The following is a 57,671-nucleotide window of genomic DNA, read 5'->3' as shown; positions in this document are numbered from 1 at the left end:
TTTTGGCACGCTTTGAATCGGTGCGTTTGATTATGAAGCAAGATTATAGCTTATTAGACCGGAAGGTTAGAGCTACAAATGCTGTAAATAAAAAGAAGACAGAGCTAGAGAATATGCGTAAGCAACAAGTCAAATTAATAGAAGACTCTAAAAAAGCTTATGAGAAATTAATAAGTGAACAAAAAGATAAAAAAGAAGAGCTAGCTAAACTACTCAAGCAAGAAGAAAGTTATAATGAAATGGTGATGGAAATTAATAAGGACCTATTGGCTAGTGGACGTTTAAACTTTCCCTTTAAAAGCTTGACACGCAATCCACTGGATGTAATGAGATTAACATCACCACTCAATCTTAATGGTAGACTTGATCCTGTTTTGGGGTATGTCAGACCGCATAAAGGTGCTGACTTAGGGGCACAAGTAGGAACACCCATCTATGCTCCAGGTGATGGTGTTGTGGTTGAGAATCGACCTGCGTCTGGATATGGTTGGATCTTAAGTATCTATCATGGACATAAAGACGGCTTGCCCGTCATTACTCGTTATGGCCACTGCTATGGTCGTGATGTTCAGGTAGAGGTTGGAGAAGAAGTACAAGCTGGTCAAATCATTAGTAAAGTGGGGAATAATGGACAAAGTACAGGACCCCATTTGCACTTTGAATTGCGCCGTGGCTTTGGAAGAGATGCACTTGCTGTTAATCCACTAGATTGGTTGAATTAGATAAAGGGGAGAGTATAGAATAAACGCCCTTTTTAGCCACTAATCTTTGAAACAGTTGTATTTGTATTTGTAGACACATATATTGAATTATGTACAAGACCTTCTACCTTTATTTGCTTTATGGGGTGATGGTCAAAGGGTGGTGTAAACATGACGTTCCGTAAGCGAACAATAGCAGTGATCGTAACCATTACAGTATTGCTTAGCAGTGCGATTACGGCGCTAGTTTTAAAGTTCGATGACTTAGTTTCGGCTATATTGCAACCTGGCTATTCGATTAGTAGTAATAGCAAAGAGATGGAAGAGCAGATTAATAAGTTTAAACAGGCCTATGGATTAATCAAAGGAAATTATATTCGGTCCATTACTGACCAACAGCTCATGGATGGAGCGATTAAAGGGATGGTAGAAGCTTTAGGTGATCCGCATTCTGATTATATGGACCCAAAAGCTGCTAATGATTTTAAAACAGGACTAAGCTCTTCTTTTAGTGGGATTGGAGTACAAATTACTGTTAAGAATGGTCGCTTAACTGTTATCTCCCCCATTAAAGGGTCCCCTGCGGAAAAAGCAGGTTTAAAGCCTGAAGACCAAATCGTAAAAGTAAATGGGCAAAATGTCGAAGGAATGGACTATCAAGAAGCAGTCAACAAAATTCGAGGACCAAAAGGAACGACTGTTCATTTGGATATTGCTCGACCAGGTGTGCAAGATATTGTGAAAATTAGTGTGATCCGTGAAGAGATTAAGCAGACAACCGTAGAATCCACCCTACTTCCAGATAAGATAGGACATCTTACGATCACTCAGTTTTCTGAAGGGACAGCAGATGATTTTGCTAAAGAACTGAGAAACTTAGAAACACAAGGTATGAAAGGCTTAATTATCGATGTACGAAGCAATCCAGGAGGATTATTGCAAGCTGTACTAAAAATGTGTGAACAGTTCATTCCAGAAGGAAAAACATTGATGATTACACAGGATAAAGCAGGTAATAAGCAAATTTATAAATCGAAAGGAAAAGGTAAAAAGCCTTATCCAATCGTGGTTATGATTGATAAAGGAAGCGCAAGTGCTTCAGAGATCATGGCTGGAACTTTAAAAGAAGCAGGCGGATATACATTAATCGGAGAGCAATCCTATGGTAAAGGAACTGTTCAATCCGCTCAATCTTTTGATGATGGAAGTACATTAAAAGTTACAATGGCTAAATGGTTAACACCAAATGGAACCTGGATTGATCAGCATGGGGGTACAAAAGGGATTAAACCAGACATTACAGTGAAATATCCAGCTAATTGGATGGCAATTCCTCCATATAGTAAAACACCATTAAAATATGATATGAACTCCCAGCAAGTCAAAAATATGCAAATCATTTTAAATGCCTTAGGTTATCACTCAGGTCGCATGGATGGTTATTTTGATCGGCAAACAGAAGCTTCAGTTAAAGCATTTCAAACTACCAAAAACCTACCAGCTACGGGACAGTTGGATGAAAAATCAGCAGCAGAATTAAGTCAAGCTTTTTTAGAGCTGAAGAAAAATCCTAAACATGATGTACAGCTGCAAGTAGCCATTCAAAACATCAAGGGGAAAATAAAGGAATAAATATGATTTTGTCGAATTATCCTTCGGGATAATTCTTTTTTTTGGAGGGAATGGAAATTGTTATCCATATTCAATGGATTTTGGGAATTGTGTCTACAATTGTTTATAAACCCATTTTGGATTGTTATATTCCTATTACCAGCATTTCAAATTAGCTTGGAGCGTATCAAAGAAAGACAAATCTTTGGGAAAAGATTGTATGCTCCCACCCCTTTGATCCTACGTACTTGGTATTTAGGAGTTATTACAAGCTTATTTTTATCCTTGATACTCTTGAACTTTAAATTTACAATTCGTGCAGAAGAAGTTTTCTTGGTATGGGCATGTATGCTTTTCTTAGCCATTTGGCGGATTCGTTTTGCTTGCTTCTCTTATGCGGTAGGGATTCTTTCCATTTTAAGCCCTATTGTAAAATTATTAGATCATAGTAAATTCATTTCAGTTTATGGGAATACTTGGTGGGAAGTTATTGCTCAATTTTCCATCAATCAATGGTTATGGCTTGTTTGTCTAACACATCTGATGGAATGTGGATTGATTCGTATGGCTGGTACTGAAGGAAGCTTACCCGTCCAAATCCCACATCGGGTGGGAAGGATCGTAAGTGGATTTCAGATTTGCAAAATTTGGCCTATGCCCATCGTAGTTTTTACGATGTCAGGTTGGTTAGCGATTCCTTTAATGATTGGATTTGAAAGTAAAAGTTGTTTAAAACCCATTTCTCAACAACAAAGATTATCTTCGACCTATGTATTTGTACTATCGATTTGTATCGGGTGTTTATTAGCATTATCCTATGGGTGGAAACCATTGTTATGGATGGCCGTACTTCTGTCATTATGTGGTCATGAAGTATTTTATTGGTGGGGAAAAAGAGTCGAGAGACAAAAAGAACCGCGGTTTGTTTCTGATGAGAAAGGTCTTAGAGTATTGGCTGTTTTACCACAAACACCCGCAGCAGAAATGGGATTAAAATCTGGAGATATTATACATAAACTAAATGGAGTGCGTATTTCAACATTGGAAGAATTAAAACAGGTAGTAGAAGGTACTGCCTTTCTGAAAATAGAGGTTTGTAATGATCAAATGGATAGTCATTTTGTACAAAAGGCCCTTTATGAAGATGATCCGAAAGATTTGGGGATTATTGGTGCAACGCCTGTGTGGGGGACGAATAAAGGAATTCATTGATAGGACAGCCCTAGCAAAGCGGGGGTTCTTTTTTTATACATAACAGGAACCTATGTTCCGGGAATGATTAAATGTGTTATAATAATCTCTATGACAAGATCGAGGTGAAAGAAATGAACAAATACCAATTGGTTTCTTCTTTTGAACCAAAAGGGGATCAACCTCAAGCGATTGAAAGACTTGTTGAAGAATTTCGTTCAGGTAAAAAGCATCAAACATTACTCGGAGCAACTGGAACAGGTAAAACATTTACAATGGCTCATACCATTGCTCGTTTAAATAAACCAACTTTAGTTATAGCACACAATAAGACACTTGCTGCACAGCTTTGTGGTGAGCTTAAAGAGTTCTTTCCCAATAATGCTGTAGAATATTTTGTTAGTTATTATGACTATTATCAACCAGAAGCCTATTTACCACAAACGGATACCTATATTGAAAAAGATGCATCCATTAATGATGAAATTGATAAGCTACGACATTCAGCGACGAGTTCATTGTTTGAACGTGAGGATGTTATTATCGTTGCTAGTGTATCTTGCATTTATGGATTAGGATCACCTTTTGAATATAGGGATTTAGTTCTTTCACTTAGAATAGGGATGGAAAAAGATCGTAATGAAATATTACGTAAATTGGTGGATATTCAATATGAAAGAAATGATATGAACTTCGTTCGTGGAACGTTTCGCGTCCGTGGGGATGTAGTAGAAATATTTCCAGTATCACGTAGTGAACAAGCCGTTCGAATCGAATTTTTTGGAGATGAGATCGAACGAATTCGCGAGATTGATGTGGTAACGGGAGAAATTTTAGGAGAGAGAGAGCATATTGCTATATTCCCGGCATCACACTATGTAACAAGTAGTCAAGTGATGGAACGTGCTTTAAAGAGTATTCAGCAGGAGCTGGACGAACGTTTGGAAGAGCTACGTAGTCAAGGAAAATTACTAGAAGCTCAACGTTTAGAACAACGAACAAGATATGATATGGAGATGATGAGAGAAGTAGGTTTTTGCTCAGGTATTGAAAACTATTCGCGCCATTTAGTAGATAAAAAGCCAGGTGAGACTCCTTATACACTTTTTGATTATTTTCCTAAAGACTTTTTAATTATTGTCGATGAATCCCATGTTACTCTCCCGCAAATTAATGGGATGTTTAATGGAGATCAAGCTAGAAAAAATGTATTAATAGAACATGGATTTCGCTTACCTTCAGCAAGAGATAACCGCCCACTAAAGTTTGCCGAATTTGAAGAGAAGATCCCACAAATTCTCTTTGTATCTGCTACACCTGGTCCATATGAACTAGAAAAAGCACCTGATGTAGTCGAACAAATTATCCGTCCTACTGGATTATTAGATCCAAAGATTCATGTCCAGCCCATTCAAGGACAAATTGATCATTTAATTGGTGAAATTCATAAACGGATTGAACGACAAGAACGGGTACTTGTAACGACCTTAACGAAGAAGATGGCCGAGGATTTAACGGACTATCTCAAAGAGATTGGGATTAAGGTACGCTATTTGCATTCAGATATTAAGACGATTGAACGCATGCAAATTTTACGAGATTTACGTCTTGGAGAGTTTGATGTGTTAGTTGGAATTAACTTGTTAAGAGAAGGGCTTGACTTACCTGAAGTATCCTTAGTAGCCATTCTCGATGCGGATAAAGAAGGATTCTTACGTTCGGAGCGTTCACTTATTCAGACAATTGGACGTGCCGCACGAAATGCAAATGGTGAAGTCATTATGTATGCGGATCGGATCACTGATTCCATGCGAAAAGCGATTGATGAGACAGAACGACGGCGTCAGACCCAGATGGAATATAACCAGAAACATGGAATTATACCGCAAACCATTAAGAAAAAAGTGCATGATGTGATTGAGGCAACAAAAGTAGCAGAAGATAAAGCGACTTATGAAACCGGATTAAAACCACAGAAAATGAGTAAGAAAGAGCGTCAGCAACTGATTGGAAGATTGGAGAAAGAAATGAAGCAAGCAGCCAAAGAACTGAACTTTGAGCGTGCTACTGAACTAAGAGATCTGATTTTCGAACTAAAAGCGGAAGGAGCTTAAAGTTCATGGCAAAGGAGCATATTGTTATTCGAGGTGCACGAGCACACAATTTGAAAGGGATCGATGTAACGATTCCACGTGATCAGTTAGTGGTATTAACTGGCTTAAGTGGCTCAGGTAAATCTTCGCTAGCTTTTGATACGATTTATGCCGAAGGTCAGCGTCGTTACGTAGAATCACTGTCTGCCTACGCTCGGCAATTTCTAGGGCAAATGGATAAACCGGATGTCGATGTGATTGAAGGTTTATCACCAGCTATTTCAATTGATCAAAAAACAACCAGTAGGAATCCGCGTTCTACCGTTGGAACGGTTACGGAAATCTATGACTATTTACGCCTTTTATATGCTCGTGTAGGACATGCATATTGTCCCGAACATGGTATTCGAATTACATCACAAACCATTCAGCAAATGGTAGATCGTGTGATGGAATTACCCGAGCGAACTCGCATTCAGGTATTAGCACCAGTTGTAAAAGGGCGAAAAGGAGAGCATGTCAAGCTTCTCAAAGAAATGGCTCGTCAGGGATATGTACGTGTTCGCATCGATGGAGAACTTCATGAGCTATCGGAAGAGATTCAATTAGAAAAGAATAAGAAGCACTCTATCGAAGTAGTTGTGGATCGCATTATTGTCAAGGAAGGGATAGAGACCCGTTTAACCGACTCCATTGAAACAGCGGTTGGTTTGACTAGTGGGGAAGTGATCATCGATATTATTGATGGTGAGGAGATGTTATTTAGCCAGAATCTAGCTTGTCCAGAATGTGGCTTTAGTATCGACGAACTATCGCCAAGAATGTTTTCATTTAACAGTCCATTTGGTGCTTGCCCTACTTGTGATGGATTGGGTAGTCGGATGGAAATTGATCCTTCATTGGTTATCCCTGATTCGTCTTTATCGATCCGAAAGGGTGCGATTGAACCCTGGGCTTCTTCATCCAGCAACTACTATACGCAATTATTAGAAGCGGTGGGTAAGCATTTTGCAATCGATTTGGATGTGTCTTTTCAGTCTCTACCTAAAGAGAAACAAAAGCTCATCTTATATGGAAGTAAGGAACGTTTTCCTTTTCGATATGTAAGTGATATGGGGCAAGTACGGGAAACCAATGCCTTATTTGAGGGAGTGATCAATAATCTACAACGGCGTTATCATGAAACGACTTCTGAAATGGTTCGTGAGCATTTAGAAACCTATATGAGTACGAAAGCATGTCCAACATGTAAAGGAGCGAGATTAAAAAAGGAAATTTTGCATGTATTAGTCGGTGGCAAAAACATGGATTATGTCACGCGTCTCTCTGTTGCAGAAGCCTTTCAGTTCTTCTCAGAAATAACCTTATCTGAAAAGGAAATGCAAATTGCTCGACAGGTGTTAAAAGAGATCAAAAGCCGATTGGGATTTTTGGTCAATGTCGGCTTAGATTATTTGACACTACATCGTTCTGCAGGTACTCTTTCAGGTGGAGAAGCTCAACGTATTCGACTAGCAACACAAATTGGATCAAGTCTGATGGGAGTATTGTATATCTTAGATGAGCCGAGCATTGGACTACATCAGCGGGATAATACTCGATTGATTCAAACGTTAGAAAAAATGCGTGATCTAGGAAATACCTTGATTGTTGTGGAACATGATGAAGATACGATGCTAGCAGCGGACTATCTGATTGATATTGGTCCAGGAGCAGGTGCACACGGTGGACAGGTTATAGCAGCGGGTACACCACATGAAGTAATGGAAAATGAGAAATCTCTTACAGGCCAATATTTAAGTGGGCGTAAATTTATTCCCCTTCCTGATAAACGTAGAAAGCCGAATGGCAAATGGCTAGAGGTGATTGGAGCCAGTGAACACAACTTAAAAAACCTTCGTGTGAAAGTTCCTGTCGGTCTCTTTACATGTATTACAGGTGTATCTGGTTCTGGAAAAAGCACATTGGTAAATGAAATTATTCATAAAGCGTTAGCAAAAGAATTGAATAGAGCAAAAGTGATTCCAGGAAAATATCGTCAGCTAAACGGGATCGAGCATTTTGATAAAGTAATTGATATTAACCAATCGCCAATTGGTCGAACTCCTCGTAGTAACCCCGCTACTTATACGGGCGTGTTTGATGATATCCGCGAAGTGTTTGCATCCACGCAAGAAGCAAAAGTCCGCGGCTACCAAAAGGGTCGATTTAGCTTTAATGTAAAAGGTGGTCGTTGTGAAGCATGTCGGGGTGATGGGATCATTAAAATTGAGATGCACTTTTTGCCTGATGTTTATGTTCCTTGTGAGGAGTGCAAAGGGAAGCGTTACAACCGCGATACTTTGGAAGTAAAGTATAAAGGCAAAAATATCTCCGATGTCTTGGAAATGACCATAGAAGAAGCACTGCACTTTTTCGAGAATATCCCTCGGATTAAGCGAAAGATCCAAACGTTAAATGATGTCGGCTTGGGATATATGAAACTAGGACAACCTGCGACCACTTTGTCTGGTGGAGAGGCTCAGCGGGTAAAGCTTGCTTCAGAGTTATATCGCAGAAGTAATGGTCGAACCTTATATATTTTGGATGAGCCTACAACTGGACTTCATATCGATGACATTGCTCGTTTACTTCATGTCTTACAGCGTTTGGTTGAAAATGGAGATACAGTACTGGTCATTGAGCATAATCTAGATGTGATTAAGACAGCCGATTATATGATTGATTTAGGACCTGAAGGAGGAAATGGAGGCGGAACAATTATTGCTACAGGTACCCCAGAGGAAGTTGGGGAAGTTTCGAAATCCTATACAGGTCAATATTTAAAGCCAATTCTTGAGCGCGATCGTAAGCGTATGGCCAAAAGAGAAAAAGAGTTCACAGAAGCTATTCCCACTTCATAAGTAGTGGGAATGACTCAATATAAGTAAATGAAATAAGCCAATTTCAAAAAATGCCTGTATCACATAAATAAGTGGTACAGGCTTCTTATATTTCACTCCATCTCGAAAGAATGGATCTAATTATCCGAATAATATGGAATAGTTTAAGTCATTACTTTGTTTTCTTGAAATTATTTCATACTTTGTCAATTGACTTTCAAAAAATAGGTTCGATAAAATGGACAATATAAATAAGAATAAATACGATTTATGAGGTCGTAGTAGGGAAAATGGAGGTTCTTATGCTTCGCTTTATACGAGCTAATTATGTTGAAATTACAGGGATTATGGCTTTTGCCTTCTTTATGTATTTGATTAGCTTTGGTGATCTATTTTTAATTGATATTCCGGAATGGATACGAAATCATTTCTCCTTAACCCATGAGCATCTACAAAATATGTCGAGTATCTTTTTCGGTGTATTTATTGAAGGGATTCCCTTTATTTTAGTTGGGGTTCTTGTCTCCAGTTTGATTCATGTCTTTGTGAAAGAAGAGATGATTTGGCGTTTTATTCCGAACTCCCCTTTATTATCGATTCCGATGGCTGCATGTTTAGGACTGATTTTACCCATTTGTGAATGTGGAATTGTTCCGGTAGCACGACGTTTGATCCAAAAGGGAGTTCCGCATTATGTGGTATTTACTTTTTTACTAGCAGCTCCCATTATCAACCCGATTACAATCACATCCACTTACATCGCATTTGGTGATAGTTGGGAGATGGTCGGGCTCAGATTATTTTTTGCAGGAATCATTGCGATTATGATGGGATCTTGCCTTGGTCTATTTTTCTCAAATCGTTCTATTCTTAAAGAAGAAGATGTGGGTAAAAATCAGCAACATGATTGCTCTTGCGAAAATCATTGTGATCATTCTCACTCTCATCTGAAACAGGGGCGTATTTCTCATGCCTTGTACCATTCAATATTTGAATTTATTGATATGAGTAAGTACTTTATATTAGGGGGGCTGATCGCAGCAGCTTTCCAGACATGGATTGGAATCACTGCGATCAAAGAGATAGCAAGTGATGGATGGATAGGGATTTTACTAATGATGGGGCTAGCTTTTGGTTTGTCGATTTGTTCATCAGCTGATGCGTTTATAGCATCCTCTTTTCGTACAGCATTATCGACAGCTCCTCTCCTCGCTTTTCTTATCTATGGCCCCATGATGGATATAAAAAATGTTCTGATGTTGTCTGGGAGTTTTCGTTGGTCTGTAGTTAGTTTTTTATTTGTAGGAACAACAAGCTTAACATTTATTCTGACTTGGCTATTTCTATAAATCGATTGAGAGGATTCTAAGACAAGGTTGCGTTCTAAATTTGCTCTACATCAAAGTCGATCCTACACAAAAGCAGTTCACGATTTTCGACCAGAAATACTCAAGTTTTTTTGATCTTAATAAGTAACAGGATCTTGAAATGACAAATACTGAGAGGAGAAGTAAGAAATGACGGCTTGGTTACGTATGTTGATTTGTTTTGGGCTAGCCATCTTGTTATGTCATTTACTGATCACTGGAGAGATTACCTTATATATTCATCCGAAATTTCGCTTCCTTATTGCAATGAGCATATTATTCCTTATTTTATTAGGACTGGTACAACTATGGAATTTACAACGAAAGGAAATGCATCGCATTGGTTTTTGGGGGTATTTATTGGTTAGTCTGCCTTTTTTTATGTTTATTCTGATTCCACCTAAAGCATTGGATGCAAGTATTGCTACAAAAAAAGGTGTCTCATATATTGATGCAAATGAAATGAAGAAACAACAAGGAGCTACTAAGAAAAATATAGAGGAATCTAATGATCCTCTGAATAAATTTAAACAGAAAGTAAAGGAATTGAAAAAGAAACCAATCATTGTGATGGATGAAAAAGAATATGGCGATCTGTATACATTGATCTATACTTTTCCTAAAGAGTTAGTAGGAAAAAAAGTAAGAGTTAGAGGTTTTGTATACTATGATCCTAGTCTTACAAAAAACGAGTGGGTTGTTGGACGTTTTACAGTGACTTGTTGTACTGCTGATGCCAGTGTAGTGGGATTTGTCGTAAAGTCTGATAAGCAGTTTAAAGAAAATCAATGGATTGAAACCACAGGTGTTATCCAATTAAAGAAAGAAAATGGAATGGATATACCTGTGCTAAAATTGAACTCATATCAGCTGATTCCTGCTCCTAAAGATCCCTATATTTATTTCTGATGATTTGGGTTATTTCGTTATTCCTCTGCCTCCCCTTCACTGCATATCATAAAATGATCTTGTTGAATTTCGGGATGAATGGTTTTTGTTTTTAAAGTGGCAAGTAAACAGGTGGATCATTTAATGCCGTATATATGATATAACAATTATATGAATAATTGATATATCATAACTGAAATACGAATTATCTATACGAAGAAGGGGTATATTTTTTGGGGAGGTGGAGGGAAATGAATGGGTTGATACGTTTGTTACTCAAGGTGGCGATCATTAGCCTGACTGTATTTCTAGTGGCGGATTGGCTCGATGGCATCCGTATTGGAAATATAGGTGCAGCCATCTTTATGGCGATTCTATTAGGATTGATTAATGCTTGGATTCGTCCTTTGATCATGCCATTTACATTGCCAGTAAATACAGTAAGCCTAGGTGTATATATTCTTATCATTAATGCGATCATGTTTACGCTTTTTGCAATTACCAGTGGCATAGTCGACGATGAATGGTTTCGCGGTATAACCATCGATGGGATGATCCCAGCTCTTACTATCACTTTTTTCGTTAGTTTGGTATCATGGCTTTTAACCCTTCTCTTTGATCGAAAATAGAGCTACTTTCTTATCGAACCAAAAAAAGGTATGATTAGGTTAGGATAGTAAAAGTGATAGAGGGAGGCTTAAAGATGAGCTGGCTTATCAAATCCCTAGTAAAAATCGTCCTAGTAGGCTTAAGCGTATTTCTCGCGGCAAATTATATCAATGGGATCGAGGTCCAAAGTCTTGGCACAGCCATGGTCATGTCATTGGTATTAGCTGTTCTAAACCTCGTGATTCGGCCTATCCTAAAGTTTTTTACCATTCCCATTCGTATTCTCACCTTAGGATTATTTACTCTAGTCATTAATACGTTTCTTTTTTGGCTAGCCGGTACATTGGTCGATGGTATTGAAATTGATGGGTTTATCCCGGCTTTTTTAGGCTCTTTATTGGTAACGATCATTTCATGGCTATTAGAAGTCATCTTGGATAGAAAATAAATAATCCTTTTTAGAAATATGTATACTGCCTAATCAATGAAGAATATAAGCGACCTTTTTTGTTTTAATTGAAGAGGAAAGATATAAAAAAACCGCTGTATTCTAGGAGAGCGGTTTTTTTATGCGTGTTTTTCATCATGTGTTTTGGATTTTGATTAGTTCAGCCCGTAAAATATAACGATCAGGAGCATTTCCAATATAACTAAATGGATAACAAGTCGTGAGTGAAAGTACAGGTCTGGCGATAGGAACGATTACACTCCGATCTTCAGCATGTGTAATCCAAGATTTGCGAATTTGATATGTAAAGAGTTTGTTATGATATTGGATGAAGATTTTATCCCCAATTTGCAGTTTTTTAATATCACGAAATAAAGTATCTCGGTGACCCGAAAGTACAACATGTCCCGTCTCGCCTGGTAATACCGTTCCTCCTCCGACAAATCGACCGATTCCTTTAGATAGAGCATATTCATTAGTGCCTTCTACAATAGGCAATTTTGCATGAAGGCGTGGAACGATTAACTCGCCAATTTTATCCCCCACTTTGGGCTGAGATGGGTAGGAAATCCCTTCTTTTAGGGTAGGTTTTTTGGTGCGATTAGCCCAATCTTCTAAAAAAGCCTGGGCTTTGGAAATGTCTTCATCGACGAGGCTTGCTTCTTTCCACCAATGATAAGCATTGTAAAATAGAAAAATGCTACCTGCGATGATCAAAAGCCAGGCTAGTTTGCGAATCAAAGTTCATCTCTCCTTATATCTAAGCACGTCGAAACTTAATAAATAGAAGTCCAAGGGCTAACAGTAAAACTCCGATGATGACTCCATTGGGATACGAAGTAGCTGTATTAGGTAGTTTTGCTCCATCTCCCGTTTTTGGTGAATCGGTAGTGGTTGTTGTGGTACTACCTGTTATTTGCATGTTTTTTTTGTTCGATAGTTCAATTTGCATACTTTCATCCGTTGTACCTGTTACTTTGGCTTCAATATCATATGTTCCAGAAGCGATCTCATTTTCTGCAAAATCTGCTGTAAATGAATTAGAACCACTACTTACCGCATCAGTCTTAGGCGAAGGTGGCGTGGTTGTATTATTTAATGTGTTATTATTCTGATTGTTGTTATGATCCCCGTTGGTTTCCCCGCTGTTTAAGTTTGTGTTATTATTTGGATCGTTTGTATTATTTGCTGAGGGATTATTTTCAGTTCCAGCTGTATTATCTAATCCTTGGGGATCTGATGATGCTTGATTTGCATTTGTCTCTGTGCCACTCGTTGTATTACCTTGTTGACTAGATGATTTTACGGTTAGTTCCCAATTTCCACTGGTGATTTTAATCGGTTGGAATGTGCCAGTGAAACGGTGCTTTTGGTCTGCTTTTTGATAATCAATATTTAAGGTAGGGATAACGATTTTTTTTGATGGTGCTTCGCCTCCCTCGATCACAGCAGTAAATTCAAGTGAATGTTCACCTGTTCCAGTAAAATCAGTGTTAGTGAATGTTGGAGAAATCTCTGTTGCATCTTTTGAACCATGAATATCCTGTTCATTGGCGCCATCGATTTTTACTTTCCATTTGGATGGCTTTTTGTTGGTTTGACTTTCTAGTTTCGCTTTCACTGAAACTTCTTTTAATTGATCATTCTCATATTTCACCGTAAGACTGGTCACTTGAATCGATTCAGCAGCATTTATGCGCCCGCCTGGTAAAATAAGGAGAAACAAGGTCAAAATAGAAAGTAACGGGATGAAACGCTTCAAACGATTCCCCCTCCTTGGAAGCAGTTGAATTTTTAATGTCAAGCTATTTACTTTCATTATAAAATAGAGTTAGTCTTTTTGATTAAAGGGCTTGGAAAGTTTAATGAACAATCCAAAATAGCGACCAGATCAATCCAGTCGCTACTGGTTAGGAGGTTTTTTATCGTGTTAAGTAGAAGGGTAACTGTAAAAGATATTATCAAACAGTTTCACTTAGAGATCATTTGTAGTAAACATGCGCTCAATCATACTGTAACTGTGACGGACTTGTATCGCCCAGGCTTGGAGCTGGCAGGTTTTTTTAACCACTATCCTGTTGAAAGACTACAGTTGTTAGGACGGACTGAGCTTGCTTTTATGCAAAGTCTGCCTTCAGCTATGAAAGAAGAACGCTTTAAACGAATTTGCCAGCCAGAGCTTCCTTGTATCTGTGTGACAAGAGGATTGCCTGTTCCTGAAGAGTTAATCCAAGCTGCACAAGAAAATAATGTCCCTCTTTTGCGAACATCTATGCCTACTACACGTTTCGCTAGTAAGTTAACCAATTACTTAGAAAAGCGTTTAGCACCAACAACGACCATTCATGGAGTGTTAGTCGATGTACATGGAGTAGGAGTATTGATCTTAGGTGATAGCGGGATTGGTAAAAGTGAGACAGCTCTTGAACTGGTAAAACGAGGGCATCTACTGATCGCAGATGATGCTGTAGAAATTACTCAATTGGAAGAAGATATGTTAGAAGGCTCAGCGCCAGAGCTTATTCGCTATTTGCTGGAAATTCGCGGTTTAGGTATTATAAATATCATGACATTATTTGGTGCGGGAGCTGTACGTGACAAGAAAAAGATTTCATTAGTGATTCGATTAGAAAGTTGGCAAGAAAAAAGACAATATGATCGCCTTGGGCTGGATGAGGAACGGATGAAAATCGTAGACACAGAATTACCTCTTCTAACAGTACCCGTCCGACCTGGGCGAAATCTTGCAGTAATTATTGAAGTTGCTGCGATGAATTATCGTTTAAAGGTCATGGGATATGATGCAGCGAAACAGTTTGTACAAAAACTAAGTGAAACCATTGAAGAAGCGGATGATATAGAATAAAATTTTTTGTTTATTTATCTATCTAAACAAAATGGAATTGACCTATTTCATTATATAAACTTCTCTACCAGCGCGGCTGGTTTTTGGTTTTTTCCAATTTGGAAAATATACATATTGAACTGGATCATAAATCAAACAACCAGGTGTTTTGCAGAATCCATAACATCCCTTTACTAAAACACAATTTTTTTGACCACACTCAATACAATCATAGAGTTCAGTTTCTGAGTGGGATTTAATATTTAGCATAAACACAACCCTCCTATGTGTTTTTTTATTGTATATTAGTTTGATATAACGTGTCCACAATAATGAAAAAATTTCGCTAAATGTTAATAGGATTGGTTGAGAATGTAGATTGACATTGCATTTCTTGAGCTTGGAATGGGGATGGATAGATACATATGGTTTTTATGAAGTACCTTAATTTTTACCGAGACTTTAATAAAAGTAAGTGGATTGGGATTATCATAGTAACGTTTTGTTTATTTTCTTTCAAAAAATTTTTGAGGTACAATGGTAAAGTGATAAAAACGGTATGGAAGTGTAAGAAGGATGATCAGAAAGGAGACATCAGATGGTCGGATTGGCAGTACTTGATCCTGTTGCGTTTTCGCTTGGTCCAATTCAAGTTCATTGGTATGGACTACTAATAGGATCAGGAATTTTACTTGGTTTATGGTTGGCAATGCGCGAGGCTAAACGCCTTGGAATTGATCCGGAAAAAATATTGGATATGATGATTTGGGTGATTCCTTTTGCCATTCTGGGTGCACGTCTTTATTATGTATTGTTTGAATGGGAAAATTATGCGAGTCGTCCTTTGGAAATCTTTGCAGTATGGAAGGGAGGACTAGCAATACACGGTGGGTTAATCGCAGCACTTTTGGCTGGATATTTCTTTGTCAAAAAATATGAACTGCGTTTTTTAGTACTTGCCGATATTGTTGCACCTAGTATTATTTTGGGACAAGCGATTGGGCGCTGGGGAAATTTTATGAACCAAGAGGCGCATGGAGGACCAGTAACCCGTGCTTTTTTGGAGGGGCTCCATTTGCCCAATTGGATAATTGAGCAAATGAATATTCAAGGAATCTATTATCATCCTACTTTTTTATATGAATCCCTATGGAATGTCGTAGGTTTTGGGCTGTTATTATTATTACGATGGGTTAATCCTAAACGTGGTGAAATCTTCTTTAGTTATTTTATTTGGTACTCATTAGGGCGTTTCTTTATTGAAGGTCTACGTACGGATAGTTTGACTTTTACGGGTCCAGATTGGTTAGCCAATCTTCTACAAGTTTTATGGTCACCAATGAATATTCTTTTTGATCCTGGAGCTATGGCCAATGGAAATATTCGTATTGCCCAGCTCATCAGTGTTTGTTCGATTCTTTTGGCTATCGTGATTATTATATGGCGTAGGCAAAAAGGATTAGCTACACAATCTTATAAAGAAGTAGAAAAAGTATCAGCATCTATGCAATAAGAGCATGATAAAAAGAAAAGGGGTTTCTTTGGTATTTAGGAATCCAGAGGTAACATTACAAACCCGGTTTTCCTTTTTTGTTTGAACGACTTTTAGTAGGGATAAGATAGAAAAGGTAAACCAGTACAAGCTAGATTTTCTCTTTTTAGAAGGAACCTCTTTCATTTAGTATAGTTGAAGTAGGAGTGAATCAGATGCATTATCCGGTAATCTTATATGATTTGGATGGAACATTAATTGATACCAACGAATTAATCATAACCTCATTTTTATTTACGCTTGAAAAACATTGTCCCGGTCGGTATACCCGCGAGGATGTTCTCCGTATCATGGGGAAACCACTGCTTGAGCAGATGAAGTATTTTGATGAGGACCAAGCTCAAGAGATGGTAAAGACTTATCATCAACATAATGAATCTGTTCATGATGAGCTAGTTCGAGAGTTTCCGAAAGTCCGCGAAGTACTGGAGAAGCTTTATAAAGCAGGGGCTCAAATGGCGATCGTTTCTAATAAAAGACGCAAAGTAGTTGAAATGGGATTAAAGCGATTTGGCTTAGATCAATTTATGCAAGAAATGGTTTGCGTGGGAGATACCTCCCAAGCCAAACCAGCTCCAGATATGATTCTACTTGCTTTAGAAAAATTAAAAGCTTCTCCTGAACAAGCTTTAATGGTAGGAGATAGCCGTTATGATCTACTTGCAGCTGAACGTGCAGGGGTTGATTCTGTTGCAGTCGGCTGGAGCTTGCATTTTGACGAACTAAAATCTTATCGTCCGACTTATATCATTCAGGATATGCAAGAGCTATTAGATATCGTAGAAATCCCGAAGGTGGTACAAGGGGAATCTGAATGAGAAGGTTAAAGCATTATCCAGTTGAAGGCAGCAATTCACTGTGGCAACTATATCAAACGATTTCTTTTTGGAAGGTATTTAAAAATACAATAATTATATACTTTGCACGTTATATTCCGTTTTTAAGTTGGAAGAATTGGGTATATCGGAAATGTTTAAAAATGGAAATTGGTGAGCATTCCGCCATTGCCTTTATGGCTATGATGGATTTATTGTATCCAGAAAAAATTTTTATCGGGAACAATACCATTATTGGTTATAATACCACCATTTTGACCCATGAGTATTTGATATCTGAATATCGCTTGGGAAAAGTGGAGATTGGTAATCATGTGATGATTGGAGCTAATACAACGATTCTACCTGGAGTGAAAATTGGTGATCATGCAGTGATTGGCGCTGGATCAGTCGTTACTCGGGACATTCCTGCTTATACACTTGCAGCAGGAAATCCAGCTCGTGTGATACGAGAACATAACCCTAAGAAAGCATATGAATCCGAGAAATGTGAAGTTTAATGATATATGAATATCAACTGAATGTTCCCTAGATCGAAGTCCCACACGCTATTTTTCGAGAACATGGTTAAGACTCACAAACTAGCGTAGCCCATTACTGACGCTTCATGGTCTGAGTGTTCAAGGAGGACTTTACCATTAGCCATGGAGATCAAATATATAACAAGTTTATAGAAGAGTATTTCTAATTTAAACCTTCCCTTTCCAAGAAGGTTCGTATAAAATGGTTGGCAATATATTTGATTTCAAGGGGTGGCTTACATGGGGAAAGTTGTATCTGATTTAAGAGCCCGATCTGCATGGTCTATTCTTAACGATGTTGAAGTAGCGGAAGTTTCGCCACCAAGCAAGCCATTAGACGCAGAGCTTGTCGTTCCGGGAAGCAAGAGTATTACAAATCGTGCATTAGTGATGGCGGCAGTTGCGCATGGAGAGTCAGAGTTATCAGGGATTCTAAAAAGTGATGACTCATTTTGGTGTATCGAAACGCTAAAGTCGTTAGGAATAAGAGTGAATGTAAATGGTGATATAGCAAAGATTGCTGGGTGTGGTGGAAGTTGGCCTATAGAGCAAGCAGAGGTTTATATTGGTGCTGCGGGAACCACGGCTCGCTTTTTACCAGGAACATTAGCAGCAGCAAAAAAAGGGAGTTGGATCATCCAAGCGAGTGAACGAATGAAGGAACGCCCTATGCGCCCACTTATTACAGCGCTTCAAGAGTTGGGTGCAAATATCCAATATTTGGAGAATGATGGATTTCTACCGATTCGAGTTGATGGGACTGGTTTAGACGGGGGAGAAGTATCCGTCTCTGGTAGTACTTCAAGTCAATTTATCAGTGGTCTTTTAATAGCAAGCGCCTTAGCTAGAAAGTCCGTAACTATTCGTATTCCTGATCACATTGTTCAACATGCGTATGTGCGAATGACCATTGATTTGATGGAGCAATTTGGAGTACATGTTGAATACGATAATCAACTTTCGGTCATGCAAGTCAACCCTCAAGCTTATCAAGCTCGTCAAATACAACTTGAAGCGGATGCTTCAACAGCTGGATACTTTTTTGCTTTAGCGGCATTAACCAATGGTCGAGTACGCATTAATAACTTGTCTTACCAAACGAAGCAACCCGATATTCAGCTAGTGGATATTTTTGAGCGGATGGGCTGTCAAGTCATTCGAGGTGATGGCTTTATTGAACTAAAGGGAACATCACAACTCAAAGGTGGATTTGATATTTCGATGAAAGAGTTGTCAGATCAAACCTTAACTTTGGCAGTAGTAGCTCCCTTTGCTGATGGACCGATTGCCATACACGATGTTGCACATATTCGTCATCATGAGTGTGATCGGATTGCTGCCATCACTCAACTTTTAACCCAGATGGGAATTCGGGTAGAGGAAAGGGAAGATGGTTTAACGGTCTATCCAGGACAGCCAAAGCCAGCAGAGCTATTCGCGTATGATGACCACCGGGTAGCCATGTCCTTAGCATGTATTGGTGCCAAGGTACCAGGAATACGTATTCTGGACCCTGGTTGTGTCTCTAAGACTTGTCCACAGTACTTTGAAGAGTTAACAAAGCTGGGAATTCATGTGACACTGAAGAAAAAAAGATAAAAAAACCCCAGATGGGGTGTTAATTGATTGGATATATCTTCTAGTCGGATTTCTCTTTGGTTCATAACCTTATAGGATCAGGGAGAAGTCTTTTTTATTATACATCTTGTCCAACGGCTTCTTGTATGTTTGCAAAACCGTCTTTTTCCAATAGTTGTAGTAGTTCTTCGTTTATTAATCGAGCAATGGATGGACCTCTATAAATCATACCCGTATACACCTGAATTAAGTTAGCTCCAGCACGGATTTTGGCATAAGCATCTTTTCCAGTAAAAATCCCACCTACACCAATAATTGGAACTTTCCCTTCAGTTATACCATAAACATCACGAATAAAAACAGTAGAAGGTTCTGTCAATGGACGACCGCTTAAGCCACCTGTTTCACTTTTGTCAGGAGATTGTAAACCTTGACGAGATAATGTTGTATTTGTAGCAATAATCCCATCGATTTTTAAAAATAAAGCTGTTTTGACGATGTCTGTAAGCTGTTCAAGAGATAAATCTGGGGCAATTTTTAAAAGAACAGGTTGATATTGCTGATGTTGTTTGGCCAACTGGTCTCGTTCGGATAAGATGGCAGCTAATAGCTTTTCAAGAGCATTGATTTGCTGTAAATCACGTAATCCTTGGGTGTTAGGAGAGCTTATATTAATGACAAAATAATCACCATCTAAGTATAGAGTAGATAATCCTTTGCGATAGTCATCACTAGCTTGTTCATTAGGAGTATCTTTATTTTTTCCTAAATTAATCCCAATAGGACAGACTGGACGTGGAAGAGTTGCAAAAGTTCGTTTTGCTTCTTCAATCCCATGATTATTAAATCCCATTCGATTAATAAGTGCGCTATCTTCCAATAAACGAAATAGACGCGGTTGTGGGTTCCCAGATTGTGGACGTGGAGTCAACGTTCCTACTTCGATAAAGCCAAAACCAAGAGCGGCAAGAGCCGGGTACACATTGGCATGTTTATCAAAACCTGCAGCAAGTCCGACAGGGTTCTTAAATGTAAGTCCCCAGTATTCACTCTGTAAACGAGAATCTCTTACATTCATCATTTTGCTAAAACGACTCTTAATAGCTGCAGAAGATTGCATCATTTTTAATGCCCGAATCGTCCAGATATGAGCCGATTCGGGATCCATCTTAAATAGAAATGGTCGTAGATTATCGTATAACATGGTTGGTTTCCTTTCCGAACAAAACTATCGAACAGTAGCATACCATAATTCCTAGCCATTACAAAGCACTCAAGCAAGAAAAGACTTACTTAATCTCAAAAAGATGACACTGTTAAAGAAATTTTACAAGAGGATAACTTGTTTAACAAATAAGTTAAAAATTATTAAATATCCCTAAGTAGAAAATACATTCGGGGTACAATGTTTAATATAAAATTATTTATAAATAACAGGAGAGAGAACCAATGAAAAAGGTAAAAGGGTTGATTAGTGTATACCTTATCATTTTGTTTGCTTTAACCTTCTCTATTCCTGTATCTGCACAAAGAAATACCTCTTCATTGGATGATCCAAAAAGATTCGGAGCTTTTATTGATCTCTTGATTAAAGATCAATTACAAGAGCGAAAAATACCGGGAGCTGCTTTCGTCATGGTAAAAGATGGGGAGGTATTTTACAAAAAAGGCTATGGTTATAGTAACTTAGAAGAAAAGAAGTTAGTAAGTGTAGACCAGACCATTTTTCGTGTTGCCTCTATTTCTAAGCTTTTTACAACGACAGCAGCTTTACAACTAGTAGAACGTGGTCAAGTAAAACTACACACTGATGTGAATCAATATTTAGAAAAGGTGAAAATACCTACGGATCAAACAATCACCTTACATCATCTATTAACTCATACATCTGGTTTAGATGATTCACGAGAAGGCATCAATGTTTCGAATCCTGCAGATTTATTACCTCCAGGTGAAATTAGACAGAATTTTATCGAACCTCCCGTACGTGCACCAGGAAAAATGATTCATTACTCCAATACAGGGATGGAGATTGTCGGAAGTTTGATTTCAGATGTATCAGGTATGACATTTTCAAAGTATATACAAAAAAATATATTTGAGCCTTTAAATATGAGACATAGTACTTTTAATCAAGTCCTACCATCACAAGTAGAAAAAAATTTTGCCTATGGTTATCGGCTTAAGCAAGGAAAAAACATAGTTCAATCCCCATTATATTTCCATGGAGGAGCTTATGGATCACTCCATACGACTGCCATGGATATGGCTTCTTTTATGATAGCTCACCTCCAAAATAGACCGATGGGTCAAACACAAATTCTACAACCCCAAACTTTTAATTTGATGCATCAACAACATTTTAAACCATCTGAACAAGTCGCAGGGATGGCTTATGGTTTTTTTACAGAAACAGCTAAAGGACGAACCGCCTTATTTCATGAAGGTAGAATTGCTGAGTCAACAAGTATTATTTATTTACTCCCTGAAGAGGATACAGGATTTTTCTTTGTCTATAATCATAACTGGCTCGATGAATCTGGAAAAACGCTGACCCAGATTGTGAAGGATGCAATTATGGATCGTTATTTCTTAGATATAGAAAACATTTATGCTCTATCTCAATCGATGCCGACGCGTCCGTTAGAAGATGTTGAAAGCTATACCGGCATATATCGTTCTACTTTATACTCCACCTATTCAATGGAAAAGATCGCCTCCTTATTCTCGCAGGTTCGCTTACAGAAAAATAAAAAAGGAGTACTAGAAAGCAAAAGCCTATTTAAGCAGTTTCCCATACTCATCCCCATACAACCTGGTGTTTTTAAAATGATTGGATCAGATAAAAATGTTGCCTTTCATGAAAGTAGTCAAGGAAAAGTAGATTACTTTTATGTGGAAGGGGATACCGTTTCATATGAGCGGATTCCTTGGTATCAAACTGATTTATTTCATTTCAGCTTAATTGGGTGGTTTGTCCTATTGTTTTTTATAAGTATCTGGGGGATTATCATATTTCTCATCAAGCGATTATGTAAAAAATCCCATCATCAGTTACTGCTTTGGACAGGGTTTATTGGTATCTTTAATCTGCTTTTTCTAATAGGAATATGGAAGTATTTACTACAACCAATGATGGAGGAATTTTGGGGAGCGATTAATTTTGGGGTTCCTTGGCAATTACAATGGATTAGTATGATTCCACTTATCACAGGTGGTTTAGCTTTGGCTGTCTGCTGGCAAGCAAGGAAACGGTCAAAAGATATGAAATGGAGCTTTTTAACCCGAGTATACTATTGGACCATAGGCATACATGGAATTGGATTTTTTTTCTTTACTTGGTATTGGAATTTAGTATGGCCAGCTTATTATATAGGATAATAAATATTTATGATTTACTCTAGCCTTCTTTTAGCTTCATTCGCTAATCTTAAAGTAGAATGAAAACTAGTAGGGCTCGAAGTTATGGCTATCATTTACGAACTTCTAAAAAATATCGACATAAGTATGCTGTTAAAGATGTCAGTATTCATATAAAACTAGGTGAAATTTATGGGTGTCTAGGGAAAAATGGAGCTGGTAAAACAGCCACCATGCGTATGTTGCTAAGGATTAATACAACCTACCTCTGGTGAAAGAGTAACTCATGGCAAAATTCCATTTGCATGTATTGGCTCCATGATTGAAACACCTAGGTTTTATCTCAATTTAACAGCAGAGGAAAATTTAGAAATTCATCGACGGATGATGGGGGTTTCTGATAAAAAATCTATCCTATATTCTTTAGAAACAGTAGGTTTACTTAAGGGCAAAGAAAAAGAAATTTAAAGATTTTTCCTTAGGAATGAAACAGTAAAATAGTTTAATCAAGATATTAAGACTTTACGATTATATAGAAATTTTTTCTGTATATGAAGAAGTCTTTTTGTTTTGGTCTTTTTGTTATATAAAAGTAACGATCTTTCTAATTAGAAATGGTCTGATGTTTTAAAACAAAGAACTTTCCAAGGAGCGTATCAAGAGCAGCATCTCTCAGAAATTCTATAAACTAATTAAGGGATGAAAGTGAGTGGTGAAACGATGATATGATAAATCTTCCATTGTTACTTTCTTCTCTTATATATAATAAGAAGAGTATAGAATAAGAAAATTTGACAAGTTAAGTATAACGATGATGTTTGGAGGGGAAGCGATTGAAATTATTATTTGCAACCAGTAATCCAGGAAAATTAAATGAAGCGATCCAAGTATTAGAACCATTTGGGATTGAAGTGGTTGAATGTTCACTAGAGTTAGTGGAACCAGATGTCAATACGGTAAGAGAGGTAGCGGCACAGAAGCTTAAGCAAGCGATAGATCAAGGATATGATCAAGTTATGGTCGATGATACAGGAATTTATTTTGCAGCTTATCAGCAATTTCCAGGTGTGCTTACCAAACGAATTTTTCATGGAATTGGTTATCGGGGAATTGCTAAGCTGTTAGAGGGAGAAGATCGTACTGCTTGGTTTGAAGGAGCAATCGCCATTTGTTGGAACGGACAAGTTCAACTTTTTACAGGTATGACAAATGGACGGATTATCGATCAGATTGGTGAGGATATAAAGCCTGAGCCGGGATTCCCCTATGATCCCATCTTTATACCTGAGGGGGAGATGGAAGTACTCCAAAATTTACCGAGAGAAAAAAGATTGTTTTACTCATACCGCCGTATTGCTTTAGAAAAAATGGTTAAGTGGTTATCACTACAAGAAAAGGGAAATAGCAGTTATTTTCAATCACATTCGTAAGTGTATTTTCTAATGAGTACTGCTTCAACAATTTGGGCGAAATCCTTCTAGTCACAAAGAGTAAACCATGTTATAATAGGAACAATTATCCTTTAGTATATTAGCAAACTAAAGTAAAATGTGGAGCAGTGATGAGATGACTGTTTTAAGAGGATTTGAAAAGCCAACCGGATTTCACGATTTACCACCACAATTGGTAAGGAAAAAACGGAGAATTGAAGATCGCGTGCGTATGGTCTTTGAAAATTGGGGTTATGAAGAAGTATTAACACCAGCTTTAGAGTTTGCTGAGACAGTGGGAAAAGCGAGTGCCATTTCTGAACAAAAGATGTTTAAATGTATTGATCGGCAAGGAAATACACTTGTTTTACGTCCTGATCTAACAGCACCGATTGCTCGGATGACTGCTTCCGTCTTAAAAAATGAGCCATTACCACTTCGTTTGTCATATCATGCCAGTGTTTTTCGGGCACAGGAAAATGAAGCGGGAAGAAATGCAGAGTTTTATCAATCAGGTGTAGAACTAATTGGAAATGCAAGTAGTACAGCCGATGCCGAAGTGATTGCATTGGCTGTAGAAGCACTTCAAAACTGCCAGATTGATTCATTTCAGTTGGCAATTGGTCATGAAGCTTTACTTGATGGATTATTACGTGAATGTATCCGTAACGAGTCTTCCATTCAAAAGTTAAAAGAGCAGTTAAGTCAGCGAAATATGGTAGGTTTTTGGGAAGCATTACAAGAACTTGATATAAATTATCAAGCGAAAAAAGAATTGTTATATCTATTTCAATTGCGTTCTTGTAAAGAACAATTAACTTCAGTTCGTAAGCTAAGTGAGACGACTCAGGTACTAAAGGCAGCAGATCAACTTGAAGAAGTTTGGCGGCAACTTGAAGTTTATGGAATTGATCATTACTGTGTTTTGGATTTTGGTTTAATTGGAAGGATTGGTTATTATACAGGCGTTTATTTTGAAGGCTATTCGTCAAGCTTGGGATTCCCTTTGTTAAGTGGAGGACGATATGACTCTCTACTTACTTGCTTTCATCGAAATCTTCCCGCGACAGGATTTGCGCTTGATGTTAATCGGATGATGGAGGTAAGTCAATTGGAATGCGAAAAGAGGGAACGTTTTGTCATTTGCTATACAGATCACCTTTACGAAAAAGCGATCAAGAAAGCAGTAGCTTTACGGAAACAAGGGAAGGTCGTAGTTTTAGATCAAATTTCAAAACCGAGCGAAACATCAAAAGAAACGATTCTGTCAGATAGCCATGTCATTTGGATTGTTTGAGAGGAGGGATAAGATAGTGGATGAGCTAACGATTGCCATGCCAAAAGGAAGGATTTTTGGAGAAGCTCTTGCTCTCTTTCGCCAGACCAATCTCACTATTCCGGAGGAATTTTCCGAGGATTCCCGTAAGTTGACGATTTCTTTACCTCATATCGGACTTTCTTTTTTTCTAGTCAAACCTATTGATGTCCCTACCTATGTCGAATATGGAGTAGCGGATTTAGGAGTGGTAGGAAAGGATGTGCTTCTTGAAGAAGATAGGGATGTATATGAATTGCTTGATTTAAAAATAAGTCCTTGTCGACTATCTGTGGCTGGGAAGCCAGATTGGTTAGTTCCGCTTTACCCCCGTGTAGCTACGAAATATCCAAGAATTGCTAAAAATTATTTCAAAAAACAAGGACAGCAGGTTGAAGTTATTCGTTTAAGTGGTTCGATCGAGCTTGCGCCTATCGTGGGATTGGCCGATCGGATTGTTGATATTGTTTCGACAGGTAGAACCCTAGAAGAAAACGGGTTGGTCGAGTTAGAGGTAATCGGTAGTATCACCTCTAGATTGATTGCTAATCGAGCGAGTTATCGAATGAAGGCTGAACGGATTACTTCCTTATGTGATCAGCTACAGCAAGTGATTAAGGAAGGAGCACGAGTATGATTGCGATTGTGAAACCAGATGAATTAGTTAAACATAAGCAGTTTAAATCCATTCAGCAAAAGGAAGAGCATGTAGTTAAAGAAATTATTGAGTTAGTAAAAGCAGAAGGAGATCCCATTCTTTATGAATTAACACATCGTTTTGATGGAGTTCTTTTGGACTCCTTCATGGTGCGTAAGGAAGAGATTGAGCAAGCCTTTGCTGAAGTTGATCCAGATTTTTTACAAGCAGTAAGTGAAGCAGCAGAGCGAATTCGCCGTTATCATGAAAAGCAAAAACAGTACTCATGGATGGATCCGGAAGAAGATGGAACGATATTAGGGCAAATTGTTCGTCCGCTTGAACGCGTGGGGGTCTATGTACCGGGTGGACGTGCTGCTTATCCATCGACTGTATTGATGAATGTGCTCCCAGCAAAAGTAGCTGGAGTGTCTGAAGTGATTATGGTTACACCTCCTCTATCAGATGGCAATATTCATGCATCAATCCTAGTTGCAGCCAAAATAGCTGGTGTTGATACAATCTATAAAATAGGTGGAGCACAAGCGATTGCAGCGTTAGCTTATGGAACTGATACAATTCCGCAAGTTGATAAAATTGTAGGTCCAGGAAATATATATGTTGCTTTAGCAAAGAAAGCTGTATATGGTCAAGTCGATATTGATAGTATTGCTGGTCCTAGTGACATTGTTGTAATTGCAGATAAAGCAGCAAATCCCACCTATGTAGCAGCAGATATGTTGGCACAGGCAGAACATGATCCACTTAGTTCCGCTATTCTTTTAACCCCGTCTGTTCATTTAGCGGAGCAAGTTATTATAGAGATCGAACAACAATTAGGTGATATGAACCGACACGAGATTGCTGCCAGTGCACTCAAAAATCGAGGGGGTATTTGTATTACCAATGATTTACCAGAAGCATTTGCACTAATGAATCAACTGGCACCAGAGCATTTAGAGATACTCATCGAAAAGCCATGGGACTTTTTATCCCAAGTAAAAAATGCCGGAGCTATTTTTTTGGGTGAGTATAGTCCAGAAGCTATAGGTGATTATTTTGCTGGGCCTAATCACGTGTTACCAACGGAAGGAACTTCGCGCTTTTTCTCTGGACTTGGTGTCGATAGTTTTATCAAAAAGATGAGTCTAATCTCGTATAGTCGCAAGGCATTATTAAGAGATGGAGCTCGTGTCATGACTCTAGCCCATACCGAAGGATTAGGTGCACATGCTTATTCTATACAAGTACGTTTAGACAAAGAAAAAGCAGGTGAAAACAAGTGATGAGCATAGAGCGAATAGCAAGTGTAGAGCGTACCACTTTAGAAACGAGTATTTCGCTTAACTTGAGTATTGATGGGGCTGGTCAAACTAAGCTTTCGACCGGGGTTCCCTTTTTAGAACATATGCTGGATTTATTTGCAAAACATGGGCAATTTGACCTGAACATCAAAGCAAAAGGGGATGTTGAAATCGATGATCATCATACAGTAGAGGATATTGCTATTTGCCTTGGGCAAGCTTTGCGAGAAGCTTTAGGAGATAAAAAAGGCATCCGTCGTTATGGAAATTGTTTTGTACCGATGGATGAAGCTCTGGGCCAAGTTGTGGTCGACTTATCCAACCGTCCTCATTTAGAATTTAGAGCAGAGTTTCCAAATCTTCAAGTAGGTACTTTTTCGACGGAATTAGTCCATGAGTTTTTCTGGAAGTTAGCTTTGGAAGCACGGATGAATCTCCATGTAATCTTGCACTATGGTAAGAATACACATCATATGATTGAAGCGTTGTTTAAAGCACTCGGACGTGCTTTAGATGAAGCGACCCAGATTGATCCAAGAGTGAAGGATGTGCCATCATCGAAGGGAGTATTGTAATGCTAGCGATTATTGATTATGGAATGGGCAATCTACACAGTTTGAGTAAAGCACTCGAACGGATGGGATATGATTATGTCATCACAAGCGATCCCGATGTGCTACGTAAGGCGAACGGTTTAATTTTACCGGGGGTTGGTGCCTTTGGTGATGCGATGTATGAACTTGCTATTCGTGGAATAGATACAGTGATCAAAGCAGAAGCGCTTGAGGGTAAACCCCTCTTAGGTATTTGTTTAGGTATGCAGCTTCTTTTTTCGAGTAGTGATGAAAATGGCTATTACGAGGGACTAAATTTATTGCCAGGTCATGTAGCTCGTTTTCGAGGGGAACTAAGGATTCCTCATATGGGATGGAATTGGCTCTTCTTTAAACATCCTCATCCTCTATTTCGGGATTTATCTGAGGACTATGTTTACTTTGTGCATTCCTACTATGTTCAAGCCGCTAATTCGGAAGATGTCATCGCAACCACAAACTATGGTACCTCTGTACCTGCGATTGTGGCTAGAAATCAGATTTATGGGATGCAATTTCATCCTGAGAAAAGCGGAAAGCTCGGCTTAAAATTACTCAACCAATTTGCTCGTTTAGTAGAGAAGGTAGGAGTGGATGTGTCTTGAGTTTTACAATCTATCCTGCAATTGATCTTAGAAATGGAAAGTGTGTACGCTTAACCCAAGGAGATTATGGTCAAGAAACGATTTATTGTGAAGACCCGAGACAAATGGTTGAACAGTTTATCCAAGCAGGCGCAAAGTGGATTCATATGGTTGATTTAGATGCCGCTCGGACAGGAGAACCGATCAATTTGCCGATCATCGAAAAGTTAGTGGAGTCTAGTTCCGTTCCAATTCAAGTAGGTGGAGGAGTAAGAAACTTAGAGCGGCTTCATAGACTACTGGATCTGGGAGTTAGTCGAATCGTGATTGGATCGGCTGCAATTGATGATCCGAAGTTTGTGCGCCTTGCACTTCAAGTTGCTGGAGACAAAATTGCTCTGGGGATCGATGCGCGAGATGGGATGGTGGCTACCCACGGCTGGCTCCAAACTTCAAAAGTGACAGCGCAAGATTTAGCGAATGAAATGGTACAATATGGAGCAGAAACTTTTATTTTTACAGATATTTCACGTGATGGTATGTTATCTGGAGTTAATGTGGAAGCTGTCCGAAGTTTAGCAGAAGCTTGTGGAAAACAAGTAATTGCCTCTGGCGGTGTCCGAAGTTTAGAAGATATTCGTAAACTAGCACCTTATCAAGACCAAGGAGTAACAGGTGTGATCATAGGCAAAGCCTTATATACTCATCAGGTTCAGCTGGAAGAAGCGATTCAAGTGGCTAGAGAGGCGGAAGCAAAATGATTACCAAGCGAATTATTCCCTGTTTAGATGTGAAAGAAGGACGCGTTGTTAAAGGTGTCTCTTTTGTCAATTTACGGGATGCTGGAGACCCTATTGAGTTAGCTGCTCATTATGATCAAGCAGGTGCAGATGAGCTTATATTTTTGGATATCTCTGCTTCCCATGAGGGTAGAAAAACCATGGTTGAAGTAGTTGAAAAGGCAGCAGGACAGCTTAGTATTCCTTTTACAGTCGGTGGTGGGATTGCTTCTGTCGAAGATATATTTCGGATGCTTAGAGCAGGTGCTGATAAAATATCAATGAATACGGCAGCGGTTTTAAATCCAGAGCTGATTGAAGCTGGAGCCCGCCGTTTTGGGAGTCAATGTATGGTCGTTGCGATTGATGCAAAATATGAGCCCGAGATCCAAGACTGGATTGTATACACCCATGGTGGGCGTATACCAACTGAACATCGAGCCGTTAACTGGGCACAAGAAGTGGTTAAACGTGGTGCAGGAGAAATCCTTTTAACAAGTATGGATGCTGATGGACATAAAGATGGGTTTGATATTCAACTAACCCAAGCAGTCTCTGAAGCGGTTCAAGTTCCTGTCATTGCCTCTGGAGGTGCAGGGAATGAGCAACATTTTTATGAAGTATTCTCCAATACACAAGCAACCGCAGCGCTTGCCGCTTCCATTTTCCACTTTCAAGAGGTATCGTTATCCAGTGTAAAAACTTACTTAAAAGAGCGGGGGGTTGAGGTTCGATGAAAAGTTATCTTAATTTAGAACAGGTTCAATTTGATGAAAAAGGCCTCGTCCCTGCTATCATCCAAGATGCTAAGACGAAAGATGTACTTACACTTGCTTATATGAATAAAGAATCATTAGCAATAACGATTGAGCAGGGCGAAACTTGGTTTTATAGTCGATCTAGAAAGTCTCTTTGGCATAAAGGTGAAACATCCGGAAATAAGCAAAAAGTGGTTTCCCTCCATTATGATTGTGATCAAGATGTGATTCTAGTACAAGTAGAACCAATGGGCCCTGCTTGTCATACAGGTAAGTATAGTTGTTTCCATGGTATAGAAAAAGGGGACTCAGACCGCCTTCAAATTATTACAAAGTTAGAGCAGCGTATTAAAGAGCGAGATGTCAAACGTCCAGAAGGTACCTATACGACTTATTTGTTTGAAAAAGGCATGGATAAGATCTTAAAAAAAGTGGGAGAAGAAGCAGCTGAAGTGATTATCGCTGCTAAAAACCAATCTCATTCGGAGCTTTGCTATGAAACTGCAGATTTAATCTATCATTTATTGGTACTTTTACAAGAAGCCAAATTACCACTCGATAGAGTATTAAATGAGTTGGAAAGCCGCTATAAAGAATCATTGACTTCTACAAGTTAATCAGCTCATTGTCCTCTTAATCAGCCACTCATTACTTCTCCACTCACCCGCTAAAGGTTTGACGCAAAAGTGAATCCTACACAAAAACGATTCTTGGCTTCGTCTCGAAATGATCTAGGTTCTGTCTCGAATGTTGCAACATGCTGTGTATCGATGAAATTCTTTATAAATAGAGATTCAATTAAAAGGTTAGATAACTATGAAATAACTTGAGGTGAGCTTCTAATCACCTCTAGCTATTTCATAGTTTATAAGAAGAATTATTTCTCTCATTTCAAAAGATAATCCTTGGAAGGTCCCCAAACAAACTTTATTAGAAAAGTCACACCTATTCCGTAGGAAATAAACTAAGTTATAATAGAGTAAAATGTATATAAATATAAATTATTTCTACTAATCTCTAGGGGTGAATCTAGTATTCATGGAGAATGTGATCATCTTTTCTGGAACCTCCAATATTCAGCTTGCCGAACATATTTGTACATACTTACAAACTTCGCTGGGAGATGTACAAATCAGTCGTTTCAAAAGCGGAGAAATCTATGTCCGATATGAGGAAAGCATTCGTAATAAAGATGTATTTCTAATTCAAACCTTAAGTCACCCAGTGAATGAAAATTTAATGGAGCTCCTTGTGATGGCTGATGCAGCTAGACGTGCTTCTGCAAGGAGTATTAGTGCAGTCATTCCCTACTTTGCTTATGCAAGGCAGGAGAAAAAGGATGCTCCACGCGAGCCAATTACTGCAAAAATGATTGCAGATATTTTGGCTACAGTTGGCATAGAACGTGTGATTACAATTGATTTACATGCTCCAGCGATTCAAGGATTTTTTAATATTCCGGTTGATCATTTGACAGCTTTAGACCGAATTACTAGCTACCTAAGGACAAAAAAGATTGAGAAACCTGTGGTCGTTTCCCCTGATGCTGGACGAGTTAAAACAGCTGAGAAGTTAGCTGCTTATCTCGATGCCCCCTTTGCAATTATGATGAAAAAGCGACCAGCTCATAATAAAGCAAAGGTTACCCACATTATTGGGGAAGTAAAGGGGTTTACACCCATTATTATTGAGGACATGATAGATACTGGAGGAACGATAGTCAAGGTAGTTGAGAAGTTGATGGAGAAAGGAGCTAAACCTTCATATATCTGTGCTACTCACCCTCTCTTCTCTGATCAAGCACAGAAGAAGCTAAAGCACCCAGGAATTCGTGAGATTGTAGTGACGGATACCATCCCTTTTGAAGCGGATGCTTCAAATCATTATACTGTTTTATCGATGGCTCCACTACTTGGAAAAGCCATTCAACTTATTCAATTAGGAGGGTCGATCACAACCCTGTTCCGTTCTTAAACCTTAACTGTATTTTAATGAAAAGTATGATATACTTTTTCAGTCAGATACCATCCCACCAGTAAAATCATGCTGGGCTGGTTGGAGGGAAATTATGAAAAAGTCGCAAATCGGATTGGATAGCAAGGAGAAAAAAGTGATTCGACTTCGTTTTGATGCCGGATTCTATTTTGAGCTTGCTGTCCGATCATTAAATCGTCATCAATACGAAAAAGCACTGAAGTACTTTCGTCTAGCCGTAGAAAAAGAGCCCGAGAATCCAGTCAATCACTGTAATTTAGCTGGAATCTTATCTGAACTGGGTCGTTATGAGGAATCCAACGAGGTTTTAAAAGGAATCCTAGATGAAGTTGATCCAAGTCTTCATGAATGTTTTTTTTATATGGCGAACAATGCGGGCAATATGGACAACCTCGAGTTAGCTGAGAATTATTTGCTTGAGTATTTAGGTAGAGACCCATATGGAGAATTTGCCGAAGAAGCGGAAGATATGTTGTATATGCTTTCGTTGGAATTGGGGCGTCCCCCCAAGGAGCCGATCCCTGCTAAATTGCCGCCACATGTTGAGAAGCATGAAGAAGCTTATCAATATTTAGAATCAGGTGATTTTCCACCAGCTATTGAGCTCTTAAAAGAGATTATCGAACTTGAGCCAGACTACTTGCCTGCATACAATAATCTGGCTCAAGCTTACTATTACACTGGCAAAATTGAGGAATCATTAGATTTGATAGATCAAGTATTAAAGCGTGATCCAACAAACTTACATGCCTTATGTAACTTTGCTGTCATTAGTGATTCCATGGGTAAAGCCACATTAAGTCAACGAATCATTCAAACTCTAAAAAATTTAGTTCCAATGCATAAGGAACATGCCTATAAATTAGGTCTGACGATGGGAACACTTGGAGAGCATGAAGTTGCATATAAGCTTTTCTCATTGCTTGTAAAAGTAGAAGTATTGCCCGAACCAGATCTTTATCATTATGCAGCCGTTTCCGCTTGGAATACAGGACGACTGCTTCAAGCACGGCGTTATTGGAAAAAAGCATTAGTTATCGATCAGCAGTCAGGGGTACCCCGTTTTTACTTAAAACAGTTAGATCAATATTTAACTCATCCAGATCGTTCTTGTCCCGTTATTAGTTATGACTATCAGATTCCAAAAGAAGAAATCATGTTATCAAAAAGCGCTCAAGATCTTCATTCGGATCCAGAATTTATCTCTTTTTTATATACCGTTATGGATGAAGGAGAAGATGAGGAGAAGATTGAAGCCCTTCAAGCATTAGCGGCTATTAATCCAGATGATCTGGAAAAAAGACTCAGAGAGTTTTTATTACAAACTATAGGTAGCATTCAGGTGAAAAGGCTTGCTCTGGAAATTTTACAAGAAATGAAAGCAGCTCCCCCGTTTACGATGAATTATGAAGGGTATAAACTACAATTAGAACGACCCAATGCACAAGTCGATTTTTCAGTATGGAAAAAGAAGTGGGATCAAGTATTAGAATGTTGTTTAAGCCATATGGAAGAAACTTCGGACAAGCTCAAACAGGATGTTATGGCTCTTTGGCGGGAACAACTAAATCAAGGCATTCCACCGATCCGCAAAAAAGAAGGATGGGCTGCGGCTATTGAATATGCTGTAGCAAAACATCATCAGGAGTCGATTACCAAAACAGCCCTTGCTCATAAATATAAAATTTCTTCATCGACACTAACACGATATATTCGACAATTGGAACCTGTTGTAACTAAATTATTTTATTCATAGTAAGGAGTTGCTTATATGAAAAAGCTAGGGGAAGATTCTTTTGCTCCTTTTGTACAAATGGGAGATAAGGTAGTGGAATTTACAGCGGACTGGTGTCCAGATTGTAAGCGAATTGAGCCGGATTTACCAGCTATTGAGGATCAATTTCAGAACCACTATACATTTGCTTCATTAAATGTGGATGAAGCACCTTCTATTGCCGAACAGTATAATGTAAAAGGAATTCCTACTTTCCTTATTTTTAAAGATGGTGAAGAAATCGGGCGTTTACCAAGTCGTGATGCAAAAACAAAAGAGCAGATTGAATCCTTCTTAGCTGGAATGTCACAAAAAAAGTAGTTTTTATGGAAAGTTGTCTAATTCGCAAGCGATTCGTCTATGAATAGAGATCAAAAGCGAATTGCTTGCGAATAACTATCTGTTTATAGGTATCGATCCTGCTACTTCACCTGAAAATTCTGATTTGCAGCACTGATTTTATCAACTACAAAAGGAACTAGGAATTATACCTTGGTCAATGCTTTGACGCGAATAGGACTCGTGTTTTTCTTTGGCCCGATCTTCTATCACTGTAATACGAAAGCAGGATGTTTGTAGAAATTTACATCAAAGGAATTTATGATCAGAGTAAAAACTAAGCTATAATATATAAGATAATATAAAAATGAAAGGTGATGGCTATGAAAGCCAACAGAGAGCTTAATCTAGTTGTCATCACCGGAATGTCCGGCGCTGGTAAAACGGTTGCAGTGCAGAGTTTAGAAGATCTAGGGTTTTTTTGTATCGATAACCTTCCTCCGATTTTACTTCCTAAATTTGTGGAGCTATTAGAACAATCGGAGGGAAAGCTCCGGAAGGTTGCCTTGGTGATTGACTTACGAGGTCGAGAATTTTTCTCTTCGTTATTTGATTCACTGGAAATGTTAGAAAAAATCCATGGAATTCATTATCGAATTTTATTTTTGGATGCAGATGACCAAACGCTAGTTCGCCGCTATAAAGAAACAAGAAGAAGGCACCCTCTTTCTCCAGATGGAACCCCACTTTATGGAATTGCTCAAGAACGTAAATTATTAGACGAACTTAAAGGTAGAGCCCATCAAATCATTAATACAAGTGCCCTAAAGCCGAGTCAGCTCAAAGAAAAGATTATGGCTCATTACTCCCAGATCGATCAAGTGGGAATGACCGTAAATTTCATGTCTTTTGGCTTTAAGCATGGGATTCCTATCGATGCAGATTTAGTATTTGATGTTCGATTTTTACCTAATCCTCACTATGTTGATTCCCTTCGTCCGCATACAGGAAAAGATCATGATGTGTATGACTATGTGCATAAGTGGTCAGAAACAAAGCAATTTTTATTGAAGCTGGAAGACCTACTTTCATTTCTGTTACCAAATTATCATAAAGAGGGGAAGTCACATTTAGTTATAGGGATTGGCTGTACAGGTGGGAAGCATCGCTCTGTTGCGATTGCTGAACATTTATATCGTTTATTTAAAGAGAAAGAGCACTGCCGGGTGATACACCGAGACATCGAGAAAGGCGGATAAAGAAGGTGTTGACTAAACAGAACTGGGCGATGAGAATGGCTCGTCCACATATCGTTTGTATCGGTGGAGGTACGGGCCTATCTGTTATATTAAGGGGACTCAAAAAGCTTTCTGCAGAAATTACAGCTATAGTCACTGTAGCAGATGATGGAGGTAGCTCAGGTAGACTACGTAATGATTTACAAATGCCTCCCCCTGGAGATATTCGTAATGTGATGATCGCTTTAGCAGATACAGAACCTTTGCTAGAGAGTGTTTTCCAATACCGTTTTGAAAATGGTGGGGGCCTTAAAGGGCATACATTGGGAAATTTAATGATTGCGGCTTTAAAAGAGATTACAGGCGATTTTACACAGGCCGTTAAGGAAATGAGTAAAGTTTTAGCGGTTCGTGGTCGGGTTTTCCCAGCAAGTGAACAAGATGTAACCTTAATTGCTGAAATGATCGATGGCACGATTGTAAAAGGTGAATCGCAAATCCCAAAAACAGGGAAAAAAATTCATCGTGTATTCTTACATCCACCTGAACCAAGACCACTTGAAGAGGCAATATCTGCAATTGCCGATGCGGATGGGATTGTGGTTGGTCCGGGTAGTCTTTATACAAGTATTCTTCCCAATTTATTGGTGAAAAATATGACTGAATCGATCCGAGCTTCACATGCTTCTAAAATCTACGTTTGTAATGTTATGACCCAACCCGGTGAGACCGATCATTTTACTGCCAGTGATCATGTAAGAGCGATTTATGATCATGTTGGTGAAAGATTATTTGATCAAGTTATAGTAAATAATGAGGTTCCGCCGCTTGAAGTTCAACGGCGATATGCTAAAAGTAGTCAACAAATGGTCGTGCCGGATATCGAACAAATTCATAAAATGGGTTGCCAAGTGCTTGCAGATAATTTATTGTTATATCAATCAGTGCTACGACATGATGCGGATCGCATTAGTAAGCATATTTTAAAATTAATTCAAGAACGTCTTAGAAGGCTACAGAGCGGATAAGAGGGATGGATCATGTCCTTTACTTCAACAACCAAAAAAGAATTAACGCAATTAAAGGTGGAGAGCTGCTGTAAGAAAGCAGAGTTATCCGCTTTAGTTCGGATGAATGGGATGATTCATCTAAGAGAAAGGCGAATGGTTTTAGATATTTCTACTGAAAATCCGGCGACTGCTCGTCATGTATTTTCTTTATTTAAAGATTTATATCATGTGCAACCTGAGGTGCTGGTTCGCAAGAAAGTACGCTTAAAGAAAAATAATGTATACCTTATTCGTCTTTCTACCCAAGCGGACTCCATTTTATCCAAACTATTTATTTTAAAAGAAAAAAGTTGGGAGCGTATCCAAGGAATTGCTCCTGAACTGATCGAAAAACAATGCTGTAAGCGTGCGTACTTGCGGGGGGCTTTTTTGGCTGGGGGCTCTGTAAATAATCCAGATAGTTCTTCGTATCATTTGGAGATCATCTCCACCTATCATGATCATAGCGAAGCACTTTGTCAACTTATGAACACTTTTTTTCTTCATGCTAAAATGATTGAGAGAAAAAAAGGGTATGTTGTTTATATAAAAGAAGGAGATAAAATTGGTGAGTTCCTAAATATCATTGGTGCTCATCCGTCTCTTCTGCTCTTCGAAAATGTTCGTATTATGAAGGATATGCGTAACTCTGTTAATCGGCTGGTAAATTGTGAAACAGCGAATTTGAATAAAACCATTCAAGCAGCGATGCGTCAAATAGAAAATATTGATCTTATTGACAGAGAAATTGGCCTAGATCAGCTTCCTGCTCGATTACGTGAAGTAGCTGAAACACGTAGGAAATATCCAGAAATTAGTTTGACAGAGTTAGGGCAGCTATTACCCAGTGGAAAAATTAGTAAATCAGCTATTAACCATCGTTTACGTAAACTAGACGAAATGGCAAATCAATTACGAAAATGTGAGTAAAAGAGAGGTGGATATTCTGCTACTTCAAAACATATGAGGAAGGAGCAGAGAAAGTCATGGTAGAGAAAAAAGTAGTCGTTAACTTAGAAGCAGGCTTACATGCGCGTCCTGCAGCAGCATTCGTTCAAAAAGCAAATCAGTTTTCATCACAAGTGTTTGTAGCAAAAGGAAGTAAAAAAGTAAATGCCAAAAGCATCATGGGTGTGATGAGTTTGGCTGCTTCCAAGGGATCTGAGATCGTAATTAGTGCGGATGGCCCAGATGCTCAAGATGCTGTTAATGCACTTGCAGAATTAGTGTCTAAAGCAGAATAGTGATCAATTCTAATATAGATAGATTTTAGTAAAACACATACTTTTTCTTAATCAGTTACTTCCTTAACCATAGGGTAGGTCATTAATAGTTGACAAAGTTTCTTACTAAAAATATAATGGGATTTCTCTTTTTCTGCCCAGACTTAGCTTAAATAGGAGTGGATAAAGAGAAATCCGCTCTTCTCTACGAGGCGATTCCTCGTTTTTTTTCTGTATGGTTTCCAAAAATTTCATCCTGTAAAATAACTGAGATGTAAAAAGAATACTTTATAAAAGCTGAATAAATTGAAAAACTATTTTATCGACTACTATATTGTGGATAGATATTTTTTGTAATTTTATACCCATTTGGGTGAACTGACCAATGGATAATTAATTTATAATCAATATGAATAGTAATTAAGGTAGGGGTGATTGACTATTCAGACTCCTAAGGAAACCCTGCTTCTTCATCCTCTTCGTATGCGGATGATTCGTGCATTTGTAGGAGGGCGTAAGCTTACTGCTCAACAATTGATGGAAATATTATCAGATGTTCCTCAAGCTACTTTATACCGCCATTTAAATAAATTATTAAATGGCGGACTTTTGGCGATTATTCAACAAAGGCAAGTTCGCGGAGCGGTAGAAAGGGTTTATGCTTTAGCAGAGAGAGATCTCTTTACACCCTTAATGGATGATCAAGAACTTAGTTGCGAAGACTATATGGAGCATTTCTTAGCATTTTTAGCAATTTTACAATCAGATTATCAACGCTACCTTCAACAAGAGAAAATTAACTTAAAACAAGATGGTGTTGAATATCGTCAGTTTCATTTAAATTTAAGTGATGAAGAATATCAACAATTTATGAATAAAATGAATGAAATCATCCAAGAAGCATTAGATAAGCTTCCCTCGCCGAAACGACGTTCGCGAACGCTTTCAACACTTGTGATTCCAGAACCATTATAGATTGTATTAAATGCACCTTCCTGTATCACACTAACGACAGGGAGGTGTATTTTGTGAGATGGAGATCTCTAATTCTCTATCCCTTGATCCTCTGCTTGGTCATTGGTTGTCAACGATATGAAAAGCCATCAGAGCGAGAAGGATTAGACAATGATAGTCATTCTTATAGCTATGTAGGTTATTCAGATAATCTTATGAAAGAGGCTGCCAGGAATGTAGATGGGGTACAGGATGTGCTAGTTGATTATAATTGGGGTAATATTATCGTTACGGTAATCCCACAACCCAATGTCAAAGAAAGTGAGTATCCGCGTTTAGCTCGTGAGGTTAGAAGAGAAATAATGGAAGTCAATTTTATAAACCCATTCCGTGTACAGGTAAAAAAAGCGGAAGATGTTAAGCCTTATCGTTTTAATTAGAAGGATTAACAAAAAATAATCACAAAAGTGGTTTTCCTTTTCCAGTTAAATGCCTTTTCTTGCTTTTAATCATTGGGAGAAAAATGGAAAAGGAAAACCTCCACGTCAGGAGATATTATGTTTCCTTATGTTGCTCGAAAACTGAATCATATGTTTGAGCCATAATCTCTTTCAACCTTACAAATCTTCACACGATAATTAGAGTACCACACATCTTTGCCAAGCTGTTGAGCTTTTAAATGAAGAGGATGCTGTTTCCATTTTTGAATGGATTCAAGTGTTTCCCAATAAGAAATCGTAATTCCAAGTCCATCTTGATTTCGTACACTTTCCACTCCTAAATATCCAGGTTGATCTTTAAGTAACTCAAGTAGCATATCAGACATCTGTTGGTAGCTTGTTTGATCCTCTGGTTTGATTGAAGAGAAAATGACCGCATAATAAGGTGGATGAGGCGTTTGAGAAAAAAGTCCCATCTATACACTTCCTTTTTTAAATAAAAATACCTTCAGAAATCTTCTAAAGGTATTTTTATTAATTGAATTAATTATATTATTTTGATTCATTCACTAATACTTTGTCAATTATTCCATATTCAAGTGCTTCATTTGCGGACATAAAGTTATCTCGATCTGTATCTTTCTCAATTCTTTCCAGAGGTTGGCCTGTGAAATCAGCTAGCATTTTATTTAGATTTTCACGCATTCGTAAGATCCGTTTAGCGCGAATTTCGATATCAGATGCTTGTCCTTGAGCACCACCAAGAGGTTGGTGGATCATGATTTCACTATTCGGCAAAGCTAGGCGCTTACCTTTGGTTCCAGCAGCGAGTAAGAAAGCACCCATGGATGCAGCCATTCCAATACAAATAGTAGATACATCTGGCTTAATGTGCTGCATCGTATCATATATAGCCATTCCTGCAGTGATCGAGCCTCCAGGAGAATTAATATATAGATGAATATCTTTGTTAGGATCTTCAGCTTGTAAATATAGAAGTTGGGCAACAGTCAAATTAGCAGAATCATCAGTAATAGGACCACCAAGAAGGATGATCCGATCTTTTAATAATCGGGAATAAATATCGTATGAACGTTCACCACGACTGGTTTGTTCTACAACTATTGGTACAAGACCCATTTTCGTTTCTCCCCTTTCTAGGGTAAATAATAGAACTATTTTGTTATACCTATATCTTAACGTATTGGTCAAAAAAGGTCAAATAAAAAAAGAGAGGTTTGAAAAAGATCAGTGGTGTCGATTTGCATAATAATAGATGATAGTAACGGCATATTTTCGCCACTAACCAATGATGTCGATCAGAGATAAGTCCGAATCCGCATAAGAGATATTCTTTTCGGAGAAAGCTTTAAGCCATAAAAGCATGCTCATCTAATTCTATATTTTTCCATTAAGCCAAGACATGATAGAACCTGGAAGCCGACTTTATCTCTTAATAGTTCCTATTCTGTGTAGACGAGGCATAAGGTCAACTTAGCCTAAAATGCCTCTCCCTCGTTTCTCTTCATGGAGGATATTTTTTTCTTGATAAAAGACTGTTGGTAAATCGCCACAAAAGGGACTTTGTCAGTTTGCTGAAGAAAGCTAACTACAGCATACTGACAAATTTTCTTGTGTGGCGGTTTTTCGGTAGAAAAGAAAAAGATAAAGTTGACATTCAATTTAGGAAATAAGTTTCTTTTTTAATAAAACCTTAATTATTTCTTATTTATATTATTGTTGTTAAGGTGACTATTGTTTTAGAATAAAAATGTAAAAGGAAATAAGTGTTTGATTAACTATTTTTTAGGATTTGAATTGTATTCTGATTCATAGGAACATACGGAATCTTAAAAAATATTTGACTCCATCTATTTGTTATTTCATAATAAAATAGATGTATTAAATATAGACAGAAGGTGTTTGCATGAAACCACGTAAGGTTCAAATAATAGGTATGGGCAGATATTTACCCAAACGAGTGGTAACAGCTGAGGAGCTTGATCAAAAATTAGGGCTTCAAAAAGGCTCTGTCGCAAAAAAATCGGGTGTATCTATTCGGCATTTTGTTGAAGATGAAACCGTTTCTCAGATGGGAGCTTTGGCTGCTAAGGAAGCCCTAAAGAATGCAGGGCTTACTCTTTCAGATATTGATTGTATTGTTTGTACCAGTGGAGTAGGAGAACAAGCGATTCCTAGCACTGCTTCATTGATATATAAGGAGTTAGATCCTAATCATCAAGGAATCCCTGCTTTTGATATTAATTCCACTTGCCTTAGCTTTGTAACTGCATTGGATCATTTGTCTTATCTAATAGACTGTGGTCGTTATCAAAATGTGCTTCTTGTATCTTCGGAAATTGCCTCAATTGGATTAAATTGGAATCATGCCGAAAGTAGTATGCTATTTGGGGATGGAGCAGCAGCGGCGGTTATTGGCCCTACACCTGAAGATGAGAAGTCGAGAATTCTTTTATCACGGATGGAAACGTATACTCAGGGGGCCCACTTGTCTGAGATTCGTGGTGGAGGTTCTAAATATCATCCACGTACGTATCAAGGTAATATCAACCTAGAAGATTTCCTGTTTGATATGGATGGTGAAGCGATATTTAAACTTTCAGCTCGTTACTTACCTTCGTTTATTGAACGCTTATTTGCAGAAGATCGCTCGATTACAATTAAGGATATGAAGATAGTGATTCCGCATCAGGCAAGTATGATGGCAATGCGCTTAATGCAAAGGCGTTTGGGGATATCTCGTGAACAAATGTTTATCTTTTCTGAGAATGTCGGAAATACCATTTCGGCATCGATTCCGATGGGAATGTATGAAGCGATTAAGCAGCAAAAAATGAAGCGTGGGGATCTTGTGATGTTATTGGGAACAGCAGCCGGTTTATCGATTGGGAGCTTAGTTTATGTCTACTAAAACATTTTTACTTACAGGTGGACGGGCACCAGCTACTTTAGATTTGGCACGTCTTTTAGCTTCTGCTGGTCATCGTGTACTTCTAGTTGAAAGCTTTAAACATGCTTTTTGTCGAGCGTCGAGAGCAGTTACTCAGACATTCTTGGTTCCATCACCACGCTTCGAGGAAGAAGCTTTTTTGTCAGCGCTACAAAAGATTGTACTAGCTGAGAATGTTGATGTGTTAATTCCTACTTCTGAAGAAATTTTTGTGGTTGCAAGAGGACTTAATAAGCTGGCTCCCCATACATACGTATGGGTAGAGCCCTTTGAGATTTTACATAGTTTGCATAGTAAATGGGAGCTTTTCCAGTTAGCTAAGCAGTATAATTACTTAGTACCTAAAACATGGAAAGTTACTTCTTTGAAGGAAATTCAGGAAATACAGAAGAACCAAATCGATAAAACCCAATTTATTCTAAAGCCAGTATATTCCCGGTTTTCAGCACACGTTCATGTCATATCTAATGAAAAGAATTCATTGCCGCAGATAAATATTAATCCAGAGAATCCTTGGATACTACAGGAGTTTATCGAGGGTAATCAGGTCTGTACCTATGGGCTTGCCTATCGGGGGAAACTGCTGGCTCATGTGGCTTATCGTACCACTTTTACTGCAGGGAGAGGCGCGAGTATTACCTTTGCCCCCTATCGCAATGATAAACTAATAAAACTTGTACAAAAATGGGTTGAGATGATGAGTTTTACTGGGCAAATTTCCTTTGATTGGATGGAGACGACTAGGAATGAGCTTTTTTTAATCGAATGTAATCCTCGTTTAACTAGTGGAATTCATTTATTTCATCAAGATGATGGTTTGGCTAATTTATTTATAGATCCAGTTTCAGCTTCATTTATTTTGCCTAAGTCTAGTCCAAAAATGATTAGCCTAGCGATGCTAACTTATGGACTCCGTTCGGTTCGCTCTCTTTTTGATTTTAAACAATGGGCAAAAACGTTTCTTGGATCGCAAGATGTTATTTTTCGTTGGAACGATCCTTTACCTTATTTTTATCAAGGATTAAGCCTATTTAGTTTATGGCGAATGAGTCGATGCTTAGGGATTTCAATGATTGAAGCAACCACATATGATATGGAATGGAATGGTGAAGGAACATGAATGTTTTGGTAACCGGAGCAACTGGGTTTTTAGGACAGAGACTTGCTTTACGACTGCATCAACTTGGCTATAATGTGACAGCAACAGGTCGTAGTCAACAAAAAGGAGCTTATCTAGCTGAGCAAGGGATTTCTTTTATCCCTGCTAATCTTGAAGATACCGTAACAATTCAAGCAATGTGTAAGAATCAAGACTATGTGTTTCACTCAGGAGCACTTTCTTCACCATGGGGTCCTTATGAACATTTTTATCAAAGTAATGTGATTGGCACTAAAAACCTAATTGAAGGTTGTATGCAGTATCCAGTTAGACGGTTGATCCATGTATCTACACCAAGCATTTATTTTCATTATACCGATCGCTTGCAAATTAAAGAGGAAGAACCTTTACCTAAGACAAAGGTAAATGCTTATGCAGAAACAAAATGGTTAGCCGAACAAGAAATAGATCGTGCTTTTCAAGAAGGTTTACCTGTCATAACCATTCGACCGCGCGCTTTATTTGGACCAGGTGATCAAGCCATCTTGCCGAGACTACTTCAAGCTAATGAACGTCGTTTTATCCCCTTAATCAATGGTGGAAAGGTCTGGATTGATCTTACGTATATTGATAATGTAGTTGATGCACTTCTGTTATGTATGAACTCATCAAGCAACACTCTTGGTAAAAAGTATAATATTACCAATGATGAGCCAGTATTATTAAAAGATGTATTAACGGAGGTATTTAAACTATTAGAACAACCTATGCGAACAAAATCGATTCCTTTCCGCCTTGCTTATTTGTTTGCAGGTTGTTTAGAGTGGTATGCTCGGATACTGGGAAGGGAGAAAGAACCTGAATTAACCCGTTATACAGTAGGGGTGCTAGGTAAAAGCCAAACGCTAGATATTTCCAAAGCGAAACAAGAATTAGGTTATCAACCCAAAGTAAGTATTGAAGAGGGAATCAAGAGGTTTGTGAAATGGTGGAAAAAACAGTGATGAAACAAGTAAAATGGACGCTATATTATGGTGGAGCTTGCCTACATCCTGAGAAGATGATGCTTTCGAAGGGAAAGTGGAAGAAACGTCTTATACCAGCTCTTTTCTCATTGATTGAACATCCAGTGCATGGGCCTATCTTATTTGATACAGGCTATGCTAAATACTTTTTTATGGAAACGGACTCATTGCCTTACCGATTATATCGATTGATAACCCCTGTTGTCTTTTCGGAAAAAAATTCTGCTGTTCATCAGTTAGCTCAAGCTGGTTATCATGCAAAGGATATTCGTTGTGTCATTTTATCTCATCTTCATGCAGATCATATTGCAGGCTGTTTAGACTTTCCGGCAGCTACTTTTATATGTTCGCGGGCTGCCTTTCAGTCTATTCAAGGAAAGAGTGGGTTAGCAGCCCTGAAACAGGCCTTTATTCCAAATCTACTTCCCTCTGATTTTAGTACTCGGGTTCAATTTATTGAGGATACGCCTTTAAGACAAATGGGGAAAGACTTTTCACCATTTACGAACGGTTATGATTTATTTGGGGATGGGACATTGATTACAGTGATGTTACCAGGTCATGCAGTTGGACAAATTGGCTTATTTTTACGAAATTTAAAGGGGGAAATGATCTTTTTAGCCGCGGATAGTTGTTGGTTAGAAGAGCAATATCAACATTATCTACTTCCAAACTCTTTAGCATATCTTATTACTGCGGACGTGAAAGCTTATAAAGAAAGTTTATCCAAAGTTCATCAATTGTATATCAAACATCCTGATATCCTTATCATTCCCTCCCATTGCTTAACAACATGGCAAAGAGTAGGTGAAGGTCAATGAAGGGGAAAATACTGATTTTATGGAAATACTTACAAACACGCTATCGACCTTCTTTTCGATCGCGAGAGCAGCTGTGTAATTGGCAACATCATCAAGTTATTCGATTTTTACAAGCGATCTTACCACACTCTGCTTTTTATCAACAGCTTTATCAAGGGAGCTCATTAGATAATTGGCATCAGTTTCCGATCATGGATAAAAAGAAAATGATGGACAATTTTGATCGATTAAATACAGTAGGGATACTTAAGCAAGAAGCATTTGAAATGGCATTAAAAGCAGAGGAAACGCGTGACTTTACACCGACAATTCGTGGGGTTACGATCGGATTATCTTCAGGAACCTCAGGCAATCGGGGTATTTTCTTAGTTAGTCCAGAAGAGCGTCTCCGATGGGCGGGAGTCATGTTAGCCAAGGTTCTGCCTACATCTATATTCGTTAAACAGCGAGTTGCCTTTTTTTTACGTGCAAATAGTAATTTATATACAAGTATAGAAAAAGGTCGTATTCAATTTAGTTTCTTTGATTTGCTTTCTCCACTCGAAGACCATATTGAATCCTTACAGCAATTTCAGCCCACCATTTTGGTAGGGCCCCCGTCGATGCTGCGTTTTTTAGCTGAAGCACAAAAGAGAAATCAGCTTTCGATTCAACCACGAAAAATTATATCGGTAGCAGAAGTGTTAGATCCCCTTGATCAACAAATCATTAGCCAAGTCTTTCAGCAGATTGTTCATCAAGTTTATCAAAGTACAGAGGGCTTTTTGGCGACAACCTGTTCATATGGAACTCTTCATATGAATGAGGATTTACTCGTAGTTCAAAAAGAGGTCATGGATGAAAAATTAGGAAAATTCATCCCGATTATTACCGACTTTTCACGTTTTACGCAGCCGATTATTCGTTATCGTCTGGATGATATTTTGACTGAAAAAAAGAGTCCTTGCCCATGTGGCTCACCATTCCTAGCTATCGAACAAATTGAAGGGCGCTGTGATGACTTGTTCTATCTCCCATCATTAGCTTCATCAAAATTAGTTTCTATTTTCCCTGACTTTATTCGACGAGCTATCATTACAACAGATGACCATATTGAAGAATATCTCATTATACAACATGATCCAAATCATCTAGAAGTATCATTGAAAGCGGCAGAGGGAGAGCAAGATTCGATTCAAAAGGCAGTTTTCACATCCTTACAAAAATTGTTTCATCAGCTTGGATGCCAAATGCCCACCATTTTATTTACTCCTTATACACTACGCCCAAGTGATAAAAAGTTACGACGAGTTGAACGAAGATTTTCGGTAAAAGAAGAGCATGATCAAAGAGTTAAATGAATAATCATTTATGGTTTTTTTTCCATATATCCTAACTTATAAAAAACGAGGAGAATTTGATCCCTCGTTTTTTAAACTGATTAAAGCTACGGAAGGAAGTAGCAATGAGTGAAGGATTAAGAAGGCAACTTCAGTGTAAACAAAATATTGTTAGTAGGTTATCATGATTCTATTATTTTCTTTCGATTGACTAGGAAGCTATTTTAGGAGACTAGGTGGTTATTATTGTTATTGTGAAGAGAAGATGGGGATAGACAATTCGAGATATCATAAAAAAACAAAAAACATCTCCTTATGTGTTAATTAGCTAACACATAAGGAGATGTTTTTACATTCGTCTATCAAGGCATCTAATATTTGGCGCGCCTACCAGGATTCGAACCTGGGCACCTGGTTCCGGAGACCAGTGCTCTATCCCCTGAGCTATAGGCGCATATGCAGTAACGAAACTAATTATAACATAGTATGGAGTAAGGATCAACTGTAAGATATATTTATTTATAAATTAAATGTAATTATAATGCTAAAAAAGGGATATTTAGTCAAATTTTGAATAAAGAATGAAATGTAGATAGGGATACTTCCCGGAAAAAACATTTTTTAATATGCTATATACAACGCTTTACGAGTTTAGTATAACGAAATAAAATGAATAACATTCAAAAATAGGAGAGAAGGGAAGAACTTGAAGAAACAAGCAGCTATCTGGCTTTTTGTTGGTGCACTTGCTCTTGGGGGATGTGCATCAGGAGTCACAAAAGGGACAGACTATTCGCAAAATACGAAGCAATCTGCGCCTGCCCCTGAATTAGAAAAAAAGCCAGTTGATACTAAGGAAGTCGAAGTAGTTTCGGATAAGGTTACATATTATCCGGATACAAAGACTCAAAAACCTGCTCAAACAGAAGTGGCTGTTAAGATTATTAAAAATACAGTTAAGAAAAACAAAGGAAAAATAAAAGAAGATCCTAACGATCAAAACTATAGAGATTATGTGAGTGGATTGCTAGGTGGTGCAGGTGATCTATCCCCAAAAGAAAGACAAGCTTTGTTAGAGTATGTTAAGTATCTCAGTGCAATCGAGAAGAGGCAAATTAATAAAAAGATTGAAGAGTTATTAAAGAAATTAAAATCAGGCAAAGGAACTAAAGAAGATTTAGCTCTATTACAGAGTTTATTGCCAATCAAAGGTGGTGTTCCTTTGAAAGATAAAGGGAAACCAACTCCTAATAAAAAACCTGGTATAGTAAAACTGCCGGACAAAGCTCAGGATCCAAGTGAACTTAAGAAAACTACAAAGCCTAATACCCCAAAACCTGGTGATTTAAACCCAGGTGAAAAAGATAAACCAAACAAGCCTGAAGATCCAAAGCCAACCCATCCCGGAAATGATCATTCTGGTACGGAGAAGCCTGATACTAATGGTGGTAATGAGCCTAATCAGAAAAATCCAATCCCAGGCCAAGGTAGTAGTGATGGGAACGGAACTCCTCAACAGCCAGGTGATAATGGTAAACCAAATGATAAAAATAAACCAGACGACAACAATAAGCCAGGAGAGTCGCAATTAAATAAACCGGAGCCGAATGGCTATAATCGAGCTAAAGCAAAAGAGTATGCATATAAATGGTGGAATAAGAGAAATAATGCTCAATATGGTTACTATAGTCGAGCGATGGGTGGTTGTGAAGATTGCTGGGCAGATTGTACTAACTTTATTTCCCAGGTAATAAAAGCAGGTGGGATGAAAGAAGTTACAAATGGAAATAGTTACTGGTACTATTCCGACAAAAAACCTTCATTATCATGGGGAGTTGCTCACTCATTCTATCTGCACATGAAACAACGGGCAAAGCCAGTTGAAAACATTTGGGATTTAAAAGTAGGGGATATTATTAACTTTGATTTTGAAAATGATGGTCGTATCAATCATTCTGCTGTTGTGACACGAAAAATGGGTAATGAAGTATATGTGACACAACATACAGCTGATAAAAAAGATTCTCCAATATCGTGGTTGCTATTTACAGGAGCGAAGTTATACGGTTTTGATATGAGTACAGCTAAAAATTAATTGTAACGGGGAATTCCCCGTTTTTTTATTGATAAATACTTACGCAACTGTTGATCTACATCATATTGTTTTTACTACTAATAATTACAATTAATGGTTAACCAACATCTTTGAAATATTTATATTTAAAATCTCTTTCTTCATTTATTATCTAATGTGATAAAATATATAGTAACTAAAAAATAAATTGTCTGATAGTGCGGAGGAGGAAATGATATGGCGCTGCAGATAAGTTTTGATTTGGTGCAGGAACAAAGAATGAAACTGCTAATGACCCCTGAACTACGTCAAGCCATTCAGTTGTTGCAGTACTCCGCCGTTGAGTTAGAACAATATATTCAGGAACAAGCTAATGAGAATCCGTTGCTGGAGATGATCAGCTCTTATTCAGATGAACTGGAAAATGATGAAGCTTGGCGGCAAAGAGCTGAAAAATGGTTAAACTATATCAGTGGAACCAATTATTACCCTAAGAGGTCAGCAGTAAATAACGAGTCAGATTTTATAATGGATATGATTTCTTCTGATTCTGACTCCCTTTATGATATGTTGATAGAACAACTTAGTTTTTTAGAGTTAGATCCTATCACTCAGAAAGTATGTCGTTTTTTAATTGGAAACTTAGATGAAAGAGGCTATCTAGATATAGATTATAAATCTGTATGTAAGCGCTTCCAAATCGATCTAAGAACTTGGTCTACTTGTCTAGAGGTATTACATTCGATGGATCCGGCAGGTGTTGGAGCCCGCTCGCTTTCAGAATGTATAGTCATTCAATTAAAGCGAAAAGAATGCCCAAATCTTATCGCTATCACTATTGCGGACGATTATCTCGAAGATGTAGCGAAGGGAAAGTTAAAAAAAATAGCTCAAGAACTTCAAGTAGAGGTTTCTGAAGTTCAAGATGCCATTGATTTAATCAAAGAGTGTAATCCGCGTCCTGGGGGAGGATATGCTGTTAGTAAGCCGGAGTATATCTACCCTGATGTTATCGTTGAATCCGTTGATGGAGAATTTTCAATACAGCTAGATGATCGTTATCATTCCAATATAAAGCTAAACACACAATACATTCAACTAATTAAACAAGCAGGGTTAGAACAGTCTACTACATCCTATTTGAAAAAGTGGATGCAATCGGCTTTATGGTTGATGAAGGGACTTGAACAGCGAAGGGATACAATTTATCGAGTGGTAGAAGCGATCATAGAAAAACAAAAGGACTTTTTCGAAAAAGGAGTCTCTTTCATACGTCCGCTTACCCTCAAGCAAATCGGTGAAGAAGTTGGTCTTCATGAGTCAACTATTTCACGAGCAACTCAGCATAAGTATATGCAAACTCCACATGGTGTTTTTCCTTTCCGTTTCTTCTTTCCTTCAGGCTTATCAACAGATTCGGGAATGGATATGAGTATGAAAGCTGTAAAGAGACAGTTACAACGATTGATTCATCAAGAAGATAAAACAAAACCATTGTCTGATCAAAAGTTATCTCGTCTTTTACAAGACAAAGGGATTCATATTTCACGTAGGACGGTGGCTAAGTATCGTGAAGAAATGGGGATTCCTTCTTCGACTGTCCGTAAAAGGTATACAAAATAGTTATCCTAAATGGGTGAAGATAGCTTGCCAAGCTTATTTTAAATGGGGTACAATTAAATTGAACCTCATTTATATTTTTTTGCTCGGGATGGGACGTAAATTGCAGTATAGGGATCAAAATTGTCCCTCGGGGGAGTTCTATGGATTCGTTACTGAATATACAAAAAAGATTATTGCCTGATTTATTAAAAGTCATGCGAAAGAGATATCAAATACTTCATCAAATTCGTTTGATGCAACCAGTTGGTAGACGTAGTTTAACAGCAGCATTACAAATGACCGAGCGAGTTTTGCGTTCAGAAACTGATTTTTTACGGATGCAAGGGTTGATCGATGTTTCTTCTACAGGTATGAATTTAACTGATGTAGGAAATGAACTACTCCTAGAGATGGAACAAGTGATGAAAGAATTATTTGGGATTAATGAATTAGAAAAAGAATTGTCCCAGCTTTTAGGAATCAAAGAAGTTATTGTTGTGCCAGGAGATACGGATCAATCCAATTGGGTTAAGAAGGAAATAGGACGCGCTGGTGCGCGTGTATTACAGCAATTGTCGATAGAAAACCAGATTGTAGCAGTAACAGGTGGTTCTAGTGTTTTGGCAGTAGCAGAAATGCTTACACCTTCTACTGTTTTAAAATCGACTACTTTTGTCCCAACCCGAGGTGGTTTAGATGAAGCTGTTGAGCTAGGTGCCAATTATATTGCTTCAATGATGGCCAAAAAGACAGGTGGGAGATATCGGTTATTACATGTACCTGATCAATTAAGCCCTGAGGCATATGAAATGTTAATGAAAGAACAACATATCGAAAAAACATTGGCTTATCTAAAAAAATCACGCATCGTATTACATGGCATTGGAGATGCCAAAAAAATGGCGCTCCGTCGTAAGTCTTCTCCAGAAGTAATCAAGAAGCTGGAACAAGGAGAAGCTGTAGGTGAATTTTTTGGTTATTATATTAACTCCAAGGGCCAAATTATTCACCGAATTCCAATGGTCGGATTGCAACTCGAAAACTTAGATCAAGTGGAGCTGTCTATTGCTGTAGCAGGTGGTACGAGCAAAGCAGAGGCAATTAAAGCCATATGTTCCTTGTCGTCTGTTCATGTGTTAATCACAGATGAGGGAGCAGCGGAAGCCATACTAAAAAAAAGCCATTGATTTTTTATGGATACAGAGCGATTTTTGTACTTAATCTAGGGGAAGCTAAAAGCCAAAGGTAAGATAGAAAAATGTTAATTGGGGGCTTTATTTTATAAAGGAGGAATAGGATATGGCGAAGATCAAAGTAGGAATTAATGGGTTTGGACGAATTGGTCGTAATGTATTCCGTGCTATGTTAAATCACCCAGAACTTGAAGTGGTAGCTGTTAATGACTTAACTGATGCAAAAACGTTAGCTCATTTATTGAAATATGACTCTGTTCACGGAAAGTTAGAAGCCAAAGTGGAAGCTGCGGATAAAGGGTTTACTATTGATGATAAATTAGTCCATGTTTTAGCTGAACGTAATCCTGCGGAGCTACCTTGGAGTGAATATGGGGTTGAAATCGTAATCGAATCAACAGGGCGTTTTACGAAAAAAGAAGATGCAGCTAAGCATTTACAAGGTACTGTTAAAAAAGTGATTATTTCTGCGCCTGCAAAAGATGAAGATATAACTGTAGTCATGGGAGTAAACCATGAGAAATATGATCCGAAAACACATCATGTTATTTCTAATGCCTCTTGTACAACTAACTGTTTAGCGCCTGTGGCAAAAGTGTTACATCAAAAATTTGGGATTCGTCGTGGATTAATGACTACTGTCCATTCTTATACCAATGATCAGCAAATTCTCGACTTGCCACATAAAGACTTACGTCGTGCTCGTGCTGCAGCTGAATCCATGATCCCCACAACCACTGGTGCCGCTAAAGCTGTATCTTTGGTATTGCCTGAGCTTGCCGGAAAATTAAATGGACTAGCTATTCGTGTTCCTACTCCAAATGTATCAGTGATTGATCTTGTTGCTGAGCTAGAGAAAGATGTAACAATTGAAGAAGTAAATGAAGCACTTAAAAATGCTGCTGAAGGTGAGTTAAAAGGAATCCTAGCTTATTCGGATGAGCCATTGGTATCTGTAGACTACAATGGCGATCCCCACTCATCTACTGTTGATGCCCTTTCTACCATGATTTTAGAAGGAAACATGGTTAAAGTCATGTCTTGGTATGATAATGAATGGGGTTACTCCAATCGTGTAGTAGATCTTACACAATTTGTTGCCAAGCAAGGATTATCCTTTTAGAATTGAAGAGTAGTAAGTACTATGAGGAGAATTCTTTGTTCTCCTCTTTCTTATCGTACCGAAGGGGGATCTTCATGAATAAAAAATCAATCCGTGATGTAGATGTTCGTGGAAAAAAGGTATTTTGTCGAGTTGACTTTAATGTGCCGATCCAAAATGGTCAAATTACAGATGATACACGAATCCGTGCTGCACTTCCAACCATTAAGTATTTGATAGAGCATGGGGCAAAGCTGATTTTAGCTAGCCATTTAGGGCGTCCGAAAGGTAAAGTGGTTGAGGAAATGCGGTTAACTCCTGTGGCGAATCGATTAGCAGAATATTTGGAGCAACCCGTGTATAAAGTAGATGAAGTAGTTGGAGCTGAGGTTGAAAAACGAGTTCGAGAATTAAAAGAGGGAGAAGTTCTTCTTTTAGAAAATGTACGCTTCTTACCTGGAGAAGAAAAAAATGATCCAGTTGTTGCAAAAGCTTTTGCCGATCTAGCGGATCTATTCGTTAATGATGCGTTTGGTACTGCTCATCGTGCTCACGCTTCTACTGAAGGAATCGCTAACTATATTCCTGCCGTAGCAGGTTTGCTCATGCAAAAAGAATTGGATACATTGGGGCAGGCAATGCTAAACCCAAAACGCCCTTTTACTGCAATTATTGGTGGTGCTAAAGTAAAGGATAAAATAGGTGTTATTCAAAACCTATTGGATAAAGTAGATAATCTCATTATCGGAGGCGGTTTATCCTATACTTTTATTCGTGCTCAAGGGTATGAAATTGGAAAGTCTTTGTTAGAAGAGGATAAATTGGAATTAGCAAGGTCGTTTATAGAGCAGGCTAAAGAAAAGGGAATTCGTCTTTATTTACCAGTCGATGCGGTGGTGGCGAACGAATTTGGTGAAAATCCTGCACAGGTAAAGACCGTGACGATTGATCAGATTCCAGCAGATATGATGGGATTAGATATTGGCCCGAAAACAAGAGAAATTTTTGCTGAAGTGATTCATTCATCAAATCTAGTAATCTGGAATGGACCGATGGGTGTATTTGAATTTGATCAGTTTGCCAAAGGAACCAATCAAGTCGCTAAAGCGATGGCGCAGTCTCAAGCTTTAACGATTGTGGGTGGTGGAGATTCAGCAGCGGCCATTGAAAAAGCAGGTTTAGCACAAGAAGTTGACCACATTTCGACAGGTGGTGGAGCATCTTTAGAATTGATGGAAGGAAAAGAACTTCCGGGTGTGGCTATATTAAACGATAAAGAGTAGAGGAGTGAGGTTCGTGACGGTTTCGCGAACACCAGTCATTGCGGGGAACTGGAAAATGTATAAAAATATTCATGAAGCAAATGATTTTTTTGCCTCTTTATTAGCTCAATCGATCCCCGACCATGTAGAAACAGTCATTTGTGCTCCTTATCTATGCTTGCCTAGCTTAGCAGAAAAAGCCCAAGGTACGCAAGTAGGAATCGGAGCGCAAAATGTTCATTGGGAGAAAGAAGGAGCTTACACGGGGGAAATCAGTATTCCTATGTTGCAAGCTATTGGTGTGAAGTATGTAATCATCGGTCATTCTGAACGTCGAGCTTATTTTGCGGAAACAGACGAAACAGTTAATAAAAAAGCAAAAGCAGCCATCGAATCGGGGATCATACCCATTATTTGTGTAGGTGAGACACTAGACGAATGGGAAGGTAATCAAACAAAACAGGTTGTAGAGAATCAAGTTAAACATGCACTGCAAGGTCTAACACCTGAGCAAGTGAAACAAAGTATTATTGCCTATGAGCCGGTTTGGGCTATTGGTACTGGAAAAGCTTCTACAGCTGAAGATGCTGGCGAAGTCATTTCGTTTATTCGAAGAACAATTGCGGCTCTTCTTAACAGTCAAGTCGCAGATGAAGTGCGTATTCAATACGGAGGTAGTGTAAAACCTGAGAATATTGCTTCATTTCTAGCACACCCAGATATTGATGGGGCCCTTGTAGGTGGAGCAAGTCTAAAACCAGATTCATTCTTGAAATTGGTACAAGCAGCCAGTAAATAAGGTGATGAAAAATGAAATATCCTAAACCAGCCATTCTTATTATTTTAGATGGGTTTGGTCTTCGACAAGAAAAGCATGGAAATGCAGTTGCCCAAGCCCATAAACCAAACTTTGACCGATATTGGCAACAATTTCCCCATACTACTCTCCAAGCCAGTGGTCACGCTGTAGGTTTACCTGAAGGACAAATGGGAAATTCAGAAGTGGGACACTTAAATATCGGTGCTGGACGTGTAGTTTATCAGGATTTAACCAGAGTAAGTAAATCCATTCATGAAGGATCTTTCTTTGAAAATGAAGTGTTTTTAGGTGCCATTCAGCATGTAAAAGAAAAAAATAGTAGCCTTCATCTATATGGTTTACTTTCAGATGGTGGTGTACATAGCCACATCGATCATTTATTTGCTTTACTATCACTGGCAGCTAAAGAAAACGTGGAGAAAGTTTATGTCCATGCCTTTTTAGATGGGCGAGATGTAGCGCCAGATAGTGCGGTACGCTATTTAGAACAACTTCAACATAAGATGACTGAACTAGGGATTGGGAGAATAGCAACGGTTCAAGGAAGATACTATGCAATGGATCGTGATCGCCGCTGGGAGCGAACCGAAAAGGCTTATCGTGCGATGGTATATGGGGAAGGACCCCAATACCAGGATCCCATTGACGCGGTGAAGGAATCTTATGAAAAAAGTATGTTTGATGAATTTGTTGTGCCCACTGTGATTGTGGATAAACAAGGAAAGCCGATAGGTAAGATTCAAGATCAAGATGCCATTATTTTTTATAACTTTAGACCAGACCGTGCCATTCAAATCTCTCAAGCATTTACCAATAAGGATTTTCGTGGGTTTGATCGAGGAGATCATTGGCCACATAACTTATACTATGTTTGTCTCACTCACTTCAGTGAATCCGTCGATGGTTTTGTCGCTTATAAACCGACGAATTTAGATAATACCTACGGTGAAGTGATTGCACAACAAGGCTTAAAACAGTTACGTATTGCTGAAACAGAAAAATATCCACATGTTACTTTTTTCTTCAGTGGGGGAAGAGAAGAACCATTTCCAGGTGAAGATCGCCTGTTGATTAGCTCTCCCAAAGTGGCAACATACGATTTGAAGCCGGAAATGAGTGCTTATGAAGTTACGGAAAGTTTGCTTAAAGAGATTGAACAAGAAAAACATGATACGATCATTTTAAACTTTGCTAATCCTGATATGGTTGGTCATTCGGGTAAATTAGAGCCAACGATTCGTGCTGTAGAAGCAGTGGACGAGTGCTTAGGTCAAGTAGTGGATTTGGTACTTGAAAAAGGTGGAGTAGCAGTCATTATTGCTGACCATGGAAATGCAGATATGGTATTGGATGAACAGAATCGCCCATATACGGCACATACGACTTTCCCAGTTCCATGTATTGTAACGAAACCACAGGTCAACTTACGAAATGATGGAATTTTGGCTGACATAGCTCCTACTTTACTTGATTTATTACAGCTACCTCAGCCAAAAGAAATGACTGGAAAAACATTAATTATTCATACTTAGGGGGATGCATCATGACGATTATTCAAGCTGTTTATGCTCGGGAAGTATTAGATTCCCGTGGAAATCCTACTGTGGAAGTTGAAGTATATCTTCAATCCGGAGCACGTGGCCGAGCGATTGTGCCTTCTGGAGCATCAACAGGTGCTCATGAAGCAGTTGAATTAAGAGATGGTGACAAAGAGCGCTATTTAGGAAAAGGTGTACAAAAGGCAGTACAAAATGTGAATGAAATTATTGCGCCTGAAATCGTTGGCTATGATGCCTTTGATCAAGTTGCGATTGACCAAAAATTAATTGAATTAGATGGTACTCCTAATAAAGGGAAATTGGGTGCCAATGCCATCTTAGGTGTTTCTATGGCAACCGCACATGCAGCAGCAGAAGAATTAAAGGTTCCTTTGTATACCTATCTGGGAGGATTCAATGCAAAAGTCATGCCAGTACCGATGATGAATATCTTAAATGGTGGAGAGCACGCCGACAATAACGTAGATATTCAAGAATTCATGGTTATGCCTGTAGGTGCTTCCAATATGGCGGAAGCTATTCGGATGGGATCAGAGATTTTCCATAACCTAAAAACAGTATTAAAAGGGAAGGGATTGGCTACTTCTGTAGGAGATGAAGGTGGATTTGCTCCTAACTTATCTTCTAATGAAGAAGCACTTCAAACGATTGTTGAAGCGATAAAGCAGGCAGGTTATAAACCAGATGAAGATGTTAAATTAGCCCTAGATGTAGCTGCTACTGAGCTATATCGTGATGGAAAATACCATCTAGAAGGTGAAGGGGTAAGCAAAACTGCTGAAGAGATGGTTGCTTATTATGAAGAGCTTGTAAGCAAATATCCTATTATTTCGATTGAAGATGGACTTGCCGAAGACGATTGGGATGGCTGGAAGCTATTAACCGAACGTTTAGGAGATAAAGTTCAATTGGTTGGTGACGATTTATTTGTAACCAATACGGAGCGTCTTGCTAAAGGGATTAAACAAGGAATTGGTAACTCCATTTTAATTAAAGTAAATCAAATTGGTACACTTACCGAAACTTTTGATGCGATAGAAATGGCAAAACGTGCTGGATATACAGCCGTTATTTCCCATCGTTCTGGTGAATCTGAAGATGTAACTATTGCTGATATCGCTGTAGCTACTGGAGCTGGACAAATCAAAACCGGTGCTCCATCACGTACAGATCGCGTAGCTAAATATAATCAACTAATTCGTATTGCCGACGAGTTGGATGAAACAGCTCAATATCCCGGAATTAAAGCTTTTTACAACTTAAAAGGCTAGTAAGACCCAGATGGAAATAACATCTTAAGTAATAAACGGGAAGTGATAAAAAACCTTAGCCCCATTTTTCGGGCTGAGGTTTTTTATCAAAAAAGAGAATTGCTATAGTAAACCTTTTGAGTAAAGTCCGATGAGAGAAAGCTTCCCTTATTGCAATTAAGGTAGCAGTGTGTTACATTAACGTAAGTGGAATAGGTGACAAGAGGGGGTCACATGATGGCACTCGCTGCAAAAATTTTCTTGGCAGTGATCAGTATTTGTTTGATTGTTGTTATTTTAATGCAATCAAGTAAAAGTGCTGGTTTATCGGGTTCAATTGGTGGTGGAGCTGAACAGCTTTTCGGTAAAGCAAAGGCACGAGGGATCGATGCTTTGTTACAGCGCTTAACCACTATTTTCGCTATTTTATTTATTGTTACTACACTGTTAGTCGGATATTTCATCAAATAATACCAGAGAGAAACAGCCATTTCGCTGTTTTTCTTTTGTTTTTTTATAAATATAAACCCTGCTATACTCCTCTGATAGAGAGTATAGCAGGGTTTATTTATTTTCCTTCCAATATGAATGTTTTCTCGAAGCTTCCAACCTTCATAGTCAATTTCGCAGTTCCTTCACGAATAAAGTAAACGATTTTCTTTTGTGGATCAAAATAGGCATTTACATATGGAGTAATTTGTCCCTGCTTTTCTTTGATAACTAGCCCTTCGCCAGCGATA

55 protein-coding genes and 1 tRNA gene (2 of these 56 running past the window's edge) are annotated in these 57,671 nt (G+C 38.4%); 48 read left to right on the top strand and 8 right to left on the bottom strand.

The window, feature by feature from the left end; genetic code table 11:
• The 9 genes from DL897_RS09440 to DL897_RS09400 form a co-directional block, all read left to right on the top strand.
• Positions 1-722, top strand: the 3' portion of a protein-coding gene (locus DL897_RS09440; RefSeq protein ID WP_113658893.1) for a murein hydrolase activator EnvC family protein. It extends 385 nt beyond the left edge of the window; 722 of the gene's 1,107 nt are visible here — the last part of the coding sequence; its start codon lies off the left edge, out of view; it ends in the stop codon at positions 720-722.
• A gap of 150 nt (positions 723-872) precedes the next feature.
• Complete coding sequence (locus tag DL897_RS09435) at positions 873-2,333, top strand: S41 family peptidase (RefSeq protein WP_113658892.1); 1,461 nt, start codon at positions 873-875, stop codon at positions 2,331-2,333.
• A 57-nt stretch (positions 2,334-2,390) separates the two neighbouring features.
• Positions 2,391-3,524: a PDZ domain-containing protein gene (locus DL897_RS09430; RefSeq protein ID WP_113658891.1), complete on the top strand. Its 1,134-nt coding sequence runs from the start codon at positions 2,391-2,393 to the stop codon at positions 3,522-3,524.
• A 113-nt stretch (positions 3,525-3,637) separates the two neighbouring features.
• Positions 3,638-5,617 (top strand): excinuclease ABC subunit UvrB, encoded by a 1,980-nt coding sequence (gene uvrB, locus DL897_RS09425; protein ID WP_113658890.1) that lies wholly within the window; start codon positions 3,638-3,640, stop codon positions 5,615-5,617.
• A 5-nt stretch (positions 5,618-5,622) separates the two neighbouring features.
• The gene (gene uvrA / locus DL897_RS09420) at positions 5,623-8,499 is read left to right on the top strand and encodes an excinuclease ABC subunit UvrA (RefSeq protein WP_113658889.1); all 2,877 of its coding nucleotides are present in this window, start codon (positions 5,623-5,625) and stop codon (positions 8,497-8,499) included.
• Positions 8,500-8,780: 281 nt separating this feature from the next.
• The gene (locus DL897_RS09415) at positions 8,781-9,827 is read left to right on the top strand and encodes a permease (protein WP_168188741.1); all 1,047 of its coding nucleotides are present in this window, start codon (positions 8,781-8,783) and stop codon (positions 9,825-9,827) included.
• Positions 9,828-9,995: 168 nt separating this feature from the next.
• A complete protein-coding gene (locus tag DL897_RS09410; RefSeq protein WP_113658887.1) occupies positions 9,996-10,754 on the top strand; it encodes a TIGR03943 family putative permease subunit in 759 nt (252 codons plus the stop codon).
• Between the two features lie 230 nt (positions 10,755-10,984).
• The gene (locus DL897_RS09405; RefSeq protein WP_113658886.1) at positions 10,985-11,362 is read left to right on the top strand and encodes a phage holin family protein; all 378 of its coding nucleotides are present in this window, start codon (positions 10,985-10,987) and stop codon (positions 11,360-11,362) included.
• A 74-nt stretch (positions 11,363-11,436) separates the two neighbouring features.
• On the top strand, positions 11,437-11,790 hold the full coding sequence (locus tag DL897_RS09400) for a phage holin family protein (protein WP_240627339.1): 354 nt from the start codon (positions 11,437-11,439) through the stop codon (positions 11,788-11,790).
• Positions 11,791-11,925: 135 nt separating this feature from the next.
• On the opposite strand, the gene DL897_RS09395 is transcribed toward DL897_RS09400, so the two are convergent.
• On the bottom strand, positions 11,926-12,531 hold the full coding sequence (locus tag DL897_RS09395) for a class D sortase (protein ID WP_113658885.1): 606 nt from the start codon (positions 12,529-12,531) through the stop codon (positions 11,926-11,928).
• A gap of 19 nt (positions 12,532-12,550) precedes the next feature.
• Complete coding sequence (locus DL897_RS09390; RefSeq protein ID WP_168188740.1) at positions 12,551-13,552, bottom strand: LPXTG cell wall anchor domain-containing protein; 1,002 nt, start codon at positions 13,550-13,552, stop codon at positions 12,551-12,553.
• A 165-nt stretch (positions 13,553-13,717) separates the two neighbouring features.
• Between DL897_RS09390 and hprK the strand changes: the two genes are divergently transcribed.
• Positions 13,718-14,656 carry an HPr(Ser) kinase/phosphatase gene (gene hprK / locus DL897_RS09385; RefSeq protein WP_240627337.1) on the top strand — a complete coding sequence of 313 codons (939 nt, stop codon included), beginning with the start codon at positions 13,718-13,720 and terminating at the stop codon, positions 14,654-14,656.
• Positions 14,657-14,698: 42 nt separating this feature from the next.
• On the opposite strand, the gene DL897_RS09380 is transcribed toward hprK, so the two are convergent.
• Positions 14,699-14,905, bottom strand: a complete 207-nt coding sequence (locus DL897_RS09380; RefSeq protein ID WP_113658883.1) for a hypothetical protein — start codon at positions 14,903-14,905, stop codon at positions 14,699-14,701.
• A 328-nt stretch (positions 14,906-15,233) separates the two neighbouring features.
• Here DL897_RS09380 and lgt point away from each other — a divergent pair, with 328 nt between their 5' ends.
• From lgt to aroA, 4 genes are all read left to right on the top strand, one after another.
• Positions 15,234-16,148 (top strand): prolipoprotein diacylglyceryl transferase, encoded by a 915-nt coding sequence (gene lgt, locus DL897_RS09375; protein ID WP_113658882.1) that lies wholly within the window; start codon positions 15,234-15,236, stop codon positions 16,146-16,148.
• Positions 16,149-16,342: 194 nt separating this feature from the next.
• Entirely contained in the window at positions 16,343-17,005 is a 663-nt protein-coding gene (gene ppaX / locus DL897_RS09370) for a pyrophosphatase PpaX (RefSeq protein WP_113658881.1), read from the top strand.
• Positions 17,002-17,523 carry an acyltransferase gene (locus DL897_RS09365; protein ID WP_113658880.1) on the top strand — a complete coding sequence of 174 codons (522 nt, stop codon included), beginning with the start codon at positions 17,002-17,004 and terminating at the stop codon, positions 17,521-17,523. Before ppaX ends, DL897_RS09365 begins: the two co-directional genes overlap by 4 nt.
• 261 nt (positions 17,524-17,784) lie before the next feature.
• Positions 17,785-19,143, top strand: a complete 1,359-nt coding sequence (gene aroA, locus DL897_RS09360) for a 3-phosphoshikimate 1-carboxyvinyltransferase (protein WP_113658879.1) — start codon at positions 17,785-17,787, stop codon at positions 19,141-19,143.
• Between the two features lie 97 nt (positions 19,144-19,240).
• Here aroA and DL897_RS09355 read toward each other — a convergent pair whose 3' ends face one another.
• The gene (locus DL897_RS09355) at positions 19,241-20,326 is read right to left on the bottom strand and encodes a quinone-dependent dihydroorotate dehydrogenase (RefSeq protein WP_113658878.1); all 1,086 of its coding nucleotides are present in this window, start codon (positions 20,324-20,326) and stop codon (positions 19,241-19,243) included.
• A gap of 245 nt (positions 20,327-20,571) precedes the next feature.
• Here DL897_RS09355 and DL897_RS09350 point away from each other — a divergent pair, with 245 nt between their 5' ends.
• From DL897_RS09350 to DL897_RS09255, 20 genes are all read left to right on the top strand, one after another.
• A complete protein-coding gene (locus DL897_RS09350) occupies positions 20,572-22,503 on the top strand; it encodes a serine hydrolase domain-containing protein (protein ID WP_113658877.1) in 1,932 nt (643 codons plus the stop codon).
• A gap of 59 nt (positions 22,504-22,562) precedes the next feature.
• Complete coding sequence (locus tag DL897_RS19045) at positions 22,563-22,757, top strand: ATP-binding cassette domain-containing protein (protein WP_113658876.1); 195 nt, start codon at positions 22,563-22,565, stop codon at positions 22,755-22,757.
• 558 nt (positions 22,758-23,315) lie between these two features.
• A complete protein-coding gene (locus DL897_RS09340) occupies positions 23,316-23,912 on the top strand; it encodes a non-canonical purine NTP pyrophosphatase (RefSeq protein ID WP_168188739.1) in 597 nt (198 codons plus the stop codon).
• Positions 23,913-24,048: 136 nt separating this feature from the next.
• A complete protein-coding gene (locus DL897_RS09335; RefSeq protein ID WP_168188738.1) occupies positions 24,049-25,209 on the top strand; it encodes an ATP phosphoribosyltransferase regulatory subunit in 1,161 nt (386 codons plus the stop codon).
• 13 nt (positions 25,210-25,222) lie between these two features.
• Complete coding sequence (gene hisG, locus DL897_RS09330) at positions 25,223-25,864, top strand: ATP phosphoribosyltransferase (RefSeq protein ID WP_113658995.1); 642 nt, start codon at positions 25,223-25,225, stop codon at positions 25,862-25,864.
• On the top strand, positions 25,861-27,150 hold the full coding sequence (hisD, locus tag DL897_RS09325; protein ID WP_113658873.1) for a histidinol dehydrogenase: 1,290 nt from the start codon (positions 25,861-25,863) through the stop codon (positions 27,148-27,150). Before hisG ends, hisD begins: the two co-directional genes overlap by 4 nt.
• Complete coding sequence (gene hisB, locus DL897_RS09320; protein ID WP_420824128.1) at positions 27,150-27,743, top strand: imidazoleglycerol-phosphate dehydratase HisB; 594 nt, start codon at positions 27,150-27,152, stop codon at positions 27,741-27,743. The genes hisD and hisB overlap by 1 nt, the downstream gene beginning before the upstream one ends.
• Positions 27,743-28,366 (top strand): imidazole glycerol phosphate synthase subunit HisH, encoded by a 624-nt coding sequence (hisH, locus tag DL897_RS09315; protein ID WP_113658872.1) that lies wholly within the window; start codon positions 27,743-27,745, stop codon positions 28,364-28,366. The genes hisB and hisH overlap by 1 nt, the downstream gene beginning before the upstream one ends.
• Positions 28,363-29,106 (top strand): 1-(5-phosphoribosyl)-5-[(5-phosphoribosylamino)methylideneamino]imidazole-4-carboxamide isomerase, encoded by a 744-nt coding sequence (hisA, locus tag DL897_RS09310; protein WP_113658871.1) that lies wholly within the window; start codon positions 28,363-28,365, stop codon positions 29,104-29,106. Before hisH ends, hisA begins: the two co-directional genes overlap by 4 nt.
• Entirely contained in the window at positions 29,103-29,861 is a 759-nt protein-coding gene (hisF, locus tag DL897_RS09305) for an imidazole glycerol phosphate synthase subunit HisF (protein ID WP_113658870.1), read from the top strand. Before hisA ends, hisF begins: the two co-directional genes overlap by 4 nt.
• A complete protein-coding gene (gene hisIE / locus DL897_RS09300) occupies positions 29,858-30,499 on the top strand; it encodes a bifunctional phosphoribosyl-AMP cyclohydrolase/phosphoribosyl-ATP diphosphatase HisIE (protein ID WP_113658869.1) in 642 nt (213 codons plus the stop codon). Before hisF ends, hisIE begins: the two co-directional genes overlap by 4 nt.
• Before the next feature lie 421 nt (positions 30,500-30,920).
• Complete coding sequence (locus DL897_RS09295; protein ID WP_113658868.1) at positions 30,921-31,856, top strand: ribose-phosphate diphosphokinase; 936 nt, start codon at positions 30,921-30,923, stop codon at positions 31,854-31,856.
• 94 nt (positions 31,857-31,950) lie between these two features.
• Complete coding sequence (locus DL897_RS09290; protein WP_113658867.1) at positions 31,951-33,633, top strand: tetratricopeptide repeat protein; 1,683 nt, start codon at positions 31,951-31,953, stop codon at positions 33,631-33,633.
• A 15-nt stretch (positions 33,634-33,648) separates the two neighbouring features.
• Positions 33,649-33,972 (top strand): thioredoxin family protein, encoded by a 324-nt coding sequence (locus DL897_RS09285; RefSeq protein WP_113658866.1) that lies wholly within the window; start codon positions 33,649-33,651, stop codon positions 33,970-33,972.
• A gap of 341 nt (positions 33,973-34,313) precedes the next feature.
• A complete protein-coding gene (rapZ, locus tag DL897_RS09280) occupies positions 34,314-35,189 on the top strand; it encodes an RNase adapter RapZ (RefSeq protein ID WP_420824127.1) in 876 nt (291 codons plus the stop codon).
• Between the two features lie 29 nt (positions 35,190-35,218).
• Positions 35,219-36,196 carry a gluconeogenesis factor YvcK family protein gene (locus tag DL897_RS09275; RefSeq protein ID WP_113658993.1) on the top strand — a complete coding sequence of 326 codons (978 nt, stop codon included), beginning with the start codon at positions 35,219-35,221 and terminating at the stop codon, positions 36,194-36,196.
• 12 nt (positions 36,197-36,208) lie between these two features.
• The gene (whiA, locus tag DL897_RS09270; protein WP_113658864.1) at positions 36,209-37,147 is read left to right on the top strand and encodes a DNA-binding protein WhiA; all 939 of its coding nucleotides are present in this window, start codon (positions 36,209-36,211) and stop codon (positions 37,145-37,147) included.
• A 56-nt stretch (positions 37,148-37,203) separates the two neighbouring features.
• On the top strand, positions 37,204-37,461 hold the full coding sequence (locus DL897_RS09265) for an HPr family phosphocarrier protein (protein WP_113658863.1): 258 nt from the start codon (positions 37,204-37,206) through the stop codon (positions 37,459-37,461).
• A gap of 414 nt (positions 37,462-37,875) precedes the next feature.
• Entirely contained in the window at positions 37,876-38,415 is a 540-nt protein-coding gene (locus DL897_RS09260) for a helix-turn-helix domain-containing protein (RefSeq protein ID WP_240627335.1), read from the top strand.
• Positions 38,416-38,468: 53 nt separating this feature from the next.
• Positions 38,469-38,834 carry a hypothetical protein gene (locus tag DL897_RS09255; protein WP_113658862.1) on the top strand — a complete coding sequence of 122 codons (366 nt, stop codon included), beginning with the start codon at positions 38,469-38,471 and terminating at the stop codon, positions 38,832-38,834.
• A gap of 146 nt (positions 38,835-38,980) precedes the next feature.
• Here the strand turns inward: DL897_RS09255 and DL897_RS09250 are convergent, their stop codons facing one another.
• On the bottom strand, positions 38,981-39,310 hold the full coding sequence (locus tag DL897_RS09250) for an antibiotic biosynthesis monooxygenase family protein (protein WP_113658861.1): 330 nt from the start codon (positions 39,308-39,310) through the stop codon (positions 38,981-38,983).
• 76 nt (positions 39,311-39,386) lie between these two features.
• Positions 39,387-39,974 carry an ATP-dependent Clp endopeptidase proteolytic subunit ClpP gene (clpP, locus tag DL897_RS09245; RefSeq protein ID WP_113658860.1) on the bottom strand — a complete coding sequence of 196 codons (588 nt, stop codon included), beginning with the start codon at positions 39,972-39,974 and terminating at the stop codon, positions 39,387-39,389.
• Positions 39,975-40,761: 787 nt separating this feature from the next.
• Here clpP and DL897_RS09240 point away from each other — a divergent pair.
• The 5 genes from DL897_RS09240 to DL897_RS09220 are packed head-to-tail and all read left to right on the top strand — an operon-like array spanning position 40,762 to position 46,090.
• The gene (locus DL897_RS09240; RefSeq protein ID WP_113658859.1) at positions 40,762-41,766 is read left to right on the top strand and encodes a beta-ketoacyl-ACP synthase III; all 1,005 of its coding nucleotides are present in this window, start codon (positions 40,762-40,764) and stop codon (positions 41,764-41,766) included.
• Positions 41,756-42,925: an ATP-grasp domain-containing protein gene (locus DL897_RS09235; protein ID WP_113658858.1), complete on the top strand. Its 1,170-nt coding sequence runs from the start codon at positions 41,756-41,758 to the stop codon at positions 42,923-42,925. Before DL897_RS09240 ends, DL897_RS09235 begins: the two co-directional genes overlap by 11 nt.
• Positions 42,922-43,908: an NAD-dependent epimerase/dehydratase family protein gene (locus DL897_RS09230; protein WP_113658857.1), complete on the top strand. Its 987-nt coding sequence runs from the start codon at positions 42,922-42,924 to the stop codon at positions 43,906-43,908. The genes DL897_RS09235 and DL897_RS09230 overlap by 4 nt, the downstream gene beginning before the upstream one ends.
• Entirely contained in the window at positions 43,890-44,750 is an 861-nt protein-coding gene (locus DL897_RS09225) for an MBL fold metallo-hydrolase (RefSeq protein ID WP_113658856.1), read from the top strand. Before DL897_RS09230 ends, DL897_RS09225 begins: the two co-directional genes overlap by 19 nt.
• Complete coding sequence (locus DL897_RS09220; protein ID WP_113658855.1) at positions 44,747-46,090, top strand: F390 synthetase-related protein; 1,344 nt, start codon at positions 44,747-44,749, stop codon at positions 46,088-46,090. Before DL897_RS09225 ends, DL897_RS09220 begins: the two co-directional genes overlap by 4 nt.
• Before the next feature lie 358 nt (positions 46,091-46,448).
• On the opposite strand, the gene DL897_RS09215 is transcribed toward DL897_RS09220, so the two are convergent.
• A tRNA-Arg gene (locus DL897_RS09215) sits at positions 46,449-46,523 on the bottom strand.
• Positions 46,524-46,775: 252 nt separating this feature from the next.
• Between DL897_RS09215 and DL897_RS09210 the strand changes: the two genes are divergently transcribed.
• The 9 genes from DL897_RS09210 to secG all read left to right on the top strand — a co-directional run bounded on the left by DL897_RS09210 (position 46,776) and on the right by secG (position 57,402).
• On the top strand, positions 46,776-48,164 hold the full coding sequence (locus tag DL897_RS09210) for an amidase domain-containing protein (protein ID WP_168188737.1): 1,389 nt from the start codon (positions 46,776-46,778) through the stop codon (positions 48,162-48,164).
• Between the two features lie 216 nt (positions 48,165-48,380).
• On the top strand, positions 48,381-49,766 hold the full coding sequence (rpoN, locus tag DL897_RS09205) for an RNA polymerase factor sigma-54 (protein ID WP_113658853.1): 1,386 nt from the start codon (positions 48,381-48,383) through the stop codon (positions 49,764-49,766).
• Between the two features lie 140 nt (positions 49,767-49,906).
• On the top strand, positions 49,907-50,932 hold the full coding sequence (locus DL897_RS09200; protein ID WP_113658852.1) for a sugar-binding transcriptional regulator: 1,026 nt from the start codon (positions 49,907-49,909) through the stop codon (positions 50,930-50,932).
• 112 nt (positions 50,933-51,044) lie between these two features.
• The gene (locus DL897_RS09195; protein WP_113658851.1) at positions 51,045-52,061 is read left to right on the top strand and encodes an ArsJ-associated glyceraldehyde-3-phosphate dehydrogenase; all 1,017 of its coding nucleotides are present in this window, start codon (positions 51,045-51,047) and stop codon (positions 52,059-52,061) included.
• A gap of 74 nt (positions 52,062-52,135) precedes the next feature.
• Positions 52,136-53,323 carry a phosphoglycerate kinase gene (locus DL897_RS09190; RefSeq protein ID WP_113658850.1) on the top strand — a complete coding sequence of 396 codons (1,188 nt, stop codon included), beginning with the start codon at positions 52,136-52,138 and terminating at the stop codon, positions 53,321-53,323.
• A 13-nt stretch (positions 53,324-53,336) separates the two neighbouring features.
• Positions 53,337-54,101, top strand: a complete 765-nt coding sequence (tpiA, locus tag DL897_RS09185; RefSeq protein ID WP_276308574.1) for a triose-phosphate isomerase — start codon at positions 53,337-53,339, stop codon at positions 54,099-54,101.
• Between the two features lie 11 nt (positions 54,102-54,112).
• Positions 54,113-55,654, top strand: a complete 1,542-nt coding sequence (gene gpmI, locus DL897_RS09180; protein ID WP_113658849.1) for a 2,3-bisphosphoglycerate-independent phosphoglycerate mutase — start codon at positions 54,113-54,115, stop codon at positions 55,652-55,654.
• Between the two features lie 11 nt (positions 55,655-55,665).
• Positions 55,666-56,952 carry a phosphopyruvate hydratase gene (eno, locus tag DL897_RS09175; RefSeq protein WP_113658848.1) on the top strand — a complete coding sequence of 429 codons (1,287 nt, stop codon included), beginning with the start codon at positions 55,666-55,668 and terminating at the stop codon, positions 56,950-56,952.
• Between the two features lie 216 nt (positions 56,953-57,168).
• Complete coding sequence (gene secG / locus DL897_RS09170; protein WP_113658847.1) at positions 57,169-57,402, top strand: preprotein translocase subunit SecG; 234 nt, start codon at positions 57,169-57,171, stop codon at positions 57,400-57,402.
• A 97-nt stretch (positions 57,403-57,499) separates the two neighbouring features.
• Here the strand turns inward: secG and DL897_RS09165 are convergent, their stop codons facing one another.
• A protein-coding gene (locus DL897_RS09165) for a phosphodiester glycosidase family protein (protein WP_113658846.1) crosses the window boundary here: on the bottom strand, positions 57,500-57,671 show its final stretch. Its footprint extends 3,194 nt past the window's final position; the window shows 172 of its 3,366 coding nt (coding positions 3,195-3,366); its start codon lies beyond the right edge, outside the window; it ends in the stop codon at positions 57,500-57,502.

Origin of the sequence: Thermoflavimicrobium daqui (assembly GCF_003313465.1) — a bacterium.
Lineage (GTDB): Bacteria > Bacillota > Bacilli > Thermoactinomycetales > Thermoactinomycetaceae > Thermoflavimicrobium > Thermoflavimicrobium daqui.
The sequence above is the reverse complement of the archived record's forward strand: the minus strand, read 5'-3'. Positions and strand labels throughout refer to the sequence as shown.

Coding starts and splice junctions, on each gene's coding strand:
- DL897_RS09285 (WP_113658866.1), top strand. CDS start 33,649: ATGAAAAAGCTAGGGGAAGATTCTTTTGCTCCTTTTGTACAAATGGGA.
- DL897_RS09335 (WP_168188738.1), top strand. CDS start 24,049: ATGACTGTTTTAAGAGGATTTGAAAAGCCAACCGGATTTCACGATTTA.
- DL897_RS09350 (WP_113658877.1), top strand. CDS start 20,572: ATGAAAAAGGTAAAAGGGTTGATTAGTGTATACCTTATCATTTTGTTT.
- DL897_RS09295 (WP_113658868.1), top strand. CDS start 30,921: ATGGAGAATGTGATCATCTTTTCTGGAACCTCCAATATTCAGCTTGCC.
- gpmI (WP_113658849.1), top strand. CDS start 54,113: ATGAAATATCCTAAACCAGCCATTCTTATTATTTTAGATGGGTTTGGT.
- DL897_RS09240 (WP_113658859.1), top strand. CDS start 40,762: ATGAAACCACGTAAGGTTCAAATAATAGGTATGGGCAGATATTTACCC.
- ppaX (WP_113658881.1), top strand. CDS start 16,343: ATGCATTATCCGGTAATCTTATATGATTTGGATGGAACATTAATTGAT.
- DL897_RS09200 (WP_113658852.1), top strand. CDS start 49,907: ATGGATTCGTTACTGAATATACAAAAAAGATTATTGCCTGATTTATTA.
- DL897_RS09400 (WP_240627339.1), top strand. CDS start 11,437: ATGAGCTGGCTTATCAAATCCCTAGTAAAAATCGTCCTAGTAGGCTTA.
- hisF (WP_113658870.1), top strand. CDS start 29,103: ATGATTACCAAGCGAATTATTCCCTGTTTAGATGTGAAAGAAGGACGC.
- DL897_RS09405 (WP_113658886.1), top strand. CDS start 10,985: ATGAATGGGTTGATACGTTTGTTACTCAAGGTGGCGATCATTAGCCTG.
- uvrB (WP_113658890.1), top strand. CDS start 3,638: ATGAACAAATACCAATTGGTTTCTTCTTTTGAACCAAAAGGGGATCAA.
- DL897_RS09290 (WP_113658867.1), top strand. CDS start 31,951: ATGAAAAAGTCGCAAATCGGATTGGATAGCAAGGAGAAAAAAGTGATT.
- whiA (WP_113658864.1), top strand. CDS start 36,209: ATGTCCTTTACTTCAACAACCAAAAAAGAATTAACGCAATTAAAGGTG.
- DL897_RS09250 (WP_113658861.1), bottom strand. CDS start 39,310: ATGGGACTTTTTTCTCAAACGCCTCATCCACCTTATTATGCGGTCATT.
- secG (WP_113658847.1), top strand. CDS start 57,169: ATGGCACTCGCTGCAAAAATTTTCTTGGCAGTGATCAGTATTTGTTTG.
- hisD (WP_113658873.1), top strand. CDS start 25,861: ATGATTGCGATTGTGAAACCAGATGAATTAGTTAAACATAAGCAGTTT.
- DL897_RS09435 (WP_113658892.1), top strand. CDS start 873: ATGACGTTCCGTAAGCGAACAATAGCAGTGATCGTAACCATTACAGTA.
- DL897_RS09190 (WP_113658850.1), top strand. CDS start 52,136: ATGAATAAAAAATCAATCCGTGATGTAGATGTTCGTGGAAAAAAGGTA.
- DL897_RS09195 (WP_113658851.1), top strand. CDS start 51,045: ATGGCGAAGATCAAAGTAGGAATTAATGGGTTTGGACGAATTGGTCGT.
- uvrA (WP_113658889.1), top strand. CDS start 5,623: ATGGCAAAGGAGCATATTGTTATTCGAGGTGCACGAGCACACAATTTG.
- hisH (WP_113658872.1), top strand. CDS start 27,743: ATGCTAGCGATTATTGATTATGGAATGGGCAATCTACACAGTTTGAGT.
- DL897_RS09275 (WP_113658993.1), top strand. CDS start 35,219: ATGAGAATGGCTCGTCCACATATCGTTTGTATCGGTGGAGGTACGGGC.
- DL897_RS09220 (WP_113658855.1), top strand. CDS start 44,747: ATGAAGGGGAAAATACTGATTTTATGGAAATACTTACAAACACGCTAT.
- hisIE (WP_113658869.1), top strand. CDS start 29,858: ATGAAAAGTTATCTTAATTTAGAACAGGTTCAATTTGATGAAAAAGGC.
- DL897_RS09225 (WP_113658856.1), top strand. CDS start 43,890: ATGGTGGAAAAAACAGTGATGAAACAAGTAAAATGGACGCTATATTAT.
- hisB (WP_420824128.1), top strand. CDS start 27,150: ATGAGCATAGAGCGAATAGCAAGTGTAGAGCGTACCACTTTAGAAACG.
- lgt (WP_113658882.1), top strand. CDS start 15,234: ATGGTCGGATTGGCAGTACTTGATCCTGTTGCGTTTTCGCTTGGTCCA.
- DL897_RS09415 (WP_168188741.1), top strand. CDS start 8,781: ATGCTTCGCTTTATACGAGCTAATTATGTTGAAATTACAGGGATTATG.
- DL897_RS09380 (WP_113658883.1), bottom strand. CDS start 14,905: ATGCTAAATATTAAATCCCACTCAGAAACTGAACTCTATGATTGTATT.
- DL897_RS09355 (WP_113658878.1), bottom strand. CDS start 20,326: ATGTTATACGATAATCTACGACCATTTCTATTTAAGATGGATCCCGAA.
- rpoN (WP_113658853.1), top strand. CDS start 48,381: ATGGCGCTGCAGATAAGTTTTGATTTGGTGCAGGAACAAAGAATGAAA.
- DL897_RS09265 (WP_113658863.1), top strand. CDS start 37,204: ATGGTAGAGAAAAAAGTAGTCGTTAACTTAGAAGCAGGCTTACATGCG.
- aroA (WP_113658879.1), top strand. CDS start 17,785: ATGGGGAAAGTTGTATCTGATTTAAGAGCCCGATCTGCATGGTCTATT.
- eno (WP_113658848.1), top strand. CDS start 55,666: ATGACGATTATTCAAGCTGTTTATGCTCGGGAAGTATTAGATTCCCGT.
- DL897_RS09230 (WP_113658857.1), top strand. CDS start 42,922: ATGAATGTTTTGGTAACCGGAGCAACTGGGTTTTTAGGACAGAGACTT.
- DL897_RS09410 (WP_113658887.1), top strand. CDS start 9,996: ATGACGGCTTGGTTACGTATGTTGATTTGTTTTGGGCTAGCCATCTTG.
- DL897_RS09365 (WP_113658880.1), top strand. CDS start 17,002: ATGAGAAGGTTAAAGCATTATCCAGTTGAAGGCAGCAATTCACTGTGG.
- clpP (WP_113658860.1), bottom strand. CDS start 39,974: ATGGGTCTTGTACCAATAGTTGTAGAACAAACCAGTCGTGGTGAACGT.
- DL897_RS19045 (WP_113658876.1), top strand. CDS start 22,563: ATGAAAACTAGTAGGGCTCGAAGTTATGGCTATCATTTACGAACTTCT.
- rapZ (WP_420824127.1), top strand. CDS start 34,314: ATGAAAGCCAACAGAGAGCTTAATCTAGTTGTCATCACCGGAATGTCC.
- DL897_RS09235 (WP_113658858.1), top strand. CDS start 41,756: ATGTCTACTAAAACATTTTTACTTACAGGTGGACGGGCACCAGCTACT.